This window comes from Pseudonocardia sp. 2-7, from assembly GCF_056341085.1.
This window is the reverse complement of record NZ_CP094507.1, coordinates 1,183,335-1,237,659: the sequence shown is the minus strand read 5'-3', so window position 1 is coordinate 1,237,659 and position 54,325 is coordinate 1,183,335. Positions and strand designations below refer to the sequence as shown.

The window sequence follows — 54,325 nt, the reverse complement described above, 5'->3', positions numbered from 1 at the left end:
CCGGTCGGGCAGCTGGCCTACTCCGAGCTGTTCGCGTCGTTCGGCAACGGCACCGCGCTGGTGACCCGTGACCAGCTGCTGACCCAGGTGTCGCTGTACTGGCTGACCAACACCGCGGCGACATCGGCCAGGATCTACTTCGAGGACGCACGCGCCGGCGCGGAGCCGCGGGTGAACCACGCCCGGACCGGGGTGGCCGTGTTCGCCTCGGACTTCCGGACCGTCCGGGTGTTCGCCGAGCGCGACAACACCCGGATCGAGCACTGGAGCACCTTCGACGAGGGCGGGCACTTCGCCGCCCTGGAACGGCCGGCCGACGTGGCGGCCGACATCCGGGCGTTCTTCGCCGGCTGAGGGGCGAGCTCAGCCGCGGCTGCAGAGCCCCTTGGCCGCCAGCACCCGCGCGACGGCGGTGTCGTTGTCCTGCGCCGTGATCCGCCCCTCGGCCAGCGCCTTCTCCGCGGCGTCGAGCAGCGGGGCGACCGGGGTGACGTTGGAGAACAGCGCCATGTCCGCGCCTGCGGTCAGGGCCCGGGTGGTGGCCTCGGCGAGCCCGAAGCGGTCGGTGATCGCCTTCATCGCACCGAGGTCGTCGGTCATGGCGAGGCCGTCGAACCGGTAGTCCTCGCGCAGCAGCCGGTAGGCGGCCGGGGCGATGCTGGTGGGCACGTCGGTGGTCAGGCCCGGGACGTCGAGGTGGCCGAGCATGACCCCGACCCGCCCGTCGAGCGGCTTCCCCGGTCCGACGAGGTCGGCGTAGGGCCGGAGGTCACCGGCACGCAGCCGGTCCAGCGGCGGCGTGCTCACCGAGCCCTTGTGCGAGTCACCGGAGCTGTGCCCGTGGCCGGGGAAGTGCTTGAGGACCCCGAACACCCCGCCGGCCTGCTGCCCCTCGGCCCAGGCGGCGGCGTAGCGGGTGACGGTGGCCGGGTCGTCGGAGAACGAGCGGTCCCCGATGACGGCGGTGCGCGGCTGGTCGGAGACGTCGACCGACGGCGCGAGGTTCCAGGTGACGCCACGGGCCCTCAGCTGCCCGGCGCGCTCGCGGGCGATCCCGGCGACCTCCTCGGGGCTGTCGGACGCGGCCATCTGCCGGGCGCTGGGGACGTCGCCGTCGAGCTCGTCGATGCGCTGGACCCGGCCGCCCTCCTCGTCGACGGCGACGGCGAGCGGCGTGCGGGACGCCTTCTGCAGTGCCGCGAGCCGGTCGTCCTGCAGCAGCGCGGTCGCGTTCCCACCGAGGAACACCCCGCCGACCTGCGACTCCCGCACGATCGCGGTGGCGCCGGCCGGGTCGGCGGCGTCCACCCCGACCATCAGGCGCTGGGCGAGCCGGTCGCGCGGGGACAACGCCGCCACCATCGGGGCGCAGGTGTCCGGGTCCGGTGCGGGCCGGGCCGCCTGCGGCGCTGCGCCCGGCGGGGCGGCGTCGGTGCTGTTCGCGGTCGGCTGCGGCCCGGCGACGGCGACGAGCCCCGCCGTCAGCGCGCCCACGACGGCGGCGGTGAGCAGTCCGGTGCTGCGACGGCGTCGCTGCCGGATCACGGGGTGGGGTCGTCCAGGCACTCGCATCGCGACCATCGTGACAGGCCCGTCCCGGCCCGGCGCCCCCGCCGCGCCGCGGTCACCGGCTCCCCCGGCCCGGCCCGCTGCGCCGGGTGCGGGGCTCAGCCGACCGCGGGGACCCGCTCGGACTCCGGCGGCGGGCCGGGCGGGGTGCCGTCGCCGAACGGGCGCCCGCCCAGCTCCTCGCGGCCGTGCGCGGTCGTCCAGCCTGCGGTGTCGGGCCCCTTCGGGACGATCCCGGTCGGGTTCACCGACGCGTGCACGCCGTAGTAGTGCTGCTTGACCTGCTCGAAGTCGATGGTGTCGCCGAAGCCGGGGGTCTGGAACAGGTCCCGGGCGTAGGCCCACAGCACGGGGAGCTCGGTGAGCTTGTGCCGGTTGGCCTTGAAGTGGCCGTGGTAGGCGGCGTCGAAGCGGACCAGGGTCACCCACAGCCGGATGTCGGCCTGGGTGATCGAGTCACCGACCAGGTAGCGGCGCGTCGACAGGTGCTCGGACAGCTCGTCCATCCGCGACCACAGGGCGTCGTAGGCGCGGTCGTAGGCGCGCTGGGACGAGGCGAACCCGCACTTGTAGACGCCGTTGTTGACATCGTGGAGGATCCCCTCCCCGATCTCGTCGATCGCCTCCGGGTCGGTCCACAGGTCCGGGGCGCCGTCGCGGTGGAGCCCCCGCCACTGGGTGGACAGGTCGCGCTCCAGCAGCGCGTACTCGTTGGTGACGACCTTGCCCGAGGCGACCTCGACCATGGCGGGGACGGTGACGCCCTCGTCGTAGCCGGGGACGGCCTTCTCGTAGGCCTCGCGCAGGTACTCGATGCCGAGCACGGGGTCGACGTTCCCCGGGTCGAGGTGGAAGCGCCAGCTGCGCTCGTCGTGCAGCGGGCCCGCGATGCCCATCGAGATCGCGTCCTCCAGCCCGAGCAGCCGCCGGGTGATGATCACCCGGTTCGCCCAGGGGCAGGCGCGTGCGCCGACGAGGCGGTAGCGGCCCGCCTCGACCGGCCACGGCGACGACCCGTCGGCCGTGATCCGCTCGGCCACCCCGAGCGCCTCCCGTACGAACTCACCGCTGTCCTGGTCGGTCCCCATGCCCGCCAACGCTAGCCCTGTGGTCGGATGGGCGCATGGGCGTCGACGGTGACCTCGCACGCGGTCTGTCCGAGCTGGTCGCGCCGGGTTCCCGGGTGGCGCTGGCCGACAGCTGCGGGCTCCCCTACGCGCTCGCCCGCCCGCTCTCGGCGGTCGCGGCCCGGGCCGGGGGTGTGCGGCTCGTGCTGGGCTGGGTGCCCGGCCCGGCCCCGGACCTCGAGCCGGACGCGTTCGCCGACATCCGCACCGTCGTCGGGGGGCCGGGAGCGCGGGCGCTGATCGAGTCCGGGCGCGCGCACCGGGTCCCGGCCCGGCTCTCGGCGACGCCCGCGCTGCTGGCCGGCCCGCTGCGCCCGGACCTGCTGCTGGCGACCGTCGTCCGCGACGACCGCGGTGACCTGCGGTTCGGCGCGGAGGCCTCCTGGATGCGCGGCCTGTACGACGCCGGGGTCCCGGTCGCGGCGGTCGTGTCCCGCTCCGCGCCGCACGCCGACGCCGGTCCCCCGCTGGCCGGAGTGGCGGTGCTCGGTGAGGTCGACGGACCGGACGGGGCCCCGCACACCGTCGCCACCCCCGCGCCGCGCGACGCCGACCGGGCGGTGGCCGCCGCGGTCGCGGGCCTCGTCCCGGCGGGGGCGCGGATCCAGTTCGGCCCCGGGCGGCTGGCCGCGGCACTCGTCGAGGCCCTGGACGTGCCGGTCGCGGTGGACTCCGGGCTGCTCGCCGACGCGGTCGTCGACCTGGACGAGCGCGGGCTGCTGCGCGGGACACCGTCGTCGACGGCGCTCTACGGCAGCCCCCGGCTCTACGACTGGGCCGACCGGCTGGGCCGGGCCGGCCGCGGCACGGTCCGGCCGGTCGAGCACACCCACGACGTGTCCCGGCTCAGCACGGACCCGGGGCCGCTGGTCGCGCTGAACACCGCGCTGGAGATCGACCGGGACGGCCAGGTCAACGTCGAGGGCGTCGCCGGCTCGGCGGCCGGGATGATCGGCGGGCACCCGGACTTCGCGGCGGCCGCGGTCCGCGGGCCGGGACTGTCGGTGATCGCGCTGCCCGCGGCGCACCGCGGGCGCCCGACGCTGGTGGAGCGGCTCGGCGGACCGGTGACGACGCCGTCGCACGACGTCGACGTGGTCGTCACCGAACGGGGTACGGCGGACCTGCGGGGGCTCGGCCGCGGGGAGCGGCGACGCGCGCTGAGCGCCCTGTGGGACGGCGCCGTTACGCCGGACGGATGAACTCCGATCCATGGTGTGACCGGAACCACAGATCACCCGGGGTGAACGGATCGCCGACGTCCCGGCCGCGGGCCGCCGCCGGCCGGACGGCCGTGCCACGCCGTCCACTCCGGACCCACGACGTGTGACGACCACATGACGTCACTGGTGGGCGCGCACGCCGTCGTTCGCCGTCCGGGACTGATCGTCGCCGCCCGGAAAGTCCCCGGATGACCGGCTGAGTTGCGCATAACACAACTCCGGCGGCTGTTCCAGGCTCACCCTGGGTGAGCGGACAGGGGCCGCGGGGGCACCTACGGTCAGGGCCGTCCCGCACCCGAGCGCCGAGGAGGCGCGCCCATGACGGCAGACCACCGCAGCGGGCTCCGGGGGCCCGCCAGCACCGTGCAGGAGTTCGGCGACGCGCCCACCGAGGTCCGCGAGTCCACCCACTACAAGCACGAGTACGTGCAGACGTTCGTCGACAAGTGGGACGAGCTGATCGACTGGCGGGCCCGCTACGCCAGCGAGGGGCGGTTCTTCGTGGACCAGCTCCGCACGCGCGGGGTCACCAGCGTGCTCGACGTGGCGACCGGTACCGGCTTCCACTCCGTCCGGCTGCTGGAGGAGGGCTTCGAGACCGTCGTGTCCGCCGACGGCAGCGCCGAGATGCTGGCGAAGGCCTTCGACAACGGGATGAAGTTCGGCGGGCACGTGCTGCGCGTCGTGCAGGCCGACTGGCGGTGGCTCAACCGGGACGTGCACGGCGAGTACGACGCGATCATCTGTCTCGGGAACTCGTTCACCCACCTGTTCTCCGAGCGGGACCGCCGCAAGGCGCTCGCCGAGTTCTACGCGATGCTCTCCCACGACGGCGTGCTGATCCTGGACCAGCGCAACTACGACGCGATCCTGGACAACGGCTTCACCTCGAAGCACCGGTACTACTACTGCGGCGACGACGTCGTCGCCGAGCCGGAGTACGTCGACGACGGTCTCGCCCGGTTCCGCTACCGGTTCCCCGACGGGTCCCAGTACCACCTGAACATGTTCCCCCTGCGCAAGGACTACACCCGCCGCCTCATGCACGAGGTCGGGTTCCAGCGGGTCGACACCTACGGCGACTTCCAGTCGACCTACGCCGACGACGAGCCCGACTTCTTCGTGCACATCGCCGAGAAGGCCTACCTCGACCAGGAGGACGCCGAGTGACACGGACGACCCAGGACACCGCCGAGCACACCGCCCGGTCCTACTACGACTCCGACGACGCCGACACCTTCTACTCCCGGGTCTGGGGCGGCGAGGACATCCACGTCGGCGTCTACGACGCACCGGACGAGCTGATCTCGGTCGCCAGCGCCCGCACCGTGACCCGGATGGCCGAGGTCGCCAGGGTCGGCCCCGGCACCCGGGTGCTCGACCTCGGGGCGGGCTACGGCGGCGCGGCCCGCCGGCTGGCGGCCGCCCACGGGGCCACGGTGCACTGCCTCAACCTCTCCCCGGTGGAGAACGCCCGCAACGAGCGGATGACCCGGGAGCAGGGCCTGGCCGGTCGGGTCGAGGTGACCACCGGCAGCTACGAGGACGTGCCGGTCGAGGACGCCTCGGTCGACCTGGTGTGGTCGCAGGACGCGTTCCTGCACTCCGGCTCCCGCGACACCGTGCTGGACGAGGTCGCCCGGGTGCTCCGCCCCGGCGGGCAGGTGGTGTTCACCGACCCGATGGCCGTCGACGGGCTCGACCAGTCCTCGATCCAGCCGATCCTCGACCGCATCGCACTGTCCACGATGGCCACGCCCGGCTTCTACACCGACGGCCTGGAGCGGCGGGGCTTCACCGGGGTCCGGTTCCTCGACCACGCCGAGCACCTCGCGACCCACTACCGCCGGGTGCGCGAGGAGCTGGTGGCGCACGAGGAGGAGCTGTCGTCGTCGATCTCGGGGCCCTACCTGACGGCGATGAAGGCGGGCCTGCAGCACTGGGTGGACGGTGGCCGCGCCGGCAAGCTCACCTGGGGGATCGTGCACGCGGTCCGGGCCTGAGGACGGGCTCCGGCCCGGACCCCGCACGGGGCACGGGCCGGGCGCGCTCAGCCGTCGTCGTCGGCGTCGTTGCCGCCGTCGTCGCCGTCCTGCCGGCCGTCCTGGTCGTCGTCGCCGTCGCGGTCGTCGTCGTCCGTGCCCTGCTGCTGTTGCTGCTGCTGGGGGGCCGGCGCGGGGGTCGCGGACCCGCCGCCGCAGGACGCGGCGGTCGTGAGGACGAGCGCGAGCGCCGCGAGGGTGCCGAGCAGCGCCCGGAGAGGGGTGGTTCGTCGCATACGCACGAGTCTTCCGGATCGCCCGGTCAGCCGCAGAGGAAGGCGCGCACCGCCGCGGTGGTGGCGGCGGGCTGCTCGTCGACGAGGAAGTGCCCGGCCCCGGTGACCGCCTCCCCGGTGACCAGCCCGGGATCGGCGGCCGCGCGGCGCCAGACCTCCAGCGGGCTCTCGCCGTTGGCGCCGACGACGCCGCGCTCGCCCCACAGCACCAGGGTGGGCGCGGCGATCCGCTCGCCCGCCGCGTCGGAGGCGGCGTCGTGCTCCAGGTCGATCGAGGCGCCGGCGCGGTAGTCCTCCAGCATCGCGTGCCGGGCCGCCGGGTCGGCGAACGCGCGCTCGTAGCTGGCCAGTGCCTCGGGCGGGTGCGCGTCCAGTCCGGAGCCCCAGCCGCCGAGCAGCGAGTGCAGGTAGCCGATCGGGTCCCCGGCGATGAGTCGCTCGGGCAGGTCGGCAGGCTGGATGAACAGGAACCAGTGGTAGTACGCCGTCGCCAGCGCCCGGTCGGTGTGCGCGTAGACGTAGGCGGTGGGGAGGATGTCGAGCAGCGCGGCCCGCGCGACGCGCTCGGGGTGGTCGAGCAGCATCCGGTGGGTGACACGGGCGCCGCGGTCGTGACCGACCACGGCGAAGCTGTCGAACCCGAGCCGCGCCATGACGTCGACCTGGTCGGCGGCCATCGCCCGGAACGAGTAGCCGGCGTGGTTCTCGCCGTCGGAGGGGCGGCCGGACTCGCCGTAGCCGCGCAGGTCGGTGGCGACGACGGTGTGGTCGCGCGCCAGGTCCGCCGCGAGCGGCCCCCACATGGCGTGGGTCTGCGGGAAGCCGTGCAGCAGCAGGACGGGCGGGCCCTCGCCGCCGCGCACCCCGTGGACGACGACCCGCTCCTCGGGCGGGCCGACGGTCAGGTCGAAGGCGTCGAAGTCGACTGTTCCGGGCACGGGTGCCGTCCTCCCTGGTCGGGTCGCGCACCGGCGGCCGGCCGCGCCACATCGAACACCCAGAACCGCAGCACCGCGAACCGCAGCAGCCCGCCGGCGAGGCTGGCGACCGCGACGACCGCGGCCTCCTCCCCCGGCGTGGTGGCCCCGGCCAGCTGGTGCAGCGCGAGCAGCACCGCGGAGGTGTAGGTCGTGTAGAACGCGACGGTGCCCGCGTCCTGCACCCACTCGCGCAGCCGGTGCGCGGGGGCGCCGTCGAAGGCGAAACGGCGGCTGGCCTCGGTGCTGATCGCGGTGGTGAGGACCAGCGCGACCAGGTTCGCCGGGACGGCCGGGAGCACCGGGCGGAACAGCAGGAACAGGGCGGCGTTCAGCGCCGTCGCCCCACCGCCGACGGCGGCGTAGCGGGCGAGCTGCACGGCCAGCGGGTACCGCCGCGACAACGCGACGACGGTACCGGTGACGCGCCCGGGGACCCGGGCCGCGGAGGTCGCCGGGTCCCCGAACGGCACGTGTGCCGCCGACTGTGCTGCGTCCACCGGTCCTCCCGCCCCTGCTGGGTAGATCTTCGCAGGAGTACCCCCGACGGATCACCGGGAATCAACCGGACGCGTCACACCTCCACGGTGTGATGCCCCGGGCGGGTGCGCGCGCGGCCGGGCACCGTCACAGAGCGAGGAACACCGTCTCCCCCTCGCCGCGCAGGCGGATGTCGAACCGGTACCGGCCCGGGCCCTCCGCCACGGCGACGAGCGTGTGCCGGCGCGCCTCCGGGACCGCCGCGAGCAGCGGGTCGGTGGCGTGGGCGTCGGCGTGCTCGGGGAAGTAGATGCGGGTGACGACGCGGTCGAGCAGGCCGCGGGCGAACACCGAGACGTCGATGTGCGGGGCCTCGTCCGGCAGGGCCCCGGGCAGGACGGTGCGGACCTGCCAGCGGCCGTCGTCGTCGGTGGGGCAGCGACCGAAGCCGCGGAAGCCCTCCACCGTGGACTTCGCCGCGCCGCGCGGGTCGTCGGGGTGGTCGAAGCGCCCGTCCGGATCCGCCTGCCAGGTCTCGACCAGCGCGTCGGGCACGAGCGCGCCGGTGCCGTCGACCACGGTCCCGCCGACGAGGACGGCGCCCGGCGTGCCGTCGGGCACGACGTCCGGGCCGTCCGGCCAGGGCAGCCCCAGCGACAGGTACGGGCCGACGGTCTGGGTGGGGGTCAGCGGCAGGCTCATGCGTGGGGCTCCTCGAACGGGGTGGCGCCGCGGCCGCGCAGCACGATGTCGAAGCGGAAGGCCAGTGCCCACTCGGGGCGGGTCGCGTCGAGGTCGAAGGTGGACACCAGCCGCCCGCGGGCCTCCTCCGGCGTCGCGTTGTAGATCGGGTCCTGGCCGAACAGCGGGTCGTCCGGGAAGTACATCTGGGTGACCAGCCGCTGGGTGAAGGCACGCCCGAACAGCGAGAAGTGGATGTGGGCGGGCCGCCAGGCGTTGTGGTGGTTGCCCCACGGGTAGGCGCCGGGCTTGATCGTGGTGAACGAGTAGTTGCCCTGCGCGTCGGTGAGGACCCGGCCGCCGCCGGTGAAGTTCGGGTCGAGCGGCGCCGGCCAGTTGTCCCAGCGGTGGGCGTAGCGGCCCGCGGCGTTGGCCTGCCAGACCTCGACGAGGGTGTCCGGCACGGGGCGGCCGTCGGAGTCGAGCACCCGCCCGGCGACGACGATCCGCTGGCCGAGCGCCTCACCGCCGGCGCCGACGGTGAGGTCGTCGTCGCCGGGGCGGACCGGGCCGGTGAGCAGCGGGCCGGTGATCTCGGTGAGGCGCTGGGGCAGGATCACCGGCTGCTCGGACGGCGCCCGCAGCGCGGTGCTGCGGTAGTCCGGTGAGAGCAGCGGTGCGTGGGTCCCGGCCGGGACGGGGGTGTAGCCCTGCATCGGCGGTCCTTCCTCGTGGTGGGTGGGATCTAGACGGCACCGTGCGGGAGGCCGACGTAGTTCTCGGCGAGGCTCGTCGCGGCGGCGCGGGAGGTCACGCTGTAGCGCAGCTGGGAGCGCTGCAGGCCGACGCCGAACGCGTCGCCGCCCTCGGTGGCGGGGTCGAAGCGGTGGAGCATCGAGGTCATGAACCAGGAGAAGTGCTCGGCCCGCCAGACCCGGCGCAGGCAGGTGTCGGAGTAGGAGTCGAGGCCGCCTGTGTCGCCGTCGCGCAGCGCGCGCACGACCGCGTCGGCGAGCACCCGGACGTCGGCGATGGCGAGGTTCATGCCCTTCGCCCCGGTGGGCGGGACGATGTGCGCGGCGTCGCCGGCGAGGAACAGCCGTCCGCGGCGCATCGGGGAGGCGACCATGCTGCGCATCGGGGTGACCGAGGGCTTCTCGAGGAACTCGCCCTCGTTCATCGTGAAGCCCTCGCAGGCCAGGCGGGTGTGCAGGGCGTCCCAGATGCGGGCGTCGGACCAGTCGGCCGACCTGGTGTCGTTCGGGACCTGGACGTAGAGCCGGGTCACCTCGGGGCTGCGCATCGAGTAGAGCGCGAAGCCGTCGTCGTGGTGGGCGTAGACGAGCTCGTCGGTGGTGGGCGCGGCCTTCGCGAGCACCCCGAGCCAGGAGAACGGGTAGACCCGCTCGGCGATGTCCGGTGCCACCAGCGGGCGGGAGACGCCGTGGAAGCCGTCGCAGCCGGCGATCACGTCGCAGCGCAGGACGTGCTCGGCGCCGTCGGCGTCGGCGTAGGTGACCGACGGGGCGTCGGTGTCGACGTCGTGCAGGGCGACGCCGGAGACGCCGAACTCGACCGGCAGGCCCGCGTCGTCGACGCGGTCGGCGAGCAGGTCCTTCACGACCTCCTGCTGGCCGTAGACGGTGATCCCGGTGCCGACGAGGTCGGCGAAGTCGATCCGGTGGTCGGCGGCCGGGGCGCCGGGGGCCTCGGCGAAGCGCAGCGAGATGCCGGTGTGCGGCATGCCCTCGCGGTCCAGCCGTCCGGCGACGCCCATCCCGCGCAGCAGCTCGACCGTGGGCGCCTCCAGCACCCCGGCGCGGACCCGGGCCTCGACGTAGGCGCGGTCGCGGGCCTCCAGCACGACCGAGTCGACACCGGCCAGCGCCAGCAGTTTCGCCAGCACGAGCCCGGCGGGGCCCGCCCCGACGATGCCGACCTGGGTCCGGGACTCGCGTCGCTGCGTCATGGGAGTCACCTTCCCGTTCCCGGCACGGCCGTTCGACCGAGCTTCCGCTCTACGGAAGAATGCCCGGTCATGACGACGCGTCCGGTCCGCTCGGGGGTCACCGCGCGGGTGCTGGACGTGCTGGGCGCGTTCAGCGCGAAGGACCCGGTGCTCGGGCTGACCGACATCGCCCGGCGCACCGGGCTCCCGCTGACGACGGTGCACAGGATCGCCGGTGAGCTCGCCGCGGGCGGGGCGCTGGACCGCGGCGACGACGGCCGCTACCGGATCGGGCTGCGGCTCTGGGAGATCGCGCACCTGGCCCCGGCCAGCCACGGGCTGCGGGAGGCCGCGATGCCGTTCCTGGAGGACCTGCACGAGGTCACCCGGCACAACGTGCAGCTCGCCGTCCTCGACCCCGACGACGCCGGCGAGGTCGTCTACGTCGAGCGCCTGTCCAGCCGCGACGCCGTCTCGATCGTCACCCGGACCGGGTCGCGGCTGCCGTCGACGGCGACCGGGGTCGGGCTGGTGCTGCTCGCCCACGCCGACCCGGCCGCGGTCGAGGCCGTGCTGGCCCGCCCGATCCGCCGGTTCACCCCGTTCACGGTGTGCCGCGCCGACGGTGTCCGGGCGCTGCTCGCCCAGGCCCGCACCGGTGGGTTCGTGGTGTCCGACCGGCAGATCGAGGAGGTGTCGATGTCGGTGGCCGCCCCGGTGCGCAGCGGGGACGGTCCGGTGGTCGCCGGGCTGTCGATCGTCGTGCCGGCCGCGACGAACCCGCACACCCTGGTGCCCGCGGTGCGCGCGGCGGCCCGTGGGATCAGCCGGGCGCTCGCCGCATCGTGATCGTTCCGATGCCGTGACCGGTACGCCCGCCGTGGCGTTCCGTGCCACCGTGACGACGTGCGTGACTTCCGGATCGAGATCCCCGACGCCGAGCTGGACGACCTGCGTGAGCGGCTCGCCCGCACCCGCTGGCCGAACCCGGCGACCGTCGACGGCTGGTCCCAGGGCGTCCCGCTGGACTACGCCCGCGAGCTGTGCGAGTACTGGCGCACCCGCTACGACTGGCGCCGCGTCGAGGCCGAGATCAACGCGTGGCCGCAGTTCCGCACCGGCCTCGACGGCGGCGGCGACGACTCGGTCGAGATCCACGTGCTGCACGCCCGCTCGAAGCACCCGGACGCGATGCCGCTGCTGCTCACCCACGGCTGGCCGGGCTCGCTGGTCGAGTTCCTCGGCGTGCTGCCCGCGCTGACCGATCCCGAGGACCCCGCCGACGCCTTCCACGTCGTCGTGCCGACGCTGCCCGGGTTCGGGTTCTCCGGCAAGCCCACGACGACCGGGTGGGGGGTCGAGCGGATCGCCGTCGCCTGGGCGCAGCTGATGGACCGGCTCGGCTACGAGCGCTTCGCCGCGCAGGGCGGCGACTGGGGCTCGATGATCACCTCGGCGCTGGGGACCGCGGCCCCGGAGATGCTGTACGGCATCCACCTGACGATGGCGCTGGCGCCCAAGCCCGACGACGCCGCCGGGCTCACCGCGCAGGAGAAGGCCGACATCCGCTTCTCCAAGGAGTTCTCCCGCTACGGCTCCGGCTACTCCGCCGAGCAGTCCACCCGTCCGCAGACCGTCGGCTACGGGCTCGCCGACTCCCCCGCCGCGCAGTGCACGTGGATCGTGGAGAAGTTCTGGGACTGGACCGACTGCGCGGGCCACCCGGAGAACGTGATCAGCCGGGACCGGCTGCTGGACAACGTCATGCAGTACTGGCTGGGCTCGGCCGGCGCGTCGTCGGCGCGGATCTACTGGGAGAGCTTCGCCCGCCGCCGCCTCGACGACGTCGAGGTCCCGACCGGCGTCGCCCAGTTCCCGCACGAGATGGTCAAGCTCCCCCGGTCCTGGCTGGAGCGCCGCTACACCGACCTGCGCTGGTTCTCGCGTCCCGACGTCGGCGGGCACTTCCCGTCGCTGGAGCAGCCCGAGTCCTTCGTCGACGAGGTGCGGGGGTTCTTCCGCACCCTGCGCTGAGGTCTCAGACCACCAGCACGGACGCGGTGAACGCGTGCAGGTGGTTGCCCGGCCCGACCGGTCCGATCTCCCCGGCGGCGAAGAAGCCGGCCACCCGGGGGCCGGCCGCGTCGCCGGATCCGCCCGCGTGCGGGTCGAGGCCGACGCGCACGGCGTGCACGTCGTGGTCGGCGTCGCCGAACATGCCGGCGCCGCGGCCGTTGCAGGAGAACAGCAGCGCGCCCGCGACCGGCGCGGTGTGGCGCACCGGGGCGAGCAGCTCGTGCAGGTCCTGGGCGGCGCCCGCGGCGTCGCGGACCTGGAAGCGCACGGTGGTGCCGATCTCGACGACGTCGCCCGCGACGACGGCACCGTCGCCGACGTCGACGGCCAGCACCGCGCGGACCAGGAAGTCCCCACGGTCGTGGGACTCGGCGTACTCGTCGACCGCGACGCCCAGGTGCAGCCCGGTCAGCGCCTGCTGCTGCTCCTCGGGCGGCAGCGCGGTGACGATCTCGCGCAGCCGCTGGGCCGCGGGCCGCCCGGCGAGCTCGGCGATCCGGTTCCGCTCGGCGCGGGTGACGACCATCGGCGGCCCGATCGGGCGGCATCCCTGACTGACGACGACCCGCGCGTCGGACGTGCCGCCGAGCAGCACCCCGACCGCGCCGCCGTGGTGCACGGTGCCGCCGGCGAACAGCCGGCCGGCCCCGGGACCGCCGGGGCCGCTCGCCAGGCCGCCGATCACCGGGAAGCCCGGGTTCGTCGACGCGAGCCGGTCCAGCACCCCGCTGACCGGGAACGTGAACGGGTCGGCGAGCAGGACGGCGACGCGGTCGTCCTCGGCGGGCGGGACCAGGCCGCGCACGCCGATCGCGTCGCGGCCGTCCGGTCCGGCGCCGGGGCGGCGCTCGGCGACCGGGAAGATCGTCCGGACCCGGGTGCCGGGCAGCGACGCCGCCCAGACGGCGACGGCGGGCTCGCCCTCGACACCGCGTCCGTCGGCCATCACGCCGTGCGCGGTGGTCCCGATCGTCGCGCCGGGCGCGGCGAGCTCCATCACCCGCAGCCCCGCGGCCTCGACCTCCTCGACCGGCGCGGCCGCCCCCGCACCGGGGCAGACGAAGAACACCACGAGGTCGGGGACGACGCCGAGCGCGGCCAGCGCCTGCCCCGTCGCGACCTCCGCGGCGCCGACGAGATCCGGCCCGACGGCCAGCCCGTCCCCGACCTGCACACCCTCACCGGCACCCACGACCCCGACGCTACGTCAGCCCACGGCTCCGGCACCGGTTCGGGACCGTGTGGGACGCCGGGTCCCGTGCGGGGCTCAGTGGCGGGGTCCGGGCACCCGGCCGGGGCGGGGCCAGAGGCGGTGGCGGGCGACGGCGTGGACGGAGGCAGGGCCCAGGGTGGCCGAGTCCGTGGAACCGAACGGGTTGTCGCCGCGGACGTGCCAGCCGTCGCCGTCGGGGTGCACGGCCCGCTTCACCGACAGCTGTCCGGGGCGGGACGCCCAGGTCACGAGGACGACGTCGCCGGACCGGACGGGCGCGCCGAACCGGACCAGCACGACGTCGCCGTCGGACAGGGCCGGGGACATCGACGGCCCCCGCACCGTCACCCTCCGCAGGCGCATCGCGGACTCCCTCCAGAGTGGATCTCTCGCGGCGGTGGTCGTCCTGCCCGACCACCGCCGCGAGGGTAGGGTCGCCGGTGCCAGAACGATCACCCCACCAGGGAGGACACTCATGCGGCTGTCCCGCATTCTCCGTCCGCGACTGGAGGCCACCGCGCACTGCGACCTCCCCTGCGGCGTGTACGACCCGGCCCAGGCCCGGATCGAGGCCGAGTCGGTCAAGGCGATCCAGGAGAAGTACCAGGGCAACGAGGACGTGGACTTCCGGGCCCGCGCCATCGAGATCAAGGAGCAGCGCTCCGACCTGGTCAAGCACCACCTGTGGGTGCTCTGGACCGACTACTTCAAGCCGCCGCACTTCGAGAAGTACCCGGAGCTGCACGAGCTGTTCAACAAGGCCACCAAGGCCGCCGGCGCGTCGGGCACCAAGGGCTCGAACGACCCGGCCACCGGCCAGGAGCTGCTCGACTACATCGCCCAGATCGACAAGATCTTCTGGGAGACCAAGCAGGCTGCCTGATCACAGGCCCTGAGACGGCGCTGACCAGCGGGAACCTTTCCCCGTGGTCAGCGCCGTCGTCGTTTCCGGGCCACGGCGGGTATATGCCTTGACCGGCATATACCCGCCATGGCATGTTCAGCGGGTGCGTGACTCCTTCGACGTCCTGGCGGACCCGACGAGACGAGCGATCCTGGACCGGCTGCGGACGCCGCAGGGCTGCGTCGTCGGAGAGCTCGTGACCGCGCTGGAGCTGAACCAGACCGCGGTGTCGAAGCACCTGCGCGTGCTGCGTCACATGGGCATGGTCGACGTCGTCGTCGAGTCCCAGCGCCGTCGCTACGTCCTCCGGGCGGACGCGCTGGCCGAGATCGAGACCTGGCTCGCGCCGCATCGCGCCTTCTGGGAGGAACGACTCGACGCCCTGGGCGCACACCTCGACTCCCTCGACAGCCCCCACGGAGAGGAACCATCGTGAGCATCCAGGTCACCGTCGATCCCGACGGCCCGGTCCTGCGCTTCGCGCGCCGCTATCCGCATCCGATCGAGAAGGTCTGGGCCGCACTGACCGAACCCGCCCAGATGAGCCGCTGGTTCCCCTGCGAGGTGCAGGCAGAGATGCGCGTCGGGGGAACGATCACGCTGACCTTCGAGGACGGCGAGCAGGACCACGCCGAGATCACCGAGCTCGAGCCACCGACGGCGTTCGGGTTCACCTGGGCCGACGAGAGGCTGCGCTGGACCCTCGAACCCGACGGCGACGGTTGCGTGCTGCGTCTCGGCAACACCGTGCTCGACCCCCGCTGGTCGGCGAACACCGCCGCCGGGTGGGACCGCTGCTTCGAGGCACTCGCCGCACACCTCGGCGGGAGCGACCCCGGCACCACGACGGGACCCGACGAGGCCCTCGTCGCGCACTACCGTGCGGTGCTCGGGCCAGGAGCCCCGGCACCTCGGTGAGTCCGGACCCCGGCCCTACGGTGCCCGCGTGATCGTCTGGCTGAACGGCGGGTTCGGAGCGGGCAAGACGACCCTGGCCGCCGAGCTGCACCGCCGCCTCCCGGACGCGGTCGTGTACGACCCCGAGGACGTCGGCCTGATGCTCTCGAAGTGGCTCCCGCCGAACGAGGACTTCCAGGACCTGCCGAGCTGGCGGGAGCTGGTCGTCGCGACGGCCCTGTCGCTGCGCAGGCACCACGCGCGGACACTGATCGTGCCGATGTCGCTCCTGCGCGACGGCTACCGGACGGAGATCCTCGACGGCCTGGCCGCCGCGGGCGAGGAGGTCCTGCACGTCTTCCTGGACACCGCCCCCGAGGTGCTGCGGGACCGGCTCCGCGCCCGTACGCCGCCACCTGGCGACCACCGACCGGACGGGTCGGCCCTCGACTGGGCCCTGAGCCGACTGGACCCGGCCGCCGCGGGCCGGCAGCCGGCGGGGACCCTCGTCCTGCGCTCGGACCGGCTCACCCCGACGGAGCCGGCCGACACCGTGCTGGCCGCCGCCGACCGTCCGTCGTGAGGGCCGGGAGATCCGCGCACGATCCGGCCTCGGCCTTCACCCTTCCGACCGCCGCGTAGCCGCGGCACCATTCCGGCGTGCGTACCCACGTCGCGCTGCTGCGCGGGATCAACGTCGGCGGCCACGGGAAGGTCCCGATGGCCGACCTGCGCCGGGTGCTCGGCGGGCGCGGCTGCGCCGACGTCGTCACCCACATCCAGTCCGGCAACGTCGCCCTGACCAGCCCCGCGGGCGTCGACGAGGTCGCCGCCACGGTCGCCGCGGCGCTGGTCGAGGAGTTCGGCGTCGAGCGCCCGGTGGTCGTGTTCGGCCGCGACGACTACCTCGCCGCGGTGGCCGCGAACCCGTACCCGGAGGTCACCGCCCCGAAGCAGCTGCACGCCCTGTTCCGGGCCGGCCCGGTGTCCGACGACGACCGCGAGCGGATCGTGGCCGCGCTGGCGGCCGAGCGGGCGAAGGGCGGACGGGGCGACGCCGTCGCCCGCGGGCGGGTGGTCTGGCTGCACCTGCCCGACGGGCTGGGACGCAGCGAGCTCGCCACCCGGCTGGCCGCCCGGACGAGGGCCGGCGACCAGGGCGGGACGATGCGGAACCGGGCGACCGTGGTGAAGCTGGCCGAGCTCCTGGGCTGAGCCGGACACGCGACGGCACCGCGGCCGCGTCCGGTCGGACGTGACGCACGGCGCCGTCGACGGCGGACTCGAGCTGCCAGAACGATCCCCACCGCGTCGCCCGCATTTCTGCAAGTGACTTGCAGAAGAGTACATGTGGCGAATCGCTGCGTCCATGCGTGCGCGTCGCCCGTCGCGGGTAGGCAGCAGTTGCTACATAGTGGCAAATGACCGCGCGTGGCATCCCGCCGCGCATCCCCGACGAGGAGAGGCCCCATGGCCGAGTACACACTTCCGGACCTGCCCTACGACTACTCCGCGCTCGCCCCGCACATCGCGCCCGAGATCATGGAGCTGCACCACTCCAAGCACCACAACACCTACGTCCAGGGCCTCAACACCACCCTCGACAAGCTCGCCGAGGCCCGCGACAAGAACGACTTCGGCGCCATCGTCGGACTCGAGAAGACCCTCGCGTTCAACCTCGGCGGCCACGTCAACCACTCCGCCTTCTGGAACAACCTCTCCCCCGACGGCGGCGACAAGCCCACCGGCGACCTCGCCGCCGCCATCGACGCCGACTTCGGCTCCTTCGACGGCTTCCAGGCCCACTTCACCGCCGCCGCCACCACCATCCAGGGCTCCGGCTGGGCCGTCCTCGGCCACGACCGGCTCGGCGACCGCCTGCTCATCCACCAGCTCTACGACCAGCAGTCCCAGCTCCCCGCCGGCCAGACCCCCATCGTCCTGCTCGACATGTGGGAGCACGCCTTCTACCTGCAGTACAAGAACGTCAAGCCCGACTACGTCAAGGCCTGGTGGAACGTCGTCAACTGGGCCGACGCCGCCGAGCGGTTCGCCGCCGCGAAGGGCTGAGCCTCCCCGCACCGCGACCGCGCCCCGCCCGGGAGCCCCGGGCGGGGCGTCGTGCCCTCAGCGGTGCGCGCCCGGCCCTGTGACGCCGGTGGCGCGCAGCAGCAGGTGCATCGCCAGGTCGACCGAACGCTCGCGGACGTCGGCTCGCCCGCCGGGCAGCTGCGGGTCGCGCGCGATGACCTGGCCGTCGGCGGTGGTCACGCAGAAGCAGACGTAGCCGACGGGCTTGGCCTCGGTACCGCCGCCGGGTCCCGCGACGCCGGTGACACCGACGCCGACGTCCGCCCCGAACCTCGCCCGCGCACCGTCCGCCAGTGCCCGCGCGACCTCCGGCGACACGGCCCCGTGCGCCTCGATGAGCGCGGCGGGGACGTCGAGCAGCGCGGTCTTGGCCTCGTTCGAGTACGCGACCACGCCCCCGGCGACGTAGGCCGACGACCCGGCCCGGTCGACGAGCCGCCCGGCCAGCAGCCCGCCGGTGCAGGACTCGCCGGTCGCGACCGTCCAGCCCTTCGTGGCCAGCGCCGCGGCGAGCAGCTCGTCGGTGGTGCTGCCGTCGTCGCTGATGAGTGCGCGGCGGTGGCGGTCGACGATGCGGGCGGCCAGCTCGCGAGCCACGGGCTCGGCGCCGGGCAGCGGGTGCAGGTCGACCTCCAGCTCCGAGCGTCGCAGGCAGGTGGTCACCTCCACCCCGGACATGTCGAGCTCGGCCTCCAGGACGCGCAGCGTCTCGGCGATCTCGGACTCCGGCAGCCCGGCGAAGCGCAGGAGCGTGGCCTCCGCACGGGGCACCCGGGTCAGCAGCTCCGCCACGGGCGCCGACTCCAGCGCGGCGGGCCACATGCCCTGCAGCTCGCGCGGGGGCCCCGGCAGCACGACGACCAGCGGCCCACCCGGTCGCGTCACGGCCAGCCCCGGCGCGGTCCCGACCGGCTCGAGGACGCTCGCGCCGCGCGGCACCCTGGCCTGTTTGGCCGTCGCCGCGTCGAGCGCGGGCCCGGCCCAGCCGGCGCGGCTCGCCCAGCCGGCGACCCGGTCGTGGATCCGGCCCTGCAGCGCGGTGTCGACCTCCATCTCCGCGCCCGCGAACCCGGCGACGACCTCGGCGGTCAGGTCGTCGGCGGTCGGCCCGAGCCCGCCCGAGGTGACGACGAGGTCGTCGGAGGCGACGAACTCCAGCGCCGAGCGCAGGTCCTCCGGGCGGTCCCCCACCAGCAGGACCCGCGATACGGCGAAGCCGAGCTCGCCGAGGGAGCGGGCGACGAAGGGACCGTTGGCGTCGGTGACGTGGCCGGTGAGCAGCTCGCTCCCGGTGACCAGGACCGACGCGGTGGGACGGGACTCGCTCATGATCCGAACCTACCCGCGCCGGAAGGTCCGCACCCCGCCGCGCACGGGGTCACCATCGGTGCAGGTCCGGGGCGTCGGGACGCCGTCCGGTGTGGACCTGCCACTCGTTCGGGTGACGATGGTGCACGACACGCCCGGAACCGGACCACTCCGGCGTGTCGTCGCATCGCGAATGCCGCTCGTCGTGCCCCCGGACGGCCGCGGGCAACCGCCCCGCGCGGCCGCCGTCGTCACCCGTACGGCGCACGATCGGACGGTACGGCTCCGACCTGCGCCGACGCCGTCCGTCGCACCACATCCGGTGAACTCCGCGACCGCGCACACGCACGGTGTCCGTTTTCCGGCAACCGCGCACTCTCAGTGTGACCACAGCGGGCATACCCGACACTGTGTCCCATGTCAGGGATGTCTGCGCCGAACGACGCCGCGACCTGGGTCGGTGAGCTGGACCGGCTCGGCCCGCTGCGTGATCTGCGGGTCGACCCGGCGTTCCACGCCGCCCGTCTGCTCGTCACCGTCGGTGGCACGCCGCACGGTCAGGTGACCGTGCCGCTGCGTGGCGGTCGCGCCACGATCGCGGAGCTGCGGTCCGCACTGATCACCCTGGGGTCGCCCGAGCGGGTGGTCCCGGCTCCGGTCGCGGGCGACCCCGTGACGGTGGTGATCGCGACCCGCAACCGGCCCGAGTCGCTGGCCCGCTGCCTGCGCGCGGTCCTCGCCTCCGACCACCCGGCACTGTCGGTCGTCGTCGTCGACAACGACCCGCCGGACGAGCTCACCCGCGACGCCGTCGCCGCCGCCGGGTCCCCGCGGGTCCGCTACGTGCGCGAGCCCCGCCGGGGCGCGTCGGTCGGGCGCAACCGGGGCCTGGCCGAGGCCCGCACCGAGATCGTCGCCTTCACCGACGACGACACCGAGGTCGACCCCGCCTGGGCCTCGCGCATCGCCGGCGCCTTCGCCGCGGACCCCGAACTCGCCTGCGTCTCCGGCCCGGTACTGGCCGCCCGCCTGGGCAGCCCCGAGGAGCGCGCCGCCGACGTCGCCCTGGCCTGGAACAAGGGCTTCACCCCACGCCGGTTCACCCTCGCCGAGCCCCCCGCGGACTCCCCGATCTTCCCGTTCGCACCCGGCCTGTTCGGCATCGGCGCCAACCTCGCCGTGCGGGCCGGGGCCGCCCGCGCCGTCGGCGGCTTCGACGAGGCCATGGGCCCGGGCACCCCCACCCACGGCGGCGAGGACTGCGAGTTCCTGGTCCGCATGATCCTGGCCGGCAACGTCCTCGGCTACGCCCCGGGCGCCTACCTGTGGCACCACCACCGACCCGACCAGGCCGCGCTGCGCAAGCAGATGGAGGGCTACGCCGTCGGGCTGGGCAGCTTCCTGGCGAAGGTGGCGCTGTCGCCGCAGGGCCGGTCGGTCGCGCTGCGCCGGCTCCCGGCGGCGGTCGCCCGGCTGCGCCACATCTCCGACCGCGAGGCAGGCGCCGGCGTGGCGATGCCCGCCGACGCCGACCAGACGCGCAACCGGGGTCTGCTGAACGGCCCGCGGGCCTACCTCCGGTCGCGCCGCGCGGTGCGGCGGGCCGGCGGAGCGGTGCCGCCGCTGATCGGGCCGGCGCGGGCCGGGACGACCGCCCCGCACAAGATCCTGGCGACCGGCGGCCACCCGGCCGTCACCCCCGCCCGGCCGCACGGCACCGGCGGGTACCCGGCCGTCGCCCCGGCCCGGTCCCAGGGCACCGGGGGCCACCCGGCCGCCACCCCCGGGCGGCCGCAGGACACCGGCGGGTACCGGCCCGTCCCCGCCCGCACCGGCGGCCCGTACGGCGCCGGCCCCGCCCGGCGCGGCTGAGCCGCCGCGGGTCCGTGGCGACGCCCCGCCGCCACGGCCCGCGTCAGGACGTGGTGACGTCCGGACCCGGCCCCAGCAGGGCCGGGTCCGACGACGCGGCGACGAGCCTGCCGTGCGGGTCGGCGACCAGCCGTCGCGTCGTGGTGTCGAGGACCCCGAGGGTGCACTCCACCTCGGCCGCGAGATCGTCCGTCCGGTCCCCGTCGGCCGCGGCCACCCGGACGATCCGGTGACTCATCGTGAACGGCTTGCGCGACGTGAACGCGATCACCGAGTCGATCCGCAGCTCGTCCCCGGCGCGCAGCTCGGCCCGGAAGTGCACCGTCGTCGAGAGCAGCACGATCGTCAGGCCGTGTGCGCCGAGCGCGTGCTGGGACAGCCCGGCGGCACGGAAGTGCTCCATCCGGGCGTGCTCGCCGTACTGATGGTAGACGGCATGGTTGACGTGCCCGTTCACGTCCATCTCGTAGCTGCGGACAGCGATCCGGACCCCGAACGGCGGAGACTGCTCGACGCTCATGGTCCACACCCTGCCAGCCGGGCCGGACCACCCCGGGCAGCGCGCCCGACCGTGTCCCGGGACGTTTGTGCCACCTGCGACCGCGGTCGTAGGGTGGGTGACCGCGCTGACTAGGCTGGTGCGGAGGCAGCACGAGCGGTACGTCAAGCAACGGCGGCCGGTTGTCACTCACGGTGACGTCGATGGCGCGTCCGGGAACGGACACGAGCACGGCGCCGACGGCGACGACTCGCGAGGGAGCACGACACATGAGCAGTGAGACGCCCACCGGGGTGGGGGGAGACCAGGGCCCCGACGTCGGCGAGGTCGTCCGCTTCGAGGTGACCGAGCACGGTGACGGCGCCGTCGTCGTCGGAGTGCACGGCGAGATCGACACGATGACCGCGCCCGTGCTGAGCGAACGACTCGCCGAGCGGATCGGCTCCGCGAGCCTGCTCGTGGTGGACCTGACCCGGGTCACGTTCCTCGGGTCGGCCGGGCTGGCGGCGCTCGTCGAGGGCAAGGAGAAGGCGGAGAACGCCGGCAGCCGGCTGCGGCTGGTCTGCGGCTCGCACGCCGTCACCCGCGCGCTCGAGGCGACCAACCTGATGTCCCTGTTCGACGTGGCCGACGGCGTGCCGGAGGCACTCCGCACGGCCTGACGACCCGGAGGCGTATGGGTGCCTGGTGGCCCCCGCGGTCTTCAACACCGACGTGGCCGAGCATCTCGGCCAGGCGGGTTCGATTCCCGTCCGCCTCCGCCGACCACCACCCCCGACGACCGGGACGACGAGCCCCACCGCGATGAGCATCCTGCACCTGGACGAGCTGTCCCCCACCTCGGGTGACGGCCCGTCCGGTGTGCCGGAGCTCGCGGCCGCGGTACGCGAGGGGCGGCTGAGCGCGGCCACCGTCGCCGAGCGGCTCCTCGCCACCCCCGACGGCGCGGTCCCCGTGGGCGCCGGGCTGGTGGTGGACCCCGCGCCGCTGCGCGCGGCCGCCGCGGCGCTCGACCGGCGCACCGACCGGTTCGCCCTGCCGCTGGCCGGGGTCCCGGTGGTGGTCGAGGACGGCATCTCCGTGGCCGGGCGCGGGGACGAGATCGTGCGCAGGCTGCGGGCCGCGGGAGCACTCGTCGCAGGGCGGGCGCGGACCGCCGAGCACGAGGTGGGCCTCGACGCCACCCCGGGTGGCCGGGCCACCGCGACCGTGGTCGCCTCCGGCGTCGTCCCGCTCGGGATCGGTGTCGACGGCGACGGCACGCTGCGCTGCGCCGCCGCCGCCCACGGGATCGCCGCGCTCAAGCCGGGCCGCCGGGTGCTCCCGCTGCCCGACGCCGCCGAGCGACGCTGGTGCGGGCTGGCCGAGCCCACCCTGCTCGCCGGGCGCGCGGAGGACCTCACCGCGGTGCTCGACGCGCTCTCGCGCGGCACCGGCGGGCCGCCCGCGCCGTCGTCGGTGCTGCGGCTCACCACCCCCGCCGGCGCCGGCGCCGGTCCGGCCGCGGCGCCCGTCTCCTCGCTGGCCGCGTCGCTGCGCACCGGCCGCACCCGGCTCGCCGGGCCGGACTCCGCGTCCGCGGTGCACGCGGCGATCCGGCTGCTGCAGGACGCCGGGCTGGGCCTCGTCGCGGCCGACCCGCCGTACCGGGCCGTGCTGGTCGTGCACTCGGCCCGCCGCCGTCAGGCCGGGCTCGCCCGCCGGGTCGAGGACCTCGGCCTCGACCCCGCCGAGCTGCCGCGCAGCGCCCGCAGCCTGGTCCGGCGCGGCCGCCGCGTCCGACGCCTGGGCGGGCTGCGTCCCGCGACCCCCGCGTCGTGGCGGCAGCGGATGGTCGCCTGGCTCGACGACGCCGGCGCCGAGGCCGGTCTGCTGCCTGCCCCGCCCGGTGCGTCCGGGGCCGGGTCCACCGGGATGGCCGCGTGGAACCTGGCCGGGCTGCCGTCACTGGTCGCGCCGGTGCACCGGCCGGGGGAGCACGGCTGCGTGCAGCTCGTGGGCCGGCCCGGGTCGGAGCGGCGGCTGCTCGCGACCGCCGCCCTGCTCGCCGGGGAATGATCCCCGGCCCGGCTCAGTCCGCGGGCGGGGACCAGACCCCGGTCGCGACGAACCGGTCGAGGGTCTCCGCGTAGGGCGCCAGGTCCATCCCCTGGGCGGCGACCCAGGCGTCGTCGTAGTAGCTGTGGCGGTAGCGCTCGCCGCCGTCGCACAGCAGGGTCACGACGCTGCCCGCGCGTCCGGCGCGGAGCATCTCCGCGACGACCTGGTAGACGCCCCACAGGTTGGTACCGGTCGACCCGCCCGCCCACCGGCCGGTGCGGTCGCGCAGGTGCCGGGCGGCGGCGACGCTGGCCGCGTCGGGCACCGGGACCATCCGGTCGATCACCGACGGGACGAAGCTCGGCTCCATCCGGGGCCGCCCGATCCCCTCGATCCGCGACGCCGCCCCGGTCGCGTACGACGGGTCCCCCGCCGTCCAGCCGGGCAGGAACGCCGACCCCTCCGGGTCGACGACGGCCAGCCGGGTCGCGAGCCGCCGGTAGCGCAGGTAGCGGCCGATCGTGGCCGAGGTGCCCCCGGTCCCGGCCCCGACGACGATCCACTCCGGCACCGGGTGCGGCTCCTCGGCCAGCTGGGCCAGGATCGACTCGGCGATGTTGTTGTTGCCGCGCCAGTCGGTCGCGCGCTCGGCGTAGGTGAACTGGTCGAGGTAGTGCCCGCCGGTGTCCGCGGCGAGCCGCTCGGCCTCGGCGTAGACCTCGCCGCCGTGGTCGACGAAGTGGCAGCGTCCGCCCTCCCGCTCGATCAGCGCGATCTTCTCCGGGCTGGTCGAGCGCGGCATGACGGCCACGAACGGCACCCCGAGCAGCCGGGCGAAGTACGCCTCGGAGACCGCCGTCGACCCGGAGCTGGCCTCGACGACCGTGGTGCCCTCGGTGATCCAGCCCGACGCGAGCGCGTAGAGGAACAGCGACCGGGCCAGCCGGTGCTTGAGGCTGCCGGTGGGGTGCACCGACTCGTCCTTGAGGTAGACCTGCACGCCCCACTCGGCGGGCAGGTCCAGCACGTGCAGGTGCGTGTCGGCGGAACGGTTCGCGTCGGCCTGGACGCGGCGCATCGCCTCGTCGACCCAGGCGCGGGTACGGGCACAGGAACGGTCGACGGGCTGCACGCCCCCGACCCTAGATCGGGCTCAGAGCCGGACCAGCCCGGTCCCCTCGGTCACGGTGCCGATCCGGGCCGCGTCGTGCCCGCGCCCGCGCAGCCACGCGACGGCGGCGTCGCCGCGGCCGGGGGCGGCGCCGAACAGCAGCCCGCCGGAGGTCTGGGCGTCGGACAGGACCAGGAGGTCCTCCTCGCCCGCGGAGCCCGCGACGACCCGGTCGTCGATCCAGGCGCGGTTGCGCAGCGTGCCGCCGGGGACGACGCCGTCGGCCACCAGCTCCCGCACCCCGCCGAGCAGCGGCACCGCGGCGACGTCGACGTGGGCGTCCACCCCCGAGGCGACGGTCATCTTCGTCAGGTGCCCGAGCAGGCCGTAGCCGGTGACGTCGGTGCAGCCGGTGGCGCCCGCCTCGCGGGCGGCCGTCGCGGCGTCGGCGTTCGGGGTGGTCATGACGGCGACGGCGGCGTCGACGTCCGCGGCCACCCCGCGTTTCACCGCGGTGGTGGTCACGCCGATCCCGAGCGGCTTGGTCAGCACCAGCTCGTCACCCGGGCGCAGCCCGGCGTTGGTCAGGACCCGGTCCGGGTGGACCTCCCCCACCACCGCGAGGCCGTACTTCGGCTCCGGGTCGTCGATCGTGTGCCCGCCGACGACGGCGAACCCGCACCGCCGCCCCACCCCGGCGCCGCCCTCCAGAACGGCGGCCAGCACGTCCGGCCCGAGCTGCTCGGACGGCCAGCAGACCAGGTTCAGCGCGAACAGCGGGGTGCCGCCCATGGCGTAGACGTCGGAGACGGCGTTGGTGGCGGCGATCGCGCCCCAGGTCCCCGGGTCGTCGACGATCGGGGTGAAGAAGTCGGTGGTCGCGACCAGCGCACGGTCCGCGGACAGCCGCCAGACCGCGGCGTCGTCGCCGGTGTCGGTGCCGACCAGCAGGTCCGGATGGGACGGGGGCGTGACCGCCGCCAGGACCTCCCCCAGCTGGGCCGGTCCGAGCTTGCAGCCGCAGCCCGCGCCGTGGCTGAACTCGGTGAGACGACGGACGACACCGGTGTCGGACATGCCCCCATCCTGGCAGCGTCGCTCCGTGATCGCCCGCGTCACACACCGTCGACCGCCGGACCGCCGCCGTCCGCCGAACGGGGGCTGTCGGGCTGCGCCGGGGACACGGAGACTGACGCACCGTGAACAGCTGCACGGGGGGTACGACGAGGTGACCGACGGTGTCACGGATACCGGCGCCGAGGTGACGGCCGAGGACGTACGCGACGACGAGACGACCCGCTCCGGGGACGCGGTCCCCCCGGCCGGGCCCGTTCCCGACGCCGTGCTCCCTCCGACGACGGCCGCCGGACTGCCGCAGCGCGCCCCGCGCGGCGGCGACGGCGCCCGCAGCGTCGAGCACACCGTCGAGGACCTGGTGGGCCGCCTCGCCGCGGCCGAGCACGCCCGCGACGCCGCCGAGCGCCGGGCCGAGGCACTCGCCGCCGCCCTCGAGGACGCCCGGTCCCGGCCCGCGGAGACCTTCGGCATGCGCGCGGACAAGGTGCTGCGGATGGCCGAGCACGAGGCCGCGATGCGCCGACGCACCGCCGAGACCGAGGCCGCGCAGCTGGTGGACGCCGCCCGCGACGAGGCCGCCCGGATCGTCGACGACGCCCGCGCGGAGGTCGACCGGCTGCGTGCGGCCGGGGTGGCCGCGCGGCGGGACAGCGAGCTCGTCGCGGACACCGCGGCGTCGATGCACGCCCACGTGTCCGCGCTGCGCTCCTCGGTGCGCGAGGAGATCGCCCGGCTGCACGGGATGCTGGGGTCCGAGCTCGGCAGGCTCGACGCGCCCGCCCGGGCCGCGCGCGGCGCCGACCAGGGCGAGCGTGTCCGGCGCCCGGTGGGCGGCCCGGCGCACGCCCTGCGGACCGGGGAGACGCCCGGGGCCGACGGGTCCCCCGTCGCCGACCCCGCCGTGGTCGAGGACCACGACGAGGAGGCCGTCGACCTCCCGGCGGTGGTGCTGCCCGAGCAGCGGGAGCCGGAGCCGCCGGCCGATGTGGCCCCGGCGACCGGCACCGCCGCCACCACCGAGGGCAGCGGGCAGCGGACGTCCTGACCCCGGGCCCCGGAGCGCGACGGCGCGGAGCACGGGACAGCACGGTGTGACGGGGGTTACGGTGCGCCGGTGACCCACGTCGAGCCCGACCCGCGCCGGCGTGTCCCCCGGACCGACGTCGTCCTGGCCGACCCGGCACTGGCCGGGGCCGCCGCGCGGCTCGGCCGGCCGCGGGTCAAACGCGCCGTCGTCGCGGCGCAGCAGGACGCGCGGGCGGGCCGGATCGCCCCCGAGGAGGTCGCCGCCGTCGCCGGGGCGTCGCTGCCCGCCGCCGCGACCGGGATCCGGGCGGTCCTCAACGCGAGCGGCGTCCTGCTGCACACCAACCTGGGCCGGGCGCCGCTGTCGGCCGCCGCCGTCGACGCGCTGGGGGTGGCCGCGGGCACCTGCGACGTCGAGCTGGACCTGGCGACCGGGCGCCGCGGGCCGCGCGGCACGGACGCGCTGGCCGCGCTGCGCGACGCCGTCCCGGGTGCGGGGGCGGCCTGGGTGGCGAACAACGGCGCCGCCGCCCTCGCGCTGGTCTGCGCCGCCCTCGCCGGGACCGGCCGCGAGGTCGTGGTCTCCCGGGGCCAGCTCGTCGAGATCGGCGACGGCTTCCGCATCCCCGAGCTGATCGAGTCCACCGGGGCCCGGCTCCGCCCGGTCGGCACCACCAACCGCACCCACCTGCGCGACTACGCCGGCGCGATCGGCCCGGACACCGCGTTCGTGCTGGTGGTGCACCCGTCGAACTTCGTGGTGACGGGGTTCGTCTCGGCCGTCGGGGTCCGGGAGCTGGCCGGACTGGGGCCACCGGTCGTCGTCGACATCGGGTCCGGGCTGCTGACCCCGCACCCGCTGCTGCCCGACGAGCCCGACGCCGCGGGCACCCTCGCCGACGGCGCCGACCTCGTCACCGCCTCCGGGGACAAGCTCCTCGGCGGACCGCAGGCCGGTCTGCTCCTCGGCGGCGGGGACCGCGGCGCCGCCCTGGTCGAGCGGGTGCGGCGCTTCCCGCTGGCCCGGGCGATGCGCGTCGACAAGCTGACCCTCGCGGCGCTGGAGGCGTCGGTGGCCGGTCCGCCGACGCCCGTCCGGGAGTTCCTCGACGTCGACCCGGCCGCGCTGCGGGCGCGGGCCGACACGCTCGCCGCGGCCCTGGCCGCCGACGGGATCGACGCGACCGCGACGGACACCGTCGCCGGGGTCGGCGGGGGCGGCGCACCCGGGGTGGAGCTGCCCAGCGCCGCGGTCGCGCTGCCCGAGCGGTACGCGGCCGCACTGCGTGCCGGTGACCCGCCGGTGCTGGGCCGGGTCGCCGACGGGCGCTGCCTGCTCGACCTGCGGGCGCTGCCGCCGTCGGCGGACGCGGCGCTGGCCGGGGCCGTGCGCGCGGTGCCCGTGCCTCCGGAGGACTGAGCCGTGCACGTCCTCTGCACCGCGGGCCACGTCGACCACGGCAAGTCCACGCTGGTCCGGGCGCTGACCGGGATGGAACCCGACCGGTACGCCGAGGAACGCCGCCGCGGGATGACCATCGACCTGGGCTTCGCGTGGACCGAGGTGCCGGGGGCGGGCACGGTCGCCTTCGTCGACGTCCCCGGGCACGAACGCTTCGTCGCCACGATGCTCGCCGGGGCCGGTCCGGTCCCGGCGGCGCTGTTCGTCGTCGCCGCGGACGAGGGCTGGATGCCGCAGTCCGGGGAGCACGCCGACGCGCTCGCGGCCGCGGGCGTCACCGACGGACTGCTCGTGGTCACCCGCTCCGACCTGCTCGATCCCGAGCTGGCCCTCGACGACGCCCGCGCCGCGCTCGCCGCCCGCGGGCTCGGCGGCTGGTCCTCGGTCGCCGTCTCCGCCCGCACCGGCACCGGTCTCGACGCGCTGCGCGGCGCGCTGGCCGCGCTCACCGCACGGCTGCCCGCACCCGACCCGGACGGGCCGGTGCGGCTGTGGGTGGACCGGGCGTTCACCGTGCGCGGGGCCGGGACCGTCGTCACCGGCACGCTGCGCAGCGGCACCGTGCGCCCCGGCGACACCCTGGAGCTCGACGGCGGCGCCGGGCGGGCACCGGTGACCGTGCGCGGGGTGCAGGAGCTCGGCGAGCCGGTCGACGCCGCCGCCGCGGTCGCGCGGGTCGCGCTGAACCTGCGGGGCGTCCCCCGCGACCGGGTCGACCGCGGCGACGCGCTGCTCGGCCCGGGGGCGTGGCCGGTGACCGGGGAGGCCGACGCCCGGCTGCACGGGGTCGGCGGGCCGGTGCCGCTGCCGTCGTCGCCGGTCGGGCTGACCCTGCACGTCGGCTCGGCGGCCGTGCCGGTGCGGGTCCGCCCGCTCGGTCCCGGCCCGGCGGGCGGCGACCCGGTCGTGCGGCTGACCCCGGCACGGCCGCTGCCGCTGCGGATCGGGGACCGGGCGGTGCTGCGTGATCCGGGTGCCGGGCGGATCGTGGCCGGGGTGACGGTGCTGGACCCGGCACCGCCGCCGCTGCGCAGGCGCGGCGCGGCCCGCCGCCGGGCCGACGAGCTCGCGGGGGCCGGTGCCGTCCCCGACGCCGACGCCGAGCTCGCCCGGCGCGGCACCGTCCTGGCCGACGACCTGGTGCGCTGGGGCGTGCCCGCCGGCGAGGTGGCCGCGCTCGCGGCCCGGGTTCCCGGCGCGGCGGGCCGGTTGCTGCACCCGGCCACCGCCGCGTCGTCGGCCGCCGCACTGGCCGCCGCCGTCGCCGCGCACGACGCCGAGGACCCCCTCGACCCCGGGCTGCCGCTCGCCGCGGCCCGGCGCGCCGCGGGACTGCCGGACGTCGCGCTGGTGGAGGCTGTGCTGTCCGCCGTCGGCGGGTCCGGTCTCGTCCTGCGCGACGGGCGGGTGCGGGCCGCCGCGGACACCGGCCCGCCTGCGGCCCTGCGCGACGCCGCGGCCCGCGTGCGCGCCGACCTCGACGGGGCCCCGTTCGCCGCGCCGGGGGCGGCCCGGCTCGCGGAGCTGGGGCTCGGGCCGCGGGAGCTGGCGGTGCTCGACCGCGCCGGGGAGCTGCTGCGGGTGGCCCCGGAGGTCGTGCTCGGCCCCGACGCGCCGGAGCGGGCGGTCGCCGCGCTCGACGGGCTCGACGGCGCGTTCACCGTCTCCGCCGCGCGGGAGGTACTCGGGAGCAGCCGCCGCGTCGTCGTGCCGCTGCTGGAGCTGCTGGCCCGCAGGGGCCTCACGGTGCGGATGCCCGACGGGACACATCGCCTGCGCTGAGCGGGCTCCGAGTGGCGACGCCGTGCCGCGGTGCCTACCGTCGACCCAATGACCGACCCCCGTCCGCCCGCCGCCGGCACCACCGACGGCTCGGGCGGGACGTCACCCGATGTCACCGACACCTGCGACGGGCTGCGGCTGGAGACCTCCCGGCCCGCGGACGGGACGGTCGTCGTCGCCGTGACCGGTGAGCTGGACATGCTGACCGCGCCGGAGCTGCGGCACGCGGTGGCCGAGCAGATCTCCGCGGCCTCGCTGGTCGTGCTGGACCTCGACGGGGTCCGTTTCCTCGGCACCTCCGGGCTGGCGGCGCTGATCGAGCTGCGGGAGCAGGCCCACCGGGCCGGGGTCGAGCTGCGTCTGGCGTGCACCGAGCGGCGTGTCCTGCGCCCGATCGGCATCGCCGGGCTGCACCATCTGTTCGACATCCACGACGACGTGCAGGCCGCACTCGACTCCTGAGGAAGTGACCTGAGTCACATCTCGGAGTGCCGGGATCCGCCCTCTCGCGGGGCGCGGTGCGCGGCGCGGGGGTGCGTGGCGGTGTCGTGAACAGGGGCGATGCCCGGTCCGTCCGACCGCGCGGCCGGCCCGGGACGCCTCGCGCGGCCCGTCGCTAGCACCGATCCCGGCGTCGCGCAGGTTTGATCTCGAACCCCCTCGGGAACCGGGGTGAGGAGCCAACCCGGTCCTCCCGGGCCCCGAGCGACGAGGTGAGCACGTGAGCGACGTTTCCCGGCTTCCCGGCCCGATGGACGACGTGTGGCAGTGGCAGCGGCTGGGTGCGTGCCGCGGCATGGACAGCGCCGTGTTCTTCCATCCCGACGGGGAGCGCAACCCCTCCCGGTCGCGTCGCACCGAGCGCGCGAAGCAGGTCTGCCGGGGATGTCCCGTGCTGCAGGAGTGCCGCCGCTTCGCGCTGGCCAGCCGTGAGCCGTTCGGCGTGTGGGGCGGGCTGGGCGAGTCCGAGCGCCGCGCCATCATCGAGCGTCGCGACGCCGAACGCATCGTCGCCGAGCAGGGTCCCGGCCTCGCCGCCGTCGTCTGACGGACGACGGACCACGGATCATCGATCCGGCACGGCCCGCCCGGGTTCCGGGCGGGCCGTTCTGCTGCTCGGCCGTTCCACCGCTCGGCCGTTCCGGCCGGCGTCACACCGCCGAGGGCAGAGCCTCCGGTTCCGTGAGGTCCTCCGCGACGGGTCCGGCGGGCCGGTAGGGCAGCACCGGCAGGCCGTAGACCCGGGCGACGCGGCGCACCGCGCGGCGGACCACCTCGATCTCCGGGTCGTGCACCGGCCCGGCGGCGGCCGGGGCCACGCACCAGGTGTCGTCGTCGGGGTCGAACCCGACGAGCTCCGAGAGGGCCGCGACGAGGTCCGCCTCGTCGCCGTCCTGCACCGCCCAGCGCAGCCCGAGCCGGTGCAACCGCACCCGCTCGACCGGCAGCGCCGCGACCGGCACGTCCTCGGTGTCGTCCTCGGCCGCCAGCAGCTCCCGCGCCTCGGCCGGTGTGAGCGGGCGCCGGGTGGGGGCCGGGTCGTCCCGCACGACCAGCAGGTCGGTCTCCCCCGCCTCACCGGAGAGCGCCGCGAGCGGGCCCCCCGCACGGGCGGACTCCGCCGCGGTCAGTGCCACCGCGACCAGCCTCCGCGGTCGCGTCGTCCCCTGCCTCACGCTCGCCCCCGTCGATCCCACACGTCCTCGTCCGTCGAGTACAACGCCCGGATCCCCGATTCGGGCGTCGATTACCCACCTGGACGGACGAGTGGGGTCACCCGGTCCACGAGCGGGCGACGACCCCCTGTCCGGAACCCACGGACGGCGCCGACCGCAACACCGCCGTGACCTCGGCCCGCCCACCGGTAGCGCGGATGGGCCGGACGGTCGAACGGCGCCGCCCCGCCGCCGGGCGGGGCACCGCCGGTGGGCGGACGCCCCGGACGGTCGAACCCGGACGCCCGACGCGGCCGGAGCGGTCGACTCGTCCGGCCGGGAACGCCGACACGGCAGGCCGGCCGCCGATCGGGTCGGCCGGTGCGGCCGATCGGGTCGCTCCGCGCGGCCGGGTCCGGACGGGTGACGGTCCAGCCGACCGGACCGTCAGGCCGGGTGGTCCAGACGGATCGCGAGCAGGGCGATGTCGTCGTCGAGCCGGTCCGGCAGGCAGACCTCGAGCACCCGCTCCACCACCCGCTCCGGGTCGGCGTCGGACGGCAGCTCCTCCAGCGTGCGCTCGATGAGCTCGGTGCGGGCGTCGGCGTCCTCACCGATGATGTCGGTCAGGCCGTCGGTGTAGAACACGAGCAGCGACCCGGCGGCACACGGGACCGTGGCGCCGCCGCGGTGCGCCCCGGCGGCCCGCCCGAAGTCCGGCACCGCGCCGAGCATCGGCGAGTGGTGCGCGTCGAGCCGGTGCAGCCGGCCCTGCGGGTCGCGCAGCAGCGGCGGCGGGTGCCCGGCGTTGGCGTAGGTCAGCTCGCGTCCGCCGTCGGGGGCCACCGGCCCGAACCGGGCGTACACCGCGGTCGCCATCGCGGCGATGTCCAGGCCCTGCACCAGCTGGTCGCAGCGGTCGAGCACCGGCCCGGGCGCGTCCCCGCCCCAGGCGTAGGAGCGCAGCACGCCGCGCAGCTGCCCCATCGCGGCCGCCGCCGACAGGTCGTGGCCGACGACGTCGCCCACCGCGGCGCCGACCGAGCCGTCCGGCATCGGCAGCACGTCGTACCAGTCCCCGCCCACCTGGTTGCCGTCCGCGCCCACCAGGTAGCGGGCCGCGACCCGCATCCCCGGGACCTGCGGCAGCGCCGGGAGCAGGCTGTGCTGCAGGGTCGCCGCCGCGGCCCGCTCCACCTCGTAGAGCCGGGCGTTGTCGACGGCCAGCCCGGCGCGGCCCGCGAGGTCCGAGGCCAGGTGCAGGTCGCGCTGGGTCCAGCGACGGCCGTAGGGGAACTGGGTGGACAGCGTCACCAGGCCGAGCACCCGGCCGCGGCCGAGCAGCGGGACGACCATCGCCGAGCGCAGCCGCAGCCGCTCATAGGCGTCGGCCGCCTCCGGGTCGTCGGGGTAGACCTCGCGGCCGTCGTCGGGCAGCTCCTGCACCAGGTACGGCTTGCCGGTCCGCACCGCGGTCTCGGCCTGCTGCTCGATCCGCACGGCCCCCAGCGGACCGGACCGCGACAGCAGCGCCTCGTCGTCGGCGTCCCGGGCCGCGACGGCCATCCGTTCGCGGGTCGCCCCGTCGGGGGTGTCGAGCAGGTCCACCGTGCACAGGTCGGCCAGCTCCGGCACCACGATCCGGGAGAAGCGGCGGCAGGCGTCGGCCACGTCGAGCGCCGTCGTCATCTGGGTGGTCGCCTCGGCCAGCAGCCGCAGCTGGGCCCGCGCGGCCTCGGCGTCGGCGAGCGCCGCCCGCCGCTCCTGCTCGACGACGACCCGCTCGGTGACGTCGCTCTGCACGCCGACGAAGTTGACCAGCTCGCCGTCGCCGTCGTGCACCGGCGAGATGGACACCTGGTTCCAGAACGCGGTGCCGTCGCGCCGGTAGTTGAGCAGCACCTCGGTGATCGCCCGCCGTTCCCGCAGCGCCTCGCGCACCCGGCGGACCGCGGACCGGTCGGTGTTGGGGCCCTGCAGGAACCGGCAGTTGCGCCCGACCACCTCGTCGAGGGGGTACCCGGTCAGCCGTTCGAACGACGGGTTCACCCAGGCCAGCGGGTCGTCCTCACGCTGCGGGTCGGAGATGGTGAACGACATCTCGGTGGCGAGCACCGCACGGTCGCGCAGGAACCCCATCCGGTCGCGGTCCCCGCCCTGGCCGACCTCGGAGTCCGACAGCGGCAGCAGCACGGCCAGCGCCCGGCCGGGCCCGGTGGCCGAGGCTTGCGCGTAGGTTCCCTGTCCCTGGGCTCCGGGGTCGGCCAGCGCGAACCCGGTCACCCAGACCAGGGTGCTGCTGGCCATGGCCCCCTCCCCCGGGACCGGGACGCCGTCGCGGTCGGGCATGAGTCCCGGTCCGTGCAGCGCGACCGGCTCGCCGGACACCGCCTCGCCGGAGGCGATCCGGGCCAGTGGGGACCCCTCGCCGGTGTACGGACGGCCGTCCAGGTCGGTCAGCCGCGCGGCCTCGCTCCACTCGCGGACCCCGATGGGCAGCCGCACCGGGCGGTCACCGGCCAGCTCCAGCGCGGTGGTGTTGGCGTAGACGATCCGGCGCTCGGAGAGGTCGATCATCAGGACGGCCACCTGCGCCCCGCCGCGCACGTGCGGCATGGCCGGGGTGCTCGGCTGCTCGCCGAAGGATTCCACCGAGGTCGCGACCGCCTGGTCGACGGCCCGGTCCACCGCGTCGCCGGGGGGACCGGCCGGGGCGTCGGGGCCGAGATCGGAGTACCGCGTCACCCGGGCGAGCCTAAGGGCAGGCGCCGTGCCGGGCCCGCCGAGCCCGGCCGGTATCGTCGGGCCCGGTCTCCTGTCGTGGGTGGACCGGACCCGGCGCGGGCCAGGACGGCCCCGCCGCGACCCCGGTGCGTCGTGCGGCGCGAGAAGACACCTGCCCGTCGAGAGCACGGCGGCGCTCCACAACGCTTCCGCGCCGCCCGGCGCCCGACACGGAGGTGATCACCCTGCCCGGATCCGCGCCGGCGCAACCGTCCCGGGGGGACGGGGACGCCGAGCTGGACGGCACCGACTCCGCCCACCTCGGCGTCGGCTTCTCCTCACCGCGCAGCGGCCTGACCGTGCTCACCGTGCGCGGCGAGGTCGACACCCTGACCGCACCGCGTCTCGAGACCGCCCTCGACGAGCTGCTGGACCTCGCCCCCGACGGCGACGGCCGCGACCTCGCCGTGGACCTGGAGGGCGTCACGTTCCTCGCCTCCAGCGGCCTCGGCGTGCTCATCCACACCGCCCGGCGGGCCGCCCGGGACGGACGGCGGCTGTTCGTCGTCGCCACCAACCGGGCCGTGCTCCGGCCGCTCGAGGTCACCGGCTCCGCCCAGCTGTTCACCGTCCTGCCCGACCAGGCGGGCATTCCCGGCGCCTGAGCGGGCACCCGGTCCTGCACACCCCCGCCGGAGGCGACATGATCCGGCCCGACACCCCCGTCGCACGAAAGGACTCGTCAGCGTGGCCCAGGAGGACGTGGCAGGCACGGCGCACGGCGCCGGCACCGACAACACCGTCGAGATCAGGGTCGCGGCGCGGCCCGCGCTGATCCCCACGGTCCGTGCGGTGGCCTCCGACCTCGCCGCACGCGCGGACTTCGACCTGGACGCGGTCTCCGACCTGCGGATGGCCGTCGACGAGGCGTGCGCGACGCTGGTCGCGATGGCCGCCCCCGGATCGCCGCTGCGGTGCACCTTCGCCGTCTCCGACGAGCGGATCGAGGTCACCGCCCGGGTCGAGACCGGCACCGGTGCGCAGCTGCCCACCGACTCCTTCGGCTGGCGGGTCCTGCAGACCCTGGCCGACCACGTCGCGGTCGAGTCCGGTGAGGAGGACGGCGGGCGCCCGGCCCTCACCATCCGCCTGCACAAGCTCGCGGGTCACGGGCTGTGACGTGACGTCGGACCCTCAGTACGCCCACCTCACCCCGCTGCTCGAGCAGTACGCGGGTCTCGACGACGGCGACCCCCGCCGGGAACGGCTGCGCGAGCAGCTCGTCACCGGCTACCTGCCCGTCGCCCAGCACATCGCCCGCCGGTTCAACCACCGCGGCGAGCCCCTCGACGACCTCGTGCAGGTCGCGACGGTCGGGCTGATCAACGCCATCGACCGGTTCGACCCGGAGAAGGGCGGTGAGTTCTTCTCCTTCGCCGTGCCCACGATCTCCGGTGAGGTACGCCGGCACTTCCGGGACCAGAGCTGGTCGATGCGGGTGCCTCGACGGCTCAAGGACATGCACGTGTCGATCAACGGCGCGGTGTCCGAGCTGTCCCAGACCCTCGGTCGCGCGCCCCGGCCCTCGGAGCTCGCCGAGTACCTCGACCTGCCCGTCGCCGAGGTCCTGGAGGGCCTGGAGGCCGCCGAGGCCTACCGCAGCTCCTCGCTCGACGAGATGCTGTCGTCGGAGGACGGCAGCGCCACCGTCGGCGAGCTGGTCGGCGACGCCGACGCCGAGCTCGACCGGGTCGACTACCGCGAGTCGCTGCGCCCGCTGCTCGCCGAGCTGGCGCCCCGCGAGCGGACCATCGTGATGCTGCGGTTCTTCGGCAACCGCACCCAGACCCAGATCGCCCAGGAGGTCGGCATCTCCCAGATGCACGTCTCCCGGCTGCTCGCGCAGACGCTGTCCCGGCTGCGCAACCGGCTCGACCCGGAGGACCGCACCTTCTGACGCCCGGGCCGCGCAGCGGCGCCGTGCCCCGTCCGCGAGGATCGGGGCGGGACCGGCGCACCGTCCGGGCCCGGAGCGGGGAGGTAGGAGATGAGCGTGCCGGAACACGTGCTGGTGGTCGGCGCAGGACTGGCCGGACTGCGCACGGTGGAGAACCTGCGCCGGGACGGTTACGAGGGCCGGATCAGCCTGGTGGGGGCCGAGGAGCACCTCCCCTACGACCGACCGCCGCTGTCCAAGCAGTTCCTGGCCGGTGAGTGGGAGCGCACCAAGGTCGACCTGTGCACCGCCGAGGACCTCGACGAGCTCGGCGTACGCACCCACCTCGGCCGCTCCGCGGTCGCCCTGCGGCCCGCCGAGGACCCGGCCGACGGCTCCGAGGTCGAGCTCGACGACGGCACCGTGCTGCACGCCGACGCCGTCGTCCTCGCCGTGGGGGTCACCTCCCGGATGCTCGACGACCAGCCCGACTCCGCGCACCTGCTGCGCGCCGTCGACGAGTCCGAGCAGCTGCGCGACGCGCTGGCCTCGGCGTCGTCGCTGCTCGTGGTGGGTGCCGGGTTCATCGGGGCCGAGGTCGCGAGCACCGCCCGGGATCGGGGTGTCACGGTCACCGTGGTCGAGACCGGCACCGTGCCGATGGCACGGCTGCTGGGCGACCGGGCCGGTGCGGTCGTGGCCCGGCTGATGAGCGACGCCGGGGTCGACCTGCGCACCGGGGTGTCGGTGTCGGAGCTGACGGACTCGGGCGCCACGCTCTCCGACGGGTCGACGGTGACGGCCGACGAGATCGTCGTCGGCGTCGGCGGGATGCTCGACCTGGGCTGGCTGGAGGCCACCGGCGTCGACGTCGCCGACGGCATCCCCTGCGACCACCGCGGCCGGGTCGACGGGCTGCCCGGGGTGTGGGCGGCGGGCGACGCGGCCGCCTGGACCGACCCGGACACCGGCGAGCGCACCCGGCTGGAGCACTGGACCTCGGCGAGCGACCAGGCCGCCGCGGTCGCCGCGGACATCACCGGCACGACCCCGCCGCCCGCCGCGGTGCCGTTCTTCTGGTCCGACCAGTTCGGCATGAAGATCCAGCTCGTCGGGCGGCCGGACCGCGCGGACTCGCTGCTGCCGCTGCACGGCGAGGGTCTCGACGACGGCCCGGTGAAGGGCACCGTGCTCGGCTACCTGCGCGGCGACGACCTCGTCGCCGTCGCCGGGTTCGGCGCGGCCCGGCTCGTCGCCCGCTACCGCCGCCCGCTGGCCGAGGGTGCCGACCGCGCCGCGACGCTGGAGCTGCGCGACTCGCTGTCCTGACACACGAACGCCCGGCCGGTGCGGGCACCGGCCGGGCGTGGTGTGCAGGCGGTCTAGCGGAAGATCGAGCGGACGATCGCCAGCCCGACCAGCGCGCCGACCGCGATCAGCGAGTACTTGACCTTCGGGTCGGCGAGCCGCTCCGCGAGCTGCTCCTTGCCGCCCTCGATGAGGTTCTTCGGGTTCGCCCGGTCCGCCAGGGCGTCCAGACTCTCGGCCAGCGCGTCCCGGGTCTTCTCGATCTCGCGCTGGATGTTCTCGGGGTCGCGGGCCACCACGTCCACCTCCGGTTCGGCCGGTACGCGTCCGCGCCCGGGACTCCTGCTGCTCGCGCCCGACGCTGCCCCGACACCGACGTCGGGGCACCGCGAGCGGCGTGGCACACACCGTAGCCACCGCACGGGCCGGTCCGCGCGCCCGCCCACGGCGCGCCGCCGATTCGGGTTCCGCGGACGGTCGCCGGGCGGTACCCGCACGATCCTGCGAGGCTGGACCGGTGAGTGTGGAACAGTTGTTCGACATCCGCCGGATCTGGGCCGAACCGGACGCGCTGGCGTCGCCGCGCGGACAGCAGGTCGCACTGTCGTTCCCCGACGCCGAGATCGTCGAGGTCGCCTCGCACTGGAACATCGAGGCGCTGCACGGCAACGCCGGCAACGTGGACCGCTGGGTCCGGGTCAAGACCGAGAATCTGGTCCTGGGCGAGAAGAAGTCGCTCTCGGCCCGCCCCAACGGCCGCTCCGCGGACTTCATCGCCCCCTCCACCGCGGCTGCGCGCTGGCCTGCGCCTACTGCTACGTCCCCCGGCAGAAGGGCTACGCGAACCCGGTCACCGTTTTCACCAACATCGACCGGATCGTCCGCTACCTGCGCGGGCACGTACGGCGTCAGGGGCCCAAGACCGAACCGAACCAGGTCCACCACACCGACTGGGTCTACGACATCGGGGAGAACTCCGACGTCGCGGTCGACGCGCTGCTCTCGGACAACGTGGCCGACCTGGTCGGCTGCTTCCGGGATCTGCCCGGCGCGCGGGCCAGCTTCGCGACGAAGTACGTCAACCGCGAGCTGCTGGGCCTCGACCCGCAGGGCGGCACCCGCATCCGGTTCTCGCTGATGCCCGAACGCGACAGCAGGCTGCTCGACGTGCGCACCACCCCGGTCGCCCGGCGGATCGCCGCGATCGACGACTTCGTGGCCGCGGGCTACGAGGTGCACCTCAACCTGTCCCCGGTGGTGCTGCGCGAGGGCTGGCAGGCCGACTGGGCCGAGCTCCTGACCCGGATCGGCGACGTCACCGGCCCCGCGTTCCGTGCGCAGGCCGCCGCCGAGGTGATCCTGCTGACCCACAACGAGGGATTGCACGAGGTGAACCTCGGCTGGCACCCGCGGGCGGAGGAGGTGCTGTGGCGACCCGCGATCCAGCAGGGCAAGCGCAGCGGCAACGGCATGTGGAACGTGCGCTACCGGGACACCGTGAAGGCCCGCGGGGTGCGTGAACTGCGCGCCCTCGTCGAGCGGCACGCACCGTGGCTACGCATCCGCTACGCGTTCTGACCGTTCCGTGACCCCCTCCCCCGCCCAGCCCGGGCGCGCGCAGCGCCTGGCGCTGGCCGCGCTCCGCGACGGCGGGCACTGAGCCTTTGCCAACCTGATCAAGTGTTGGCGATCATGAGGGTCTGAACTGCGGCGATGAGCGCTGCGGCCTGGTTCGGGCTGGAGCGGATCTTGCGCAGGACCTTCCAGGTCTTCAGCTCGGCGTTGACCCGCTCGCCCGGCCCGCGACGGCGGGCGTGCGCGGCGTTGACCGCCTTCTGGTTCACCGACAAGGGTCGGTAACGACCGGTGTCGGGGTCGAGGCGCCGACGGCGCTGCGGGACCGCGACCGTAGGCCCGGCACCCTGGTAGGCGGTGTCGCCGGCGGCCGGGATCGCGTACTCGGTGAGCGCGTCGATGATGCCGTGCTCGCGGGCTGCGCCCATGTCGTGACGGGCCCCGGGCAGCGGCGGGGAGATCCACACCAACCGGCCGACCGGGTCGGCGATGACCTGCACGTTCAGCCCGTGGCATTTGTGCTTGCCCGAGTAGAACCCCCGGTCATAGCCGCTCGCCATGCCGACCCGGTCGATGCGCAGCAGGGTCCCGTCGATGATCACGAACGCTTTGCGCGCCGCGACCTGCATCGCTTGCTCCAGGGTCGGGGCCATCGCAGCGAGCAGGTCGATGGCCTCGCGCAGGTAGCGGTACACCGTGGAGGTCCCGACCTTGAATCCGCAGGCCAGCTGGGCGTAGGTGTCACCGGTGCGCAGGTGCGCCACGACCAGCAGGGCTTGACGGCCCGGGGTGAGCCTGCGCCAGCGGGTCGCGCGTTCGCGGCGGTGACGACGCAGCAGCGTGCTGACCATCTTCAGCGTGTGGGTGGACACGGTCATCCCGGACGGGTAGGACAGCACCTTGAAGCTCCTGGTCGGACGGATTGGTCTCAGCAACCGCTCGTCTACCAGGAGCTTCACCCCTTCGAGGTCACGCCACGCCGCACACGCTCTGACCTGCCCGTCCGTCAGGTTGGCAAAGGCTCACTGTGTATGGTGCCGCCGCGACTGCACCGGACCGGTCCGCGCCACGACCGACCACCTCGTCCCGAAGGTGAAGGGCGGACCGTCGTGGCTGGAGAACGAGGTCGTCGCCTGCGGTCGCTGCAACCGGGCTCGCGGTCACACGAGCCCCGCGGACTGGTTCGCCGAGTGCCGCAGGCGCGGCTGGGACCCGGACCTGCCCGCGGTGCTCGGCACGCTGCGCTCGCTCGCCGCGGCGATCGCCGAACGCGGCGGCCTGCGCCGTGCACGGCCCTACCTCGACGGCCAGCTGCGACGGCTGGAACGGCTCGCCGGGGAGCCCTGAGCCCACTCCGTCCACAACCGGACGGTCCGTCCACAGACCGCGTGCTTGGCGCCGAGGGCGGGGACACGGGTGGCACGCTGATCGTCATGAGCACACGGCTGCAGGCGGGCGACACCGCCCCCGACTTCACCCTCGACGACGCCGACGGCACGGCCGTCTCCCTGGCGGACTACCGCGGCCGCAAGGTCGTCGTCTACTTCTACCCGGCGGCGAGCACCCCGGGCTGCACGAAGGAGGCCTGCGACTTCCGCGACAACCTCGCCGAGCTGAACGGCGCGGGCATCGACGTGCTGGGCATCTCCCCGGACAAGCCCGCCAAGCTCGCGACGTTCCGCGACGACGAGGAGCTGACCTTCCCGCTGCTGTCCGACCCGGACCGCGAGGTCCTCACCGCCTGGGGCGCCTTCGGCGAGAAGAAGCTCTACGGCAAGACGGTCACCGGGGTCATCCGCTCCACCTTCCTGGTCGGCGAGGACGGCACGATCGTCGACGCGCAGTACAACGTGAAGGCGACCGGGCACGTGGCAAAGCTGCGCCGGGACTGGAAGGTCTGATGCCCGTCCGGCCGGCGGGCGCGGGGTGAGCGGACGTGCCCCGCGCCCGCCGGTGGACCGACGAGGAGCTGCTCGCGGCGGTGGCGGCGTCGCGACGGTTGAGCGAGGTGTGTCACCGGCTGGGCATCCGGCCCGGGCGGTACGACCAGCTGCGAGCCCACATCGTCCGGACCGGCGCGGACGCGAGCCACATCCCGGGCGCGTTCGACCCCGGGCACCGCAACCACCGACGGCGCTACACCGACGGCGAGCTGCGGGCGGCCGTCGCGGCCGAGGTCAGCGTGCACGCCGTGCTCCGGCGGCTCGGGTACGAGCCCAGCGGCGGCATGTTCCGGGCGGTGGTCGCGCATATCCGGACGCTCGAGCTCGACACGACACACTTCACGGGGCGTTCCTGGGCCCGGGGCCGGACCTTCCCGGGGCGGCGGGCACGGCCGCTGGCGGACATCCTGGTCCGCGGGTCGAGCTACCGCAGCAGCGCGACCCTGCGCCGGCGGCTCGTCGCGGAGGGGCTGAAGGCCGCGCGGTGCGAGGGGTGTGGCCTGACCGAGTGGCAGGGACGACCCGTCCCGCTCCAGCTCGACCACGTGAACGGCGACCACACCGACAACCGGCTCGAGAACCTTCGTATCCTGTGCGCGAACTGCCACGCCCTCACCGATACCTGGTGCGGCCGAAAGAACTAGCCGGCGTACTCCAACTGGCAGAGAGACACGGTTTAGGTCCGTGCAAGTGCGGGTTCGAATCCCGCCGCCGGCACGCATCGCGTCGCCCGCCTCACCCGGCGGGCGGCGCGGTCCCGGCCGGCTCCGTCCCCCCGGGCGCGACTCCGCCGGCCTCGTCCGGCAGTGGCCGCCGCGCGGCGAGCAGCACCCCGCCGAGACCGAGCACCGCGCAGATCCCGGAGACCAGCAGCAGGGTCGGTGGTACGTGCCCGGTCACGGCGTCGCCGAGCGCGACGACGGCGATGGTGCTCGGCGCCGACCCGATCACGGTGCCGACCAGGTAGGGCCAGAACCGCACCTGGGACAGCCCGGACAGATAGTTGAGCACCGCGAACGGCACCATCGGGATCAGCCGCAGCGACGTCACCGCGAGCACGCCGTGGTGGTCGAGCCTGCGGCGCACCCACACCGCGCGCGGGTGGCCGGCGTAGCGGGCGACGAGCCGCCCGCCGGTGGCCCGGACGAGCGCGAACGCCACGACCGCGGACAGCGCGGTCGCGAACAGGGTCAGCGCCGCACCGCCGAGGGCGCCGAACAGCACCCCGGCGGACACGGTGAACACCGTCCGGGGGAAGGGCGGGACGTTCAGCGCGACCTGGAGCAGCACGAACACGACCGGGCCCCAGATCCCGGCGGCCTCCACGGCCCGGCGCAGCTCACCGAACCGAGGGACGGCGGACAGCCCCAGGGACCGGGCCACGAGTACGACGAGTGCGGCCGCGAGCACCAGCCCGAGGCAGCCCAGCAGAAACCGCCACCACCGCACGGAGATCACGGTACCGAGACCCGTGCCGGTGCCGTCGGCCGCGGTCGTCGCACGTGACCGGACTCCCCCGCGTGCGCCACCGGCCGCGGCCGTCCGCGTGGCCGGGCACCTCCGGGCGCGCCGCTGGCCGCGGTCGGCGCGCGTGCCGCCGCGGTCGGTCGTGAGAGGCTGCCGACCATGAGCGACTCGGGTATCGACCCCGCCGAACTGGACGCCGACGGGCTGGCCGTGCGCCGCGAGGTCCTCGGCTCGGACTACGTCGACGCGGCGCTGGGCCGCGTCGACGAGACGACCGCGGACTTCCAGAAGCTGATCACCCGCTACGCGTGGAACGAGATCTGGACCCGCCCCGGGCTGGAGCGCCGGATGCGCTCGGCGGTGACGCTGACCGCGCTCGTCGCGCACGGACACTGGGAGGAGTTCGAGCTGCACGTGCGGGCGGCCCGGCGCAACGGCCTGACCCGCGACGAGATCGTCGAGATCATCCTGCAGACCGCGATCTACTGCGGGGTCCCGGCGGCGAACTCGGCGTTCCGGATCGCGCAGCGCGTCCTGGCCGAGCCCGCTCCCGAGTAAGTCCCTCAGCCGTCGGCGAGGAGCGCCTGCAGGTGCGGGACGAGCGCGCGCAGCGCGGTCCCCCGGTGCGAGGCGGCGTCCTTCTCCTCGGCGCTGAGCTCGGCCGAGGAGCGGTCGTCGCCCTCCGGGGCGAAGATCGGGTCATAGCCGAAGCCGTTCTCACCCCGCGGGGCGCGCAGCAGGGTGCCGCGCCACGTCCCGTGCACCACCGTGCGCCCGGGCACGGAGGCCTCCGCGTCCGGGCCGCCGGTGCCGTCGGTGTCGCCGGGGGCGGGGTCGGGGCCTGCGGTGGCCGCGTCGGGCGTCACCAGTGCGGCGGCGCACACGAACGCGGCGCCACGGCGCTCGTCGGGGACGTCGGTGGTCTGCCCGAGGAGCAACTGCAGGTTGGCCTCGTCGTCGCCGTGCCGGCCGGACCAGCGGGCGGAGAAGATGCCCGGCATGCCGTTCAGGGCGTCGACGGTGATGCCGGAGTCGTCGGCGATCGCGGGCAGCCCGGTCGCGGCGGCGGCGTCGCGGGCCTTGGCGAGCGCGTTCGCGGCGAAGGTCGCGCCGGTCTCGGGGGCCTCCGGGAACTCGGGGACGTCGGCGAGCCCGACGATCTCCACCCCGGAGAGCCCGGCGGCCTCGGTGATCCGGCGCAGCTCGACGAGCTTCTTGGCGTTGCGGGTGGCGAGCAGGATCTTCACGCCTCGCCCTCCCCCGCGGTGTCCGGGACGTCGGCGGCGGCCCGCGCGGCCGTCTTCGGGTGCGGCGCGGCGAGCACCTCGACCTGCAGGCGCGCCAGTTCGGCGATCCCGGCGAGCGCGGAGTCCAGCATGGCGTCGAGGGTCGAGCGGGAGAACGTGGCGCCCTCGCCGGTGCCCTGGACCTCGATGAGGGTGCCGGTCTCGGTGGCGACGACGTTCGTGTCGACCTCGGCCCGCGAGTCCTCGGAGTAGGGGAGGTCGAGCCGGACGCGGCCGTCGACGACGCCGACAGACACCGCGGCGACCTGACAGGAGATCGGCTTGGGATCGGACAGCTTGCCCTGCTCGCCGAGCCAGGTGACGGCGTCGCACAGGGCCACGTAGGCACCGGTGATGGCCGCGGTGCGGGTGCCGCCGTCGGCCTGCAGGACGTCGCAGTCGATCGCGATCGTGTTCTCGCCGAGCGCGCGCAGGTCGATGCAGGCGCGCAGGGACCGGCCGATCAGCCGGGAGATCTCGTGGGTGCGGCCGCCGATCCTGCCCTTCACCGACTCGCGCGACGAGCGGGTGTCGGTCGCCGAGGGCAGCATCGCGTACTCGGCGGTGACCCAGCCGAGGCCGGATCCCTTCCGCCACCGCGGTACCCCGTCGGTGACGCTGGCGGCGCACAGCACCTTCGTGTCCCCGAACTCCACCAGCACCGATCCCGCGGGGTGCTTCTGGAAGCCCCGGGTGATGGTCACCGGCCGCATCTCGTCGTCGGTCCGGCCGTCGGCCCTGCCCTCTGTTCGTGTCACCCGGCCATCGTAGGAAGCCGGTTCAGACCTCGAACACCGCGTCGGGCCGGGCGAGCTCGACGGTCCCGCCGAAGGCCGCCTTGGCCTCGGCGCCGAGGGACTCGCGGTCGAACCAGGCCGGGACGTGGGTGACGACCAGGCGCCGGGCCCCGGCGGCCGCGGCGTGCTCGCCCGCCTCCCGTCCGGACAGGTGCACCCCGGGCGGCCCGGCCTCGGCGTGCGGCCAGCTGGCCTCGCAGAGCAGCAGGTCGGCGTCGCGGGCGGCCTCGACGAGCCCGGGGCAGGCTGCGGTGTCCCCGGAGTAGGTCAGGACCCGGCCGCGGTGCTCGAGGCGCAGCGCGTAGGCGGGGCAGACGTGCACGACCTCGTACGCGGTGACGGTGACGGCGTCGTCCCCGGTGCCGACGGTGAACGGCTCGCCGACCACGAGGTCGTGGAAGGAGAAGACGTCGGTGAGATCGGTGCGGGCGTAGTCGGCCTCGGTGACGGCGTCGGCGCGGACGAAGCGGGTGTGCGCACCGGCCGGGGCGTGCACGGCCAGCTTGCGCGCGGTCGCGTCGAACGGGGGCCGGGGGTGGTAGCGACGGTGCACCACCAGCGACGGGAAGTCCGAGCAGTGGTCGGGGTGCAGATGGCTGAACACCGCGGCGTCGAGGGAGAACGGGTCGGCGTGCCGTTGCAGGGCACCGAGGGTGCCGTTGCCGAGGTCGAGCGTGAGGCGGGTCGTCCCGGCCTCGACGAGGTAGCCCGATGCCGGGGACTCGGGTCCGGGGCCGCTGCCGGAGCACCCGAGAACGATCAGCCGCATGCGCGACCCTAACCCGTTCGTGAGGTACGCCGCAGCCACCAGAGCCCGACGAACGGCAGCACCAGCGGGACGAAGCCGTAGCCGGCGCCGAAGTGCGACCAGACCGTCTCGCGGGGGAAGTCGGCGGGGACGAACGTGGTGAACGCGCCGACGGCGAGCACGCCGACGAGCTCGAACACCACGGCGGACCAGGCGAGGCGGCGGAAGCCGGGGCCGGTGCCCGCCAGACCGACGGTGGCCAGGATGTAGACGAAGCCGGCGAGCGCGGACAGCGAGTACGCGAGCGGCGCCTCACCGAAGCGTTCGGCGATCTGCACGCCGGCCCGCGCCGAGGCCGAGAGCGCGAAGATGCCGTAGACGGCGATGAGGATGCGCCCGGGGCCGGTGGCGGTGGCGCGGGGCTCAGGCACCGGGCACCCCCGGGATCCACAGGCCCTGCAGGCGCAGCACGGCGACGAGCGTCCCGATCGCGCCGACGGCGATCACGGCGCCGCCCCAGCGGCTCGGCTCGGCGGTGGCGAACTGCAGTGCGATCACCGGGACGCAGACCGCGACGGCGAGGTAGATGAGGAAGGTCGACTGCTCGGGCAGGGTGACCCCGCCGAGCAGGACCCGGTACGCCGCGATCGCCGCCTGCACGACGATGAGCGCCACACAGATCCCGACGGCGACGGTGTGCACCCGGCTCGGGGGCCGGTTCAGCGCCGTCGTGACCAGCCCGAACAGCGCGGTGGCCGAGAGCGCCACGGTGATCACCAGGACGAGCGTTCCGATCACGGCGGGAACGCTACCCCCGCCTCCCCCGACCGCCGCGCCGGACCCGCCCGCGCCCGGTCCGCATCCACACCTGTCGACCGGTTCCCACACCTGCTGCGGCAGGTGTGGGTCCGGGGAAGCGGGTGTGGCTGTCAGGCGGACGGGAGCGCGGCGCCCGCGCGGCCCACGACCGAGCCGATCTCGGGGCCCAGGAAGCGGCGGCCGAGCCGGGCGAAGGGTTCCGGGTCGCCGGTGGCGAGGAAGCGGTGCGGCGCGGGCGGGGTCGTGTCGTCGCGCAGCAGGTCGTGCGCGTGCAGGGTCCGGACCAGGGTGCGGGCGGTCTCGTCGGCCGAGGACACCAGCGTTACGTCCGGGCCGAGGACGATCTCCAGCACCCCGGACAGCAGCGGGTAGTGGGTGCAGCCGAGGACGACGGTGTCGACCCCGGCGCGCTGCAGCGGCTCCAGGTACCCCTGGGCGACGCCGAGGACCTGGCGTCCGCTGGTGGTGCCGCGCTCCACGAAGTCGACGAACCGGGGGCAGGCCACCGAGGTGATCTCGGTGTCGCGGGCGGCGTCGAAGGCGTCGGCGTAGGCGCCCGAGGCGATGGTCGCGGCGGTGCCGATGACGCCGATCCGGCCGTTGCGGGTGGTGGCGACGGCGCGGCGCACGGCCGGGCGGACGACCTCGACCACCGGGACCGGGTAGCGCTCGCGGAAGTCGGCGAGACAGGCCGCCGAGGCGGAGTTGCAGGCGATGACCAGCGCCTTGACCCCCGAGTCGACGAGCTCGTCGCCGATCGCGAGCGCGAGGCGCCGGATGTCGGCGAGCGGGCGGGGCCCGTAGGGGCTGTGCGCGGTGTCGCCGACGTAGACGATCTGTTCGGCGGGCAGCAGGTCGATGACCGAGCGGGCGACGGTGAGCCCCCCGACTCCGGAGTCGAAGATGCCGATCGGGGCGTCGATACCGGGCGCGTCGCTCACACCCTAGGAGGGTAGGCGGTCGGCCTTCGCGACCCAGCGGGCGGCGACGACGCCGCCGATCGCGCCGAACAGGTGCCCCTGCCAGGAGACCATCGGGTCCGACGGCAGCACACCCCAGAGGATCGAGCCGTAGAAGAGGAACAGCACGACGGCGAGCAGGATCTGCCGTCCGTTGCGGGCCAGGAAGCCGCGGGTGAGCAGGAACAGGAACCAGCCGAACACGATGCCGGAGGCGCCGAGCACCGGCAGCGGCGAGGTCAGCCACACCCCCAGCCCACTGATCACCCAGATCGTCGCGGTGACCGCGACCCACTGCACCGGCCCGCCGGACATGGCGAGGAACCCGAAGATCAGGAACGGCAGACTGTTGGCGGCGAGGTGCGCCCAGTCGCCGTGCAGCAGCGGCGCGGTGAGGATCCCCGCGAGGCCGTCGGTGCTGCGCGGGTAGATCGCCGCGGCGGCGTCGACCATCCCGCCGGACGCCTGGTCGACCGCCTCGATCGCGTAGAGCGCGGCGGTGAACGCCAGCATGATCACCGCGGCGCGCACCGGCGCGGGCGGCAGCACGCGGGCGGGGCGGCCGTCCGGGAGTGCGGTCATGTCACCCACGGTACCGGCTCGGCCGCCCGCTATGCCCGTTGTGCCCGGCTCAGGCCCAGAGGTGCCCGTCGATGCCCTGCGCGGCGGTCCCCAGGTCACCGGAGTACGCGCCGGTGGACAGGTACTTCCAGCCGCCGTCACACACGATCATGACGACGTCGGCGCGCTGCCCGGCGTCGAGCGCCTTGTTCGCGACGCCGAGTGCGGCGTGCAGGATCGCGCCGGAGGAGATCCCGGCGAAGATGCCCTCCTGCTCGACGAGCTGGCGGGTGCGGCGCAGCGCGTCGTAGGAGCCGACCGAGAACCGTCCGGTCAGCACGGTCTCGTCGTAGAGCTCCGGGACGAAGCCCTCCGAGAGGTTCCGCAGGCCGTAGACGAGCTCGCCGTACCGCGGCTCCGCCGCGACGACCTGCACGTCGGGCTTGTGCTCGCGCAGGTAGCGCCCGGCGCCGACGAGGGTGCCGGTGGTGCCGAGCCCGGCGACGAAGTGGGTGATCGACGGCAGGTCCCGCAGGATCTCCGGGCCGGTACCGCGGTAGTGCGCGTCGGTGTTGGCCGGGTTGCCGTACTGGTAGAGCATCACCCAGTCCGGGTGCTCGGTGGCGAGCTGCTTGGCGACGGCGACGGCCTGGTTCGACCCGCCCGCCGCCGGCGAGGAGATGATCTGCGCGCCGTACATGGCGAGCAGCTGCCTGCGCTCGGAGGAGGTGTTCTCCGGCATCACGCAGATGATCTCGTAGCCCTTGAGCCTCGCGGCCATCGCGAGCGAGATCCCGGTGTTACCCGAGGTGGGCTCCAGGATCGTGCAGCCGGGCGTGAGCAACCCCTGCTTCTCGGCGTCGGTGATCATCGCCAGCGCGGGCCGGTCCTTGATCGAGCCGGTGGGGTTGCGGTCCTCCAGCTTCGCCCACAGCCGCACGTCCTCCGACGGCGACAGGGACGGCAGCCCGACCAGCGGGGTGTCGCCGACGGCGTCCAGCAACGAGTCGTAACGCACGGGTTCTCCTCACACGACGGCACCGGGCGGGGACGCCGCCCGGTGCCGGGGTCCGGTGGGCTCAGCGACCGCCGGCCACGGCCGGGAGGATCGTGAACGTGGAGGACTCGGAGACCGGGGCCTCCAGGCCGCCGGCGAAACGGATGTCCTCGTCGTCGACGTAGATGTTGACGAAGCGGTGCAGCTTGCCGTCGGTGATCAGACGGTCCTTGATGCCGCTGTGCCGCGACTCCAGGTCGTCGATGACCGCCGAGACGGTGTCGCCCTTCGCCTCGACGGTCTTCTCACCGTCGGTGTGCGTGCGAAGGATGGTGGGGATGGAGACGGAGACGGCCATCTCTGTGATCACTCCTGGTGGGTCGCTCTGGCGTGGATTTCTCACGCGCGACAACGCGGCCGGAGTACGGCGACATTCCCGCGCGACCTCCGGCGCGGGTGCGCGAGAGGGTCGATCAGGCCCGGTCGGGCACGTCGTCGGAACCGGTGTGGGAGAACATGTAGGACTCCACGACCGCCAACTCGTCCTCCACGACCTCGCCGTCGGCGAGGTGGTAGGAGCGCACCTCGGGCTCGGCGTCGGCGGTGGCGAGGCCCACGATCAGCCAGTGCTGGTCGGGGGTCCACTCCATCTGGGCGACGTCCTTGGGCGACGGGTAGGCCTCGGGCAGGCCGGTGTGCGCCACCGGGCGCCGCGGCAGCCGCGTGTGGGAGTGGACGACGAGCATGCGGCGCTCACCGGCCGCGTCCAGCTCGCGCTCCAGGCGGATGTCCTCGGCCGGGGCGAAGGCGAAGTCGCTCGCCAACTCGTCGGCGTTGGTCATCGGCACGTAGCGCTCGGGGTGCTCGCCGGTCTCGGGACCGACGAGCTGCCCGCACGACTCGACCGGGAAGTCCCGGCGGGCATGCGCGACGATCGCATCGACGAGGTCGGACCGGAGGACGAGCACGACCCGAGGATACGCGGCCCCGGCCGCGGGACCGAACACCCGCCGGGCCGGAACCGGCCGTTCACGCACCCGACACCACGTTCTGTGATCCCGGCCACGACCTCCCGGGCGGGGGTGCGTCCATACTGCGCTGCGTGCCCCCCCCTCCGGTCGCCGTGTCGGATTCGTCCTCGCCGCCGTGCTCGTCGTCGTCCTCGCGGTCGCGGTCACCGTCGAGGCGGTGACGCTCTCGGGCCGCCCCGCCGCGGGCGCGCCCGGCTCCGGCACGGTGCGGCTCATCGCGCTCAACGACCTGCACGGCAACCTGGAGCCGCCCTCGGGGTCCTCGGGCCGGGTGACCGACGACGCCGGCGCGCAGGTCGAGGCCGGCGGCGCCGCGTTCGTCGCCGCGCACGTCGCGGCGCTGCGGGCGCAGGCCCCGGCGAGCGTGGTGCTGTCCACCGGCGACAACGTCGGCGCGTCTCCGCTGGCGTCGGCGCTGTTCCGCGACGAGCCGACCGTCGAGGTGCTGGAGCGGATCGGCGTCGCGGCGTCCGCCGCGGGGAACCACGAGTTCGACGAGGGCATCACCGAGCTGCGCCGGCTGCAGCGCGGCGGCTGCCACCCGGCCGACGGCTGCCGCTTCACCCCGTCCTACGACGGCGCGTCGTTCCCGATCCTGTCGGCGAACGTGACCGAGGGGAAGCCCGCGCTCGCCGCGTCGACGGTGGTGGAGACGGGCGGCGCCCGGATCGGCGTCATCGGCGCCACTCTGTCCGAGCTGCCCGACCTGGTCTCCCCCGACGGCATCCGCGGCCTGGAGGTCGGCGACGAGGTCGCCGCGGTCGACGCGGCGTCGCGCGAACTGACCGCGCAGGGGGTGCGGGCACAGGTGCTGCTGCTGCACCAGGGCGACGAGGCGACCGGCGACGGCGGCCCGGACGCCTGTGCGATCGAGCCCGGCGGGCCGGGGTCGCGGATCGCGGCCGCGGTGTCCGCCGACGTCGACGCGGTGTTCTCCGCGCACACCCACCAGCAGTACGCGTGCTCGGCGACAGACCCGGCCGGGAACCCGCGACCGTTCGTGCAGGGCCTGTCGTCCGGCAGGTTGCTGTCGGTGGTCGACCTCGCCCTGACCGGCGACGGCGACGTGGACCGCGGCGCGACGACGGCCCGCAACGAGGTCGTCACCCGCGACGTCGCCCCCGACCCGGCCGTCGCCGACATCGTCGACCGTGCGGTCGCGCAGTCGCGGCCGCTGGCCGAACGGCCGGTCGGAACGGTGACCGGGCCGCTGCTGCGTGCGGCCGCACCGACCGGGCTGTCCCCGCTCGGCACGGTCATCGCCGACGCCCAGCTGGCGGCCTCGCGCGGTGACGGCGCACAGCTCGCGCTGACCAACCCCGGCGGGGTGCGCGCGGACCTGGTGCCGGGCCCGGGCGGGCGGGTCACCTACGGGCAGGCCTACACGGTGCAGCCCTTCGGCAACATCCTGCAGACCATGACGCTCACCGGCGCTCAGCTGCGCGCGGTGCTCGACCAGCAGTTCACCGTCGACGACGGTCCGACGGTGCTGCAGAGCTCGTCGAACCTGCGTTACACGGTGGTGGCCGGGAACCGGGTCGGTGACATCTCCATCGGCGGCGTCGGAGTCACCGACGACGGCCGCTACCGGGTCGCGACGAACAACTTCCTGTCCGCGGGCGGCGACGGCTTCGACACCTTCACCGCCGGGACCGAGCTGGTCGGCGGCCCGGTGGACCTCGACGCGTTCGTCGCGTACCTGGGCGCGAACCCGGGCCTGGCCGCGCCGTCGACCGACCGGATCGTGCGCCGCTGAGGGTCGGCCGGGCGGGTCAGAGCCCGCGGACGCGGACCCGGACCAGGGAGTCCTGCACGTAGGTCAGCCAGTGGTAGACGCCCAGGTGCTGGGCCCGCGGGTCGTCGTCGGACAGCTGCTCGGGCATGTCCTCGTTCACGTCGAGGGCGGTGCCGAGCGCGAGCCGCACGTCGTTGAGGGCGGCCAGCCAGGCGTCGACCTGGGCCTCGGTGAGCTCGAGCCGTCCGCCCGCCTCGGGCAGCGTGTCCAGCACGGTCGCCGCGGCGGTGTCCTTGGCCTCGATCAGCGACGGCTCGTGCAGCGAGCGCATCCCGCCGGCGAGATCGGAGTCCTCGGTGGTGAAGTCCGGCAGCAACCGGGCCAGCACCCGGTCGGTCGGCCGCGACGTCGGGCCGGTGCGGATGCCGGTCAGCTCGGCCAGCTCGTCGGTGGGCGCGAGCTCGGCACGACCGGCGAGCATCTGGCGGATCTCGACGAACAGGCCCCGCAGGACGACGGCCTCCTCGCCGGAGAACCCGGACGTGTAGCGGACGCGGTCGCCCCGCCCGCTGCGCTTCCAGCCGTTCACGCTCAGGCCCGCTGCATGGTGGCCCACAGGCCGGCCGCGTGGAGCTGGGCGACGTGGCCCTCCACGGTGTCCTTGTCCCCCGCCGACACCGCGGCGCGTCCCTTGTGGTGCACGTCGAGCATCAGCGCGGTGGCCTTCGCCTCGGGGTAGTGGAACACCTTCTGCAGCACGTAGGTCACGTACGACATGAGGTTGACCGGGTCGTTCCAGACGATGGCCTGCCACGGCGTGTCGGGGCCGGCGGACTCGTCCAGGTCGGGCGTGACCTGCTCGGTGGGCGCCGGGGACGGCGCTGGGGACGGCGCGGACATGCGCCCCATGGTGGCACAGGAGCCGTAGGCTCCCGGTCATGACCGGCACGGCCCTGCTGACCGACCGCTACGAGCTGACGATGGTGGCGGCGGCCCTCGCCGACGGCACCGCGGAACGCCACTGCGTCTTCGAGCTGTTCGCGCGCCGCCTGCCCGACGGGCGCCGCTACGGCGTCGTCGCCGGGACGGGGCGGCTGCTGGAGGCGCTGGAGCGCTTCCGGTTCTCCGCCGCCGACCTGGAGTTCCTCGCCCCGGTCGTCGACGCGGCGACCCTGGAGCGCCTGGGCGACTACCGCTTCTCCGGCGACGTCGACGGCTACCCGGAGGGCGAGCTGTACTTCCCCGGCTCCCCCGTCCTCACCGTGACCGGCACCTTCGCCGACGCGGTGATCCTGGAGACCGTCGCCCTGTCGATCTACAACCACGACTGCGCGATCGCCTCGGCGGCGGCCCGGATGGTGACCGCGGCGGCCGGCAGGCCGCTCATCGAGATGGGCTCGCGGCGCACCCACGAGGAGGCCGCCGTGGCCTCGGCCCGGGCCGCGTACCTGGCGGGCTTCGCGACGACGTCGAACCTCGCCGCGGGTGCCCGGCACGGCATCCCGACCGCGGGCACCGCCGCGCACGCCTGGGTCCTGCTGCACGACGACGAGCCGGCGGCCTTCGCCAGCCAGGTCGCCGCGCTGGGCACCGGCACCACGCTGCTCGTCGACACCTACGACATCCGCCGCGGCATCGAGTACGCCGTCGCGGCCGCCGGGCCCGGGCTGGGGGCGGTCCGCATCGACTCGGGCGACCTCGGCGAGCTGGCCCGCCAGGCCCGCGAGCAGCTCGACGCGCTCGGCGCCACCGGCACCCGGATCGTGCTCTCCGGCGACCTCGACGAGTACGCGATCGCCTCGCTGCGCGCCGAGCCGGTCGACTCCTACGGCGTGGGGACCTCGGTGGTCACCGGGTCGGGCTCGCCGACGGCCGGGATGGTCTACAAGCTCGTCGAGGTCGACGGGCGCCCGGTGGCCAAGCGGTCGAGCGCGAAGGAGTCCCGCGGCGGGCGCAAGGCGGCGCTGCGCCGGTTCAAGCCGACCGGGACCGCGGTCGAGGAGGTCGTGTACCCCTACGGCACCGACCCGGTCCTCGGCCCGCACGACCGGGTGCTGCCGGTGCCGCTGGTGCGGGACGGGAAGGTCGTCGCCGACGACGTCGTCACCGGGCTGGAGGCCGCCCGGGAGCGGCTGCGGACGGCGCTGGTCGCCGTACCGTGGGAGGGGCTGAAGCTGTCCCGCGGCGAGCCTGCGATCCCGACCACCTTCCTCACCGGGAGCTGAGCCATGGCACGAGCGTTGATCGTCGTCGACGTCCAGAACGACTTCTGCGAGGGCGGCGCCCTCGCGGTGGCCGGCGGGGCCGCCGTGGCCGCCGGGATCGGGCCGCTCGCGACCGGTGGCCGCGACGGGCGGGTCTACGACCACGTCGTCGCCACCCGGGACGTGCACGTGGACCCGGGGCCGCACTTCTCCGACACCCCGGACTTCGTCGACTCCTGGCCGCCGCACTGCCGCGCGGGGACGCCGGGCGCGTCGTTCCACCCGGCACTGGACGTGGCGCCGATCGAGTGCGTCTTCGACAAGGGCGCCTACACCAGCGCCTACTCCGGGTTCGAGGGCGCGAGCGCGAACGAGTCGGGCACCCCGCTGGGCGACTGGCTCACCAAGCACGGGGTGACCGAGGTCGACGTCGTCGGCCTGGCGACCGACCACTGCGTCCGGGCGACCGCGCTCGACGCGTCCCGGCTCGGGCTGGCGACGACGGTGCTGCTGCACCACTGCGCCGGGGTGGCACCGGAGACGACGGAGCGGGCGCTCGCCGCGCTGACCGAGGCCGGCGTGGAGCTCCGCACCGCCTGACCCCCGGCGGCCCCGGCGCCGGACCGGCCGGACTCGGTGCCGGACTCAGTGCCGGTCGGCGGTGCCGACGGGGGCGGGCCGGTCGTCGTCGGGCCGGTCGACCGGGGCGAGGGGGTCGACGACGGCGACCGGGACGGGCTCGGCCCGGTCCCCCGCCCCGTCGGCGGTCGCGGCGGCGGTCGCGGCGGGGTGGGTGCCGTCCGGGGAGGCGGGCTCACCGGAGTCGTCCTTCGCGAAGGACCCGACCTTCACGTAGAAGTCGTCGCCGTGGTTGTCGGTCGCCCACTCGACGGCCTGCTCCATCACCTCGGCGCTCTTCTCGGCGCGCAGGATAACCTT

At 75.0% G+C, this 54,325-nt stretch carries 64 protein-coding genes and 2 tRNA genes (2 of these 66 only partly in view); 34 read left to right on the top strand and 32 right to left on the bottom strand.

Translation table 11 applies throughout. From position 1 onward, the window contains the following. Positions 1 to 354: the 3' end of an epoxide hydrolase family protein gene (locus tag MTO91_RS06315; protein ID WP_476654022.1), read on the top strand. Its footprint begins 756 nt before the window's first position; the window shows 354 of its 1,110 coding nt (coding positions 757-1,110); its start codon lies beyond the left edge, outside the window; its stop codon occupies positions 352 to 354. A gap of 9 nt (positions 355 to 363) precedes the next feature. On the opposite strand, the gene MTO91_RS06310 is transcribed toward MTO91_RS06315, so the two are convergent. Continuing rightward, positions 364 to 1,542: a glycoside hydrolase family 3 N-terminal domain-containing protein gene (locus MTO91_RS06310; RefSeq protein WP_476654815.1), complete on the bottom strand. Its 1,179-nt coding sequence runs from the start codon at positions 1,540 to 1,542 to the stop codon at positions 364 to 366. A gap of 125 nt (positions 1,543 to 1,667) precedes the next feature. Continuing rightward, positions 1,668 to 2,657: a glutathione S-transferase family protein gene (locus MTO91_RS06305; RefSeq protein WP_476654021.1), complete on the bottom strand. Its 990-nt coding sequence runs from the start codon at positions 2,655 to 2,657 to the stop codon at positions 1,668 to 1,670. A 35-nt stretch (positions 2,658 to 2,692) separates the two neighbouring features. Between MTO91_RS06305 and MTO91_RS06300 the strand changes: the two genes are divergently transcribed. The 3 genes from MTO91_RS06300 (at position 2,693) to MTO91_RS06290 (ending at position 5,922) form a co-directional block, all read left to right on the top strand. Further along, positions 2,693 to 3,898, top strand: a complete 1,206-nt coding sequence (locus MTO91_RS06300; RefSeq protein WP_476654020.1) for an acetyl-CoA hydrolase/transferase C-terminal domain-containing protein — start codon at positions 2,693 to 2,695, stop codon at positions 3,896 to 3,898. A gap of 339 nt (positions 3,899 to 4,237) precedes the next feature. Then, entirely contained in the window at positions 4,238 to 5,089 is an 852-nt protein-coding gene (locus tag MTO91_RS06295; protein WP_307799341.1) for a glycine/sarcosine N-methyltransferase, read from the top strand. Next, positions 5,086 to 5,922: a methyltransferase domain-containing protein gene (locus tag MTO91_RS06290; RefSeq protein ID WP_476654019.1), complete on the top strand. Its 837-nt coding sequence runs from the start codon at positions 5,086 to 5,088 to the stop codon at positions 5,920 to 5,922. Before MTO91_RS06295 ends, MTO91_RS06290 begins: the two co-directional genes overlap by 4 nt. 47 nt (positions 5,923 to 5,969) lie before the next feature. Here the strand turns inward: MTO91_RS06290 and MTO91_RS06285 are convergent, their stop codons facing one another. From MTO91_RS06285 to MTO91_RS06260, 6 genes are all read right to left on the bottom strand, one after another. Continuing rightward, complete coding sequence (locus MTO91_RS06285) at positions 5,970 to 6,197, bottom strand: hypothetical protein (protein WP_345646113.1); 228 nt, start codon at positions 6,195 to 6,197, stop codon at positions 5,970 to 5,972. A 26-nt stretch (positions 6,198 to 6,223) separates the two neighbouring features. Continuing rightward, positions 6,224 to 7,135: an alpha/beta fold hydrolase gene (locus MTO91_RS06280; RefSeq protein WP_345646110.1), complete on the bottom strand. Its 912-nt coding sequence runs from the start codon at positions 7,133 to 7,135 to the stop codon at positions 6,224 to 6,226. Continuing rightward, positions 7,099 to 7,674, bottom strand: coding sequence for a GtrA family protein (locus MTO91_RS06275; protein ID WP_476654018.1), 576 nt, complete (start codon positions 7,672 to 7,674; stop codon positions 7,099 to 7,101). The genes MTO91_RS06280 and MTO91_RS06275 overlap by 37 nt, the downstream gene beginning before the upstream one ends. Before the next feature lie 127 nt (positions 7,675 to 7,801). Continuing rightward, entirely contained in the window at positions 7,802 to 8,356 is a 555-nt protein-coding gene (gene pcaG, locus MTO91_RS06270; RefSeq protein ID WP_346102234.1) for a protocatechuate 3,4-dioxygenase subunit alpha, read from the bottom strand. Continuing rightward, on the bottom strand, positions 8,353 to 9,051 hold the full coding sequence (pcaH, locus tag MTO91_RS06265; RefSeq protein WP_405418900.1) for a protocatechuate 3,4-dioxygenase subunit beta: 699 nt from the start codon (positions 9,049 to 9,051) through the stop codon (positions 8,353 to 8,355). Before pcaH ends, pcaG begins: the two co-directional genes overlap by 4 nt. Before the next feature lie 29 nt (positions 9,052 to 9,080). Further along, a complete protein-coding gene (locus MTO91_RS06260) occupies positions 9,081 to 10,304 on the bottom strand; it encodes a 4-hydroxybenzoate 3-monooxygenase (RefSeq protein WP_476654017.1) in 1,224 nt (407 codons plus the stop codon). Positions 10,305 to 10,373: 69 nt separating this feature from the next. On the opposite strand from MTO91_RS06260, the gene MTO91_RS06255 reads away from it, so the two are divergent. Then, a complete protein-coding gene (locus tag MTO91_RS06255; protein WP_208821458.1) occupies positions 10,374 to 11,132 on the top strand; it encodes an IclR family transcriptional regulator in 759 nt (252 codons plus the stop codon). Positions 11,133 to 11,189: 57 nt separating this feature from the next. Then, positions 11,190 to 12,317: an epoxide hydrolase family protein gene (locus tag MTO91_RS06250; protein ID WP_476654016.1), complete on the top strand. Its 1,128-nt coding sequence runs from the start codon at positions 11,190 to 11,192 to the stop codon at positions 12,315 to 12,317. Positions 12,318 to 12,321: 4 nt separating this feature from the next. Here MTO91_RS06250 and MTO91_RS06245 read toward each other — a convergent pair whose 3' ends face one another. Then, the gene (locus tag MTO91_RS06245; protein WP_405418903.1) at positions 12,322 to 13,551 is read right to left on the bottom strand and encodes an FIST signal transduction protein; all 1,230 of its coding nucleotides are present in this window, start codon (positions 13,549 to 13,551) and stop codon (positions 12,322 to 12,324) included. Positions 13,552 to 13,626: 75 nt separating this feature from the next. Then, complete coding sequence (locus tag MTO91_RS06240) at positions 13,627 to 13,935, bottom strand: S24/S26 family peptidase (protein WP_062404275.1); 309 nt, start codon at positions 13,933 to 13,935, stop codon at positions 13,627 to 13,629. 112 nt (positions 13,936 to 14,047) lie between these two features. On the opposite strand from MTO91_RS06240, the gene sodN reads away from it, so the two are divergent. The 6 genes from sodN to MTO91_RS06210 all read left to right on the top strand — a co-directional run bounded on the left by sodN (position 14,048) and on the right by MTO91_RS06210 (position 17,443). Then, positions 14,048 to 14,455, top strand: coding sequence for a superoxide dismutase, Ni (gene sodN / locus MTO91_RS06235; protein ID WP_062400785.1), 408 nt, complete (start codon positions 14,048 to 14,050; stop codon positions 14,453 to 14,455). A gap of 124 nt (positions 14,456 to 14,579) precedes the next feature. Then, entirely contained in the window at positions 14,580 to 14,912 is a 333-nt protein-coding gene (locus MTO91_RS06230) for an ArsR/SmtB family transcription factor (protein WP_208821471.1), read from the top strand. Further along, the gene (locus MTO91_RS06225; RefSeq protein WP_476654015.1) at positions 14,909 to 15,394 is read left to right on the top strand and encodes an SRPBCC family protein; all 486 of its coding nucleotides are present in this window, start codon (positions 14,909 to 14,911) and stop codon (positions 15,392 to 15,394) included. Before MTO91_RS06230 ends, MTO91_RS06225 begins: the two co-directional genes overlap by 4 nt. A 28-nt stretch (positions 15,395 to 15,422) precedes the next feature. After that, a complete protein-coding gene (locus MTO91_RS06220; protein ID WP_476654014.1) occupies positions 15,423 to 15,956 on the top strand; it encodes a P-loop nucleotide/nucleoside kinase family protein in 534 nt (177 codons plus the stop codon). Between the two features lie 77 nt (positions 15,957 to 16,033). Then, complete coding sequence (locus MTO91_RS06215) at positions 16,034 to 16,588, top strand: DUF1697 domain-containing protein (protein ID WP_476654013.1); 555 nt, start codon at positions 16,034 to 16,036, stop codon at positions 16,586 to 16,588. Positions 16,589 to 16,843: 255 nt separating this feature from the next. Next, the gene (locus MTO91_RS06210; protein ID WP_405418909.1) at positions 16,844 to 17,443 is read left to right on the top strand and encodes a superoxide dismutase; all 600 of its coding nucleotides are present in this window, start codon (positions 16,844 to 16,846) and stop codon (positions 17,441 to 17,443) included. Positions 17,444 to 17,500: 57 nt separating this feature from the next. Here MTO91_RS06210 and MTO91_RS06205 read toward each other — a convergent pair whose 3' ends face one another. Further along, complete coding sequence (locus tag MTO91_RS06205) at positions 17,501 to 18,793, bottom strand: competence/damage-inducible protein A (protein ID WP_073575509.1); 1,293 nt, start codon at positions 18,791 to 18,793, stop codon at positions 17,501 to 17,503. Positions 18,794 to 19,198: 405 nt separating this feature from the next. Between MTO91_RS06205 and MTO91_RS06200 the strand changes: the two genes are divergently transcribed. Beyond that, on the top strand, positions 19,199 to 20,644 hold the full coding sequence (locus MTO91_RS06200; RefSeq protein WP_476654012.1) for a glycosyltransferase family 2 protein: 1,446 nt from the start codon (positions 19,199 to 19,201) through the stop codon (positions 20,642 to 20,644). Between the two features lie 43 nt (positions 20,645 to 20,687). On the opposite strand, the gene MTO91_RS06195 is transcribed toward MTO91_RS06200, so the two are convergent. Beyond that, a complete protein-coding gene (locus MTO91_RS06195) occupies positions 20,688 to 21,164 on the bottom strand; it encodes an acyl-CoA thioesterase (protein ID WP_476654011.1) in 477 nt (158 codons plus the stop codon). A gap of 248 nt (positions 21,165 to 21,412) precedes the next feature. Here MTO91_RS06195 and MTO91_RS06190 point away from each other — a divergent pair, with 248 nt between their 5' ends. From MTO91_RS06190 to MTO91_RS06180, 3 genes are all read left to right on the top strand, one after another. After that, positions 21,413 to 21,805 (top strand): STAS domain-containing protein, encoded by a 393-nt coding sequence (locus MTO91_RS06190; RefSeq protein ID WP_043280132.1) that lies wholly within the window; start codon positions 21,413 to 21,415, stop codon positions 21,803 to 21,805. Positions 21,806 to 21,811: 6 nt separating this feature from the next. Then, positions 21,812 to 21,904 (top strand) — tRNA-Sec (locus MTO91_RS06185). A gap of 43 nt (positions 21,905 to 21,947) precedes the next feature. Then, entirely contained in the window at positions 21,948 to 23,201 is a 1,254-nt protein-coding gene (locus tag MTO91_RS06180; RefSeq protein ID WP_476654010.1) for an amidase, read from the top strand. Positions 23,202 to 23,214: 13 nt separating this feature from the next. Here MTO91_RS06180 and cds1 read toward each other — a convergent pair whose 3' ends face one another. Next, positions 23,215 to 24,315: an L-cysteine desulfhydrase Cds1 gene (cds1, locus tag MTO91_RS06175; protein WP_476654009.1), complete on the bottom strand. Its 1,101-nt coding sequence runs from the start codon at positions 24,313 to 24,315 to the stop codon at positions 23,215 to 23,217. Between the two features lie 21 nt (positions 24,316 to 24,336). Continuing rightward, positions 24,337 to 25,371, bottom strand: a complete 1,035-nt coding sequence (gene selD / locus MTO91_RS06170) for a selenide, water dikinase SelD (RefSeq protein WP_476654008.1) — start codon at positions 25,369 to 25,371, stop codon at positions 24,337 to 24,339. Positions 25,372 to 25,555: 184 nt separating this feature from the next. Between selD and MTO91_RS06165 the strand changes: the two genes are divergently transcribed. The 5 genes from MTO91_RS06165 to MTO91_RS06145 all read left to right on the top strand — a co-directional run bounded on the left by MTO91_RS06165 (position 25,556) and on the right by MTO91_RS06145 (position 30,689). Next, positions 25,556 to 26,416, top strand: coding sequence for a hypothetical protein (locus MTO91_RS06165; protein WP_476654007.1), 861 nt, complete (start codon positions 25,556 to 25,558; stop codon positions 26,414 to 26,416). 69 nt (positions 26,417 to 26,485) lie between these two features. Next, on the top strand, positions 26,486 to 27,817 hold the full coding sequence (gene selA / locus MTO91_RS06160; protein ID WP_476654006.1) for an L-seryl-tRNA(Sec) selenium transferase: 1,332 nt from the start codon (positions 26,486 to 26,488) through the stop codon (positions 27,815 to 27,817). Positions 27,818 to 27,820: 3 nt separating this feature from the next. Further along, positions 27,821 to 29,641, top strand: a complete 1,821-nt coding sequence (locus MTO91_RS06155) for a SelB domain-containing protein (RefSeq protein ID WP_476654005.1) — start codon at positions 27,821 to 27,823, stop codon at positions 29,639 to 29,641. A gap of 48 nt (positions 29,642 to 29,689) precedes the next feature. Further along, complete coding sequence (locus MTO91_RS06150) at positions 29,690 to 30,103, top strand: STAS domain-containing protein (protein WP_062400770.1); 414 nt, start codon at positions 29,690 to 29,692, stop codon at positions 30,101 to 30,103. A 259-nt stretch (positions 30,104 to 30,362) separates the two neighbouring features. Beyond that, positions 30,363 to 30,689 (top strand): WhiB family transcriptional regulator, encoded by a 327-nt coding sequence (locus MTO91_RS06145; protein ID WP_060710891.1) that lies wholly within the window; start codon positions 30,363 to 30,365, stop codon positions 30,687 to 30,689. 103 nt (positions 30,690 to 30,792) lie between these two features. Here the strand turns inward: MTO91_RS06145 and MTO91_RS06140 are convergent, their stop codons facing one another. After that, positions 30,793 to 31,278 (bottom strand): hypothetical protein, encoded by a 486-nt coding sequence (locus MTO91_RS06140; RefSeq protein WP_476654004.1) that lies wholly within the window; start codon positions 31,276 to 31,278, stop codon positions 30,793 to 30,795. 465 nt (positions 31,279 to 31,743) lie between these two features. Beyond that, a complete protein-coding gene (locus MTO91_RS06135; protein WP_476654003.1) occupies positions 31,744 to 34,041 on the bottom strand; it encodes a SpoIIE family protein phosphatase in 2,298 nt (765 codons plus the stop codon). A 215-nt stretch (positions 34,042 to 34,256) separates the two neighbouring features. Here MTO91_RS06135 and MTO91_RS06130 point away from each other — a divergent pair, with 215 nt between their 5' ends. The 4 genes from MTO91_RS06130 (at position 34,257) to MTO91_RS06115 (ending at position 37,285) form a co-directional block, all read left to right on the top strand. After that, positions 34,257 to 34,685 (top strand): STAS domain-containing protein, encoded by a 429-nt coding sequence (locus tag MTO91_RS06130; RefSeq protein WP_251785500.1) that lies wholly within the window; start codon positions 34,257 to 34,259, stop codon positions 34,683 to 34,685. An 82-nt stretch (positions 34,686 to 34,767) separates the two neighbouring features. Next, positions 34,768 to 35,199: an ATP-binding protein gene (locus MTO91_RS06125; protein ID WP_062400766.1), complete on the top strand. Its 432-nt coding sequence runs from the start codon at positions 34,768 to 34,770 to the stop codon at positions 35,197 to 35,199. A 1-nt stretch (position 35,200) separates the two neighbouring features. After that, a complete protein-coding gene (locus tag MTO91_RS06120) occupies positions 35,201 to 35,977 on the top strand; it encodes a SigB/SigF/SigG family RNA polymerase sigma factor (protein WP_208825020.1) in 777 nt (258 codons plus the stop codon). Between the two features lie 90 nt (positions 35,978 to 36,067). Further along, complete coding sequence (locus MTO91_RS06115) at positions 36,068 to 37,285, top strand: NAD(P)/FAD-dependent oxidoreductase (protein ID WP_405418927.1); 1,218 nt, start codon at positions 36,068 to 36,070, stop codon at positions 37,283 to 37,285. Positions 37,286 to 37,338: 53 nt separating this feature from the next. Here the strand turns inward: MTO91_RS06115 and MTO91_RS06110 are convergent, their stop codons facing one another. Beyond that, positions 37,339 to 37,560, bottom strand: coding sequence for a DUF3618 domain-containing protein (locus MTO91_RS06110; RefSeq protein WP_062404273.1), 222 nt, complete (start codon positions 37,558 to 37,560; stop codon positions 37,339 to 37,341). Here MTO91_RS06110 and MTO91_RS06105 point away from each other — a divergent pair. Further along, positions 37,454 to 38,842 carry a spore photoproduct lyase family protein gene (locus MTO91_RS06105; protein WP_476654002.1) on the top strand — a complete coding sequence of 463 codons (1,389 nt, stop codon included), beginning with the start codon at positions 37,454 to 37,456 and terminating at the stop codon, positions 38,840 to 38,842. The genes MTO91_RS06110 and MTO91_RS06105 overlap by 107 nt on opposite strands. Before the next feature lie 98 nt (positions 38,843 to 38,940). Here MTO91_RS06105 and MTO91_RS06100 read toward each other — a convergent pair whose 3' ends face one another. Next, positions 38,941 to 39,738, bottom strand: coding sequence for a transposase family protein (locus tag MTO91_RS06100; protein ID WP_161152599.1), 798 nt, complete (start codon positions 39,736 to 39,738; stop codon positions 38,941 to 38,943). Between the two features lies 1 nt (position 39,739). On the opposite strand from MTO91_RS06100, the gene MTO91_RS06095 reads away from it, so the two are divergent. The 4 genes from MTO91_RS06095 (at position 39,740) to MTO91_RS06080 (ending at position 41,499) form a co-directional block, all read left to right on the top strand. Continuing rightward, the gene (locus MTO91_RS06095) at positions 39,740 to 40,186 is read left to right on the top strand and encodes an HNH endonuclease (protein WP_476654001.1); all 447 of its coding nucleotides are present in this window, start codon (positions 39,740 to 39,742) and stop codon (positions 40,184 to 40,186) included. A gap of 86 nt (positions 40,187 to 40,272) precedes the next feature. Next, entirely contained in the window at positions 40,273 to 40,740 is a 468-nt protein-coding gene (gene bcp, locus MTO91_RS06090; RefSeq protein ID WP_476654000.1) for a thioredoxin-dependent thiol peroxidase, read from the top strand. A 35-nt stretch (positions 40,741 to 40,775) separates the two neighbouring features. Then, on the top strand, positions 40,776 to 41,426 hold the full coding sequence (locus tag MTO91_RS06085; RefSeq protein WP_405418931.1) for a hypothetical protein: 651 nt from the start codon (positions 40,776 to 40,778) through the stop codon (positions 41,424 to 41,426). Then, positions 41,426 to 41,499 (top strand) — tRNA-Leu (locus MTO91_RS06080). Before MTO91_RS06085 ends, MTO91_RS06080 begins: the two co-directional genes overlap by 1 nt. 18 nt (positions 41,500 to 41,517) lie before the next feature. Here the strand turns inward: MTO91_RS06080 and MTO91_RS06075 are convergent. After that, positions 41,518 to 42,231, bottom strand: coding sequence for a TVP38/TMEM64 family protein (locus MTO91_RS06075; RefSeq protein ID WP_476653999.1), 714 nt, complete (start codon positions 42,229 to 42,231; stop codon positions 41,518 to 41,520). A gap of 177 nt (positions 42,232 to 42,408) precedes the next feature. Here MTO91_RS06075 and MTO91_RS06070 point away from each other — a divergent pair, with 177 nt between their 5' ends. Beyond that, entirely contained in the window at positions 42,409 to 42,807 is a 399-nt protein-coding gene (locus MTO91_RS06070) for a carboxymuconolactone decarboxylase family protein (protein ID WP_208825034.1), read from the top strand. Positions 42,808 to 42,812: 5 nt separating this feature from the next. Here the strand turns inward: MTO91_RS06070 and MTO91_RS06065 are convergent, their stop codons facing one another. From MTO91_RS06065 to MTO91_RS06020, 10 genes are all read right to left on the bottom strand, one after another. After that, positions 42,813 to 43,496 (bottom strand): non-canonical purine NTP pyrophosphatase, encoded by a 684-nt coding sequence (locus MTO91_RS06065; protein ID WP_405418934.1) that lies wholly within the window; start codon positions 43,494 to 43,496, stop codon positions 42,813 to 42,815. Next, positions 43,493 to 44,293, bottom strand: a complete 801-nt coding sequence (gene rph, locus MTO91_RS06060; protein ID WP_476653998.1) for a ribonuclease PH — start codon at positions 44,291 to 44,293, stop codon at positions 43,493 to 43,495. Before rph ends, MTO91_RS06065 begins: the two co-directional genes overlap by 4 nt. Positions 44,294 to 44,315: 22 nt before the next feature. Continuing rightward, positions 44,316 to 45,101, bottom strand: a complete 786-nt coding sequence (locus MTO91_RS06055) for an MBL fold metallo-hydrolase (RefSeq protein ID WP_476653997.1) — start codon at positions 45,099 to 45,101, stop codon at positions 44,316 to 44,318. 8 nt (positions 45,102 to 45,109) lie between these two features. Further along, on the bottom strand, positions 45,110 to 45,511 hold the full coding sequence (locus MTO91_RS06050; RefSeq protein WP_073576166.1) for a hypothetical protein: 402 nt from the start codon (positions 45,509 to 45,511) through the stop codon (positions 45,110 to 45,112). After that, the gene (locus tag MTO91_RS06045; protein ID WP_073576167.1) at positions 45,504 to 45,878 is read right to left on the bottom strand and encodes a hypothetical protein; all 375 of its coding nucleotides are present in this window, start codon (positions 45,876 to 45,878) and stop codon (positions 45,504 to 45,506) included. The genes MTO91_RS06050 and MTO91_RS06045 overlap by 8 nt, the downstream gene beginning before the upstream one ends. A 131-nt stretch (positions 45,879 to 46,009) precedes the next feature. After that, a complete protein-coding gene (gene murI, locus MTO91_RS06040) occupies positions 46,010 to 46,840 on the bottom strand; it encodes a glutamate racemase (RefSeq protein ID WP_062400757.1) in 831 nt (276 codons plus the stop codon). A gap of 3 nt (positions 46,841 to 46,843) precedes the next feature. Then, positions 46,844 to 47,440, bottom strand: coding sequence for a rhomboid family intramembrane serine protease (locus tag MTO91_RS06035; protein WP_208825042.1), 597 nt, complete (start codon positions 47,438 to 47,440; stop codon positions 46,844 to 46,846). A gap of 49 nt (positions 47,441 to 47,489) precedes the next feature. Continuing rightward, positions 47,490 to 48,437, bottom strand: a complete 948-nt coding sequence (locus MTO91_RS06030) for a PLP-dependent cysteine synthase family protein (protein ID WP_476653996.1) — start codon at positions 48,435 to 48,437, stop codon at positions 47,490 to 47,492. A 61-nt stretch (positions 48,438 to 48,498) separates the two neighbouring features. Beyond that, on the bottom strand, positions 48,499 to 48,774 hold the full coding sequence (locus MTO91_RS06025) for a MoaD/ThiS family protein (protein ID WP_073576170.1): 276 nt from the start codon (positions 48,772 to 48,774) through the stop codon (positions 48,499 to 48,501). A gap of 115 nt (positions 48,775 to 48,889) precedes the next feature. After that, positions 48,890 to 49,384, bottom strand: coding sequence for a M67 family metallopeptidase (locus MTO91_RS06020; protein ID WP_476653995.1), 495 nt, complete (start codon positions 49,382 to 49,384; stop codon positions 48,890 to 48,892). A gap of 178 nt (positions 49,385 to 49,562) precedes the next feature. On the opposite strand from MTO91_RS06020, the gene MTO91_RS06015 reads away from it, so the two are divergent. After that, positions 49,563 to 51,203 carry a bifunctional metallophosphatase/5'-nucleotidase gene (locus tag MTO91_RS06015; protein WP_476653994.1) on the top strand — a complete coding sequence of 547 codons (1,641 nt, stop codon included), beginning with the start codon at positions 49,563 to 49,565 and terminating at the stop codon, positions 51,201 to 51,203. 16 nt (positions 51,204 to 51,219) lie between these two features. Here the strand turns inward: MTO91_RS06015 and MTO91_RS06010 are convergent, their stop codons facing one another. Together MTO91_RS06010 and clpS are read right to left on the bottom strand one after the other, a co-directional pair. Continuing rightward, positions 51,220 to 51,771 carry a DUF2017 domain-containing protein gene (locus MTO91_RS06010; RefSeq protein WP_100879829.1) on the bottom strand — a complete coding sequence of 184 codons (552 nt, stop codon included), beginning with the start codon at positions 51,769 to 51,771 and terminating at the stop codon, positions 51,220 to 51,222. A gap of 2 nt (positions 51,772 to 51,773) precedes the next feature. Beyond that, positions 51,774 to 52,082 carry an ATP-dependent Clp protease adapter ClpS gene (gene clpS, locus MTO91_RS06005; RefSeq protein WP_060710877.1) on the bottom strand — a complete coding sequence of 103 codons (309 nt, stop codon included), beginning with the start codon at positions 52,080 to 52,082 and terminating at the stop codon, positions 51,774 to 51,776. Positions 52,083 to 52,120: 38 nt separating this feature from the next. Here clpS and MTO91_RS06000 point away from each other — a divergent pair, with 38 nt between their 5' ends. Continuing rightward, positions 52,121 to 53,407 (top strand): nicotinate phosphoribosyltransferase, encoded by a 1,287-nt coding sequence (locus tag MTO91_RS06000; RefSeq protein WP_251785510.1) that lies wholly within the window; start codon positions 52,121 to 52,123, stop codon positions 53,405 to 53,407. Positions 53,408 to 53,410: 3 nt separating this feature from the next. Then, entirely contained in the window at positions 53,411 to 53,986 is a 576-nt protein-coding gene (locus tag MTO91_RS05995) for an isochorismatase family protein (RefSeq protein ID WP_476653993.1), read from the top strand. Positions 53,987 to 54,031: 45 nt separating this feature from the next. Here the strand turns inward: MTO91_RS05995 and MTO91_RS05990 are convergent, their stop codons facing one another. Next, positions 54,032 to 54,325, bottom strand: partial view of a BCCT family transporter gene (locus MTO91_RS05990; RefSeq protein ID WP_476653992.1) — the 3' end only. The gene runs 1,542 nt beyond the window's last position; the window shows 294 of its 1,836 coding nt (coding positions 1,543-1,836); its start codon lies beyond the right edge, outside the window; it ends in the stop codon at positions 54,032 to 54,034.

What these genes read in the sequence shown, in the direction of transcription:
- MTO91_RS06305 (WP_476654021.1), bottom strand. Translation starts at nt 2,657, where the DNA reads ATGGGGACCGACCAGGACAGCGGTGAGTTCGTACGGGAGGCGCTCGGG.
- MTO91_RS06300 (WP_476654020.1), top strand. Translation starts at nt 2,693, where the DNA reads ATGGGCGTCGACGGTGACCTCGCACGCGGTCTGTCCGAGCTGGTCGCG.
- MTO91_RS06295 (WP_307799341.1), top strand. Translation starts at nt 4,238, where the DNA reads ATGACGGCAGACCACCGCAGCGGGCTCCGGGGGCCCGCCAGCACCGTG.
- MTO91_RS06285 (WP_345646113.1), bottom strand. Translation starts at nt 6,197, where the DNA reads ATGCGACGAACCACCCCTCTCCGGGCGCTGCTCGGCACCCTCGCGGCG.
- pcaG (WP_346102234.1), bottom strand. Translation starts at nt 8,356, where the DNA reads ATGAGCCTGCCGCTGACCCCCACCCAGACCGTCGGCCCGTACCTGTCG.
- pcaH (WP_405418900.1), bottom strand. Translation starts at nt 9,051, where the DNA reads ATGCAGGGCTACACCCCCGTCCCGGCCGGGACCCACGCACCGCTGCTC.
- MTO91_RS06260 (WP_476654017.1), bottom strand. Translation starts at nt 10,304, where the DNA reads ATGACGCAGCGACGCGAGTCCCGGACCCAGGTCGGCATCGTCGGGGCG.
- MTO91_RS06255 (WP_208821458.1), top strand. Translation starts at nt 10,374, where the DNA reads ATGACGACGCGTCCGGTCCGCTCGGGGGTCACCGCGCGGGTGCTGGAC.
- MTO91_RS06240 (WP_062404275.1), bottom strand. Translation starts at nt 13,935, where the DNA reads ATGCGCCTGCGGAGGGTGACGGTGCGGGGGCCGTCGATGTCCCCGGCC.
- sodN (WP_062400785.1), top strand. Translation starts at nt 14,048, where the DNA reads ATGCGGCTGTCCCGCATTCTCCGTCCGCGACTGGAGGCCACCGCGCAC.
- MTO91_RS06210 (WP_405418909.1), top strand. Translation starts at nt 16,844, where the DNA reads ATGGCCGAGTACACACTTCCGGACCTGCCCTACGACTACTCCGCGCTC.
- MTO91_RS06205 (WP_073575509.1), bottom strand. Translation starts at nt 18,793, where the DNA reads ATGAGCGAGTCCCGTCCCACCGCGTCGGTCCTGGTCACCGGGAGCGAG.
- MTO91_RS06200 (WP_476654012.1), top strand. Translation starts at nt 19,199, where the DNA reads ATGTCTGCGCCGAACGACGCCGCGACCTGGGTCGGTGAGCTGGACCGG.
- MTO91_RS06195 (WP_476654011.1), bottom strand. Translation starts at nt 21,164, where the DNA reads ATGAGCGTCGAGCAGTCTCCGCCGTTCGGGGTCCGGATCGCTGTCCGC.
- MTO91_RS06190 (WP_043280132.1), top strand. Translation starts at nt 21,413, where the DNA reads ATGAGCAGTGAGACGCCCACCGGGGTGGGGGGAGACCAGGGCCCCGAC.
- MTO91_RS06180 (WP_476654010.1), top strand. Translation starts at nt 21,948, where the DNA reads ATGAGCATCCTGCACCTGGACGAGCTGTCCCCCACCTCGGGTGACGGC.
- selD (WP_476654008.1), bottom strand. Translation starts at nt 25,371, where the DNA reads ATGTCCGACACCGGTGTCGTCCGTCGTCTCACCGAGTTCAGCCACGGC.
- MTO91_RS06150 (WP_062400770.1), top strand. Translation starts at nt 29,690, where the DNA reads ATGACCGACCCCCGTCCGCCCGCCGCCGGCACCACCGACGGCTCGGGC.
- MTO91_RS06115 (WP_405418927.1), top strand. Translation starts at nt 36,068, where the DNA reads ATGAGCGTGCCGGAACACGTGCTGGTGGTCGGCGCAGGACTGGCCGGA.
- MTO91_RS06105 (WP_476654002.1), top strand. Translation starts at nt 37,454, where the DNA reads ATGAGGTTCTTCGGGTTCGCCCGGTCCGCCAGGGCGTCCAGACTCTCG.
- bcp (WP_476654000.1), top strand. Translation starts at nt 40,273, where the DNA reads ATGAGCACACGGCTGCAGGCGGGCGACACCGCCCCCGACTTCACCCTC.
- MTO91_RS06070 (WP_208825034.1), top strand. Translation starts at nt 42,409, where the DNA reads ATGAGCGACTCGGGTATCGACCCCGCCGAACTGGACGCCGACGGGCTG.
- MTO91_RS06055 (WP_476653997.1), bottom strand. Translation starts at nt 45,101, where the DNA reads ATGCGGCTGATCGTTCTCGGGTGCTCCGGCAGCGGCCCCGGACCCGAG.
- MTO91_RS06035 (WP_208825042.1), bottom strand. Translation starts at nt 47,440, where the DNA reads ATGACCGCACTCCCGGACGGCCGCCCCGCCCGCGTGCTGCCGCCCGCG.
- MTO91_RS06025 (WP_073576170.1), bottom strand. Translation starts at nt 48,774, where the DNA reads ATGGCCGTCTCCGTCTCCATCCCCACCATCCTTCGCACGCACACCGAC.
- clpS (WP_060710877.1), bottom strand. Translation starts at nt 52,082, where the DNA reads ATGTCCGCGCCGTCCCCAGCGCCGTCCCCGGCGCCCACCGAGCAGGTC.
- MTO91_RS06000 (WP_251785510.1), top strand. Translation starts at nt 52,121, where the DNA reads ATGACCGGCACGGCCCTGCTGACCGACCGCTACGAGCTGACGATGGTG.
- MTO91_RS05995 (WP_476653993.1), top strand. Translation starts at nt 53,411, where the DNA reads ATGGCACGAGCGTTGATCGTCGTCGACGTCCAGAACGACTTCTGCGAG.